Source organism: Methylobacterium sp. C25, from assembly GCF_021352225.1.
Taxonomy (GTDB): Bacteria; Pseudomonadota; Alphaproteobacteria; order Rhizobiales; family Beijerinckiaceae; genus Methylobacterium.
Genome location: NZ_JAAUVI010000006.1, coordinates 113,460 through 169,770, shown reverse-complemented (window position 1 = coordinate 169,770; position 56,311 = coordinate 113,460). Strand labels below are relative to the sequence as shown.

At 68.3% G+C, this 56,311-nt stretch carries 51 protein-coding genes (2 of these 51 only partly in view); 15 read left to right on the top strand and 36 right to left on the bottom strand.

What is annotated here, in order from left to right; genetic code table 11:
• Positions 1–316 carry the start of a sigma-70 family RNA polymerase sigma factor gene (locus HCU64_RS16710; protein ID WP_442785978.1) on the bottom strand. It extends 377 nt beyond the left edge of the window, so only the first 316 of its 693 coding nucleotides appear in the window; it begins with the start codon at positions 314–316; the stop codon falls past the left edge of the window.
• 232 nt (positions 317–548) lie between these two features.
• On the opposite strand from HCU64_RS16710, the gene HCU64_RS16705 reads away from it, so the two are divergent.
• Complete coding sequence (locus HCU64_RS16705; RefSeq protein WP_325169989.1) at positions 549–2,327, top strand: outer membrane beta-barrel protein; 1,779 nt, start codon at positions 549–551, stop codon at positions 2,325–2,327.
• A 154-nt stretch (positions 2,328–2,481) separates the two neighbouring features.
• Here HCU64_RS16705 and HCU64_RS16700 read toward each other — a convergent pair whose 3' ends face one another.
• The 7 genes from HCU64_RS16700 to HCU64_RS16670 form a co-directional block, all read right to left on the bottom strand.
• Positions 2,482–3,048 carry an AprI/Inh family metalloprotease inhibitor gene (locus HCU64_RS16700; protein WP_233385245.1) on the bottom strand — a complete coding sequence of 189 codons (567 nt, stop codon included), beginning with the start codon at positions 3,046–3,048 and terminating at the stop codon, positions 2,482–2,484.
• Positions 3,049–3,240: 192 nt separating this feature from the next.
• Positions 3,241–4,065, bottom strand: a complete 825-nt coding sequence (locus tag HCU64_RS16695; RefSeq protein WP_233385243.1) for a succinate dehydrogenase iron-sulfur subunit — start codon at positions 4,063–4,065, stop codon at positions 3,241–3,243.
• Between the two features lie 21 nt (positions 4,066–4,086).
• Entirely contained in the window at positions 4,087–4,905 is an 819-nt protein-coding gene (locus HCU64_RS16690) for a class I SAM-dependent methyltransferase (protein ID WP_233385242.1), read from the bottom strand.
• A 20-nt stretch (positions 4,906–4,925) separates the two neighbouring features.
• Positions 4,926–6,743, bottom strand: coding sequence for a succinate dehydrogenase flavoprotein subunit (gene sdhA / locus HCU64_RS16685; RefSeq protein WP_233385241.1), 1,818 nt, complete (start codon positions 6,741–6,743; stop codon positions 4,926–4,928).
• A gap of 26 nt (positions 6,744–6,769) precedes the next feature.
• Positions 6,770–7,174 (bottom strand): succinate dehydrogenase, hydrophobic membrane anchor protein, encoded by a 405-nt coding sequence (gene sdhD / locus HCU64_RS16680; RefSeq protein ID WP_233385240.1) that lies wholly within the window; start codon positions 7,172–7,174, stop codon positions 6,770–6,772.
• Positions 7,175–7,185: 11 nt separating this feature from the next.
• A complete protein-coding gene (gene sdhC / locus HCU64_RS16675; protein WP_233385239.1) occupies positions 7,186–7,587 on the bottom strand; it encodes a succinate dehydrogenase, cytochrome b556 subunit in 402 nt (133 codons plus the stop codon).
• 112 nt (positions 7,588–7,699) lie between these two features.
• Positions 7,700–9,025: an SLC13 family permease gene (locus tag HCU64_RS16670; RefSeq protein WP_233385238.1), complete on the bottom strand. Its 1,326-nt coding sequence runs from the start codon at positions 9,023–9,025 to the stop codon at positions 7,700–7,702.
• A gap of 189 nt (positions 9,026–9,214) precedes the next feature.
• Between HCU64_RS16670 and HCU64_RS16665 the strand changes: the two genes are divergently transcribed.
• Complete coding sequence (locus HCU64_RS16665) at positions 9,215–10,108, top strand: LysR family transcriptional regulator (RefSeq protein WP_233385285.1); 894 nt, start codon at positions 9,215–9,217, stop codon at positions 10,106–10,108.
• Between the two features lie 12 nt (positions 10,109–10,120).
• Here HCU64_RS16665 and HCU64_RS16660 read toward each other — a convergent pair whose 3' ends face one another.
• Complete coding sequence (locus tag HCU64_RS16660; RefSeq protein WP_233385237.1) at positions 10,121–11,479, bottom strand: Nramp family divalent metal transporter; 1,359 nt, start codon at positions 11,477–11,479, stop codon at positions 10,121–10,123.
• Between the two features lie 223 nt (positions 11,480–11,702).
• Here HCU64_RS16660 and mntR point away from each other — a divergent pair, with 223 nt between their 5' ends.
• Both mntR and HCU64_RS16650 read left to right on the top strand, forming a co-directional pair.
• On the top strand, positions 11,703–12,161 hold the full coding sequence (gene mntR / locus HCU64_RS16655) for a manganese-binding transcriptional regulator MntR (RefSeq protein ID WP_233385236.1): 459 nt from the start codon (positions 11,703–11,705) through the stop codon (positions 12,159–12,161).
• Between the two features lie 26 nt (positions 12,162–12,187).
• Positions 12,188–12,496 carry a hypothetical protein gene (locus HCU64_RS16650; RefSeq protein ID WP_233385235.1) on the top strand — a complete coding sequence of 103 codons (309 nt, stop codon included), beginning with the start codon at positions 12,188–12,190 and terminating at the stop codon, positions 12,494–12,496.
• Between the two features lie 97 nt (positions 12,497–12,593).
• On the opposite strand, the gene HCU64_RS16645 is transcribed toward HCU64_RS16650, so the two are convergent.
• Positions 12,594–12,773 (bottom strand): hypothetical protein, encoded by a 180-nt coding sequence (locus HCU64_RS16645; protein WP_233385234.1) that lies wholly within the window; start codon positions 12,771–12,773, stop codon positions 12,594–12,596.
• Between the two features lie 295 nt (positions 12,774–13,068).
• Between HCU64_RS16645 and HCU64_RS16640 the strand changes: the two genes are divergently transcribed.
• On the top strand, positions 13,069–13,788 hold the full coding sequence (locus tag HCU64_RS16640; RefSeq protein ID WP_233385233.1) for an SGNH/GDSL hydrolase family protein: 720 nt from the start codon (positions 13,069–13,071) through the stop codon (positions 13,786–13,788).
• Between the two features lie 48 nt (positions 13,789–13,836).
• Here the strand turns inward: HCU64_RS16640 and HCU64_RS16635 are convergent, their stop codons facing one another.
• Complete coding sequence (locus HCU64_RS16635; RefSeq protein ID WP_233385232.1) at positions 13,837–14,082, bottom strand: DUF6894 family protein; 246 nt, start codon at positions 14,080–14,082, stop codon at positions 13,837–13,839.
• 1,339 nt (positions 14,083–15,421) lie between these two features.
• On the opposite strand from HCU64_RS16635, the gene HCU64_RS16630 reads away from it, so the two are divergent.
• Positions 15,422–15,601 carry a hypothetical protein gene (locus HCU64_RS16630; RefSeq protein ID WP_183509409.1) on the top strand — a complete coding sequence of 60 codons (180 nt, stop codon included), beginning with the start codon at positions 15,422–15,424 and terminating at the stop codon, positions 15,599–15,601.
• A gap of 7 nt (positions 15,602–15,608) precedes the next feature.
• Here the strand turns inward: HCU64_RS16630 and HCU64_RS16625 are convergent, their stop codons facing one another.
• The 5 genes from HCU64_RS16625 to HCU64_RS16605 form a co-directional block, all read right to left on the bottom strand.
• Positions 15,609–17,153 carry an AMP-binding protein gene (locus tag HCU64_RS16625; RefSeq protein WP_233385231.1) on the bottom strand — a complete coding sequence of 515 codons (1,545 nt, stop codon included), beginning with the start codon at positions 17,151–17,153 and terminating at the stop codon, positions 15,609–15,611.
• 65 nt (positions 17,154–17,218) lie between these two features.
• Positions 17,219–17,482 (bottom strand): acyl carrier protein, encoded by a 264-nt coding sequence (locus tag HCU64_RS16620; protein ID WP_233385230.1) that lies wholly within the window; start codon positions 17,480–17,482, stop codon positions 17,219–17,221.
• A gap of 107 nt (positions 17,483–17,589) precedes the next feature.
• Positions 17,590–18,501: a transglutaminase family protein gene (locus HCU64_RS16615; RefSeq protein WP_233385229.1), complete on the bottom strand. Its 912-nt coding sequence runs from the start codon at positions 18,499–18,501 to the stop codon at positions 17,590–17,592.
• Complete coding sequence (locus HCU64_RS16610) at positions 18,498–21,020, bottom strand: circularly permuted type 2 ATP-grasp protein (protein ID WP_233385227.1); 2,523 nt, start codon at positions 21,018–21,020, stop codon at positions 18,498–18,500. The genes HCU64_RS16615 and HCU64_RS16610 overlap by 4 nt, the downstream gene beginning before the upstream one ends.
• Positions 21,017–24,286 carry a transglutaminase family protein gene (locus tag HCU64_RS16605; protein WP_233385226.1) on the bottom strand — a complete coding sequence of 1,090 codons (3,270 nt, stop codon included), beginning with the start codon at positions 24,284–24,286 and terminating at the stop codon, positions 21,017–21,019. Before HCU64_RS16605 ends, HCU64_RS16610 begins: the two co-directional genes overlap by 4 nt.
• A gap of 222 nt (positions 24,287–24,508) precedes the next feature.
• On the opposite strand from HCU64_RS16605, the gene HCU64_RS16600 reads away from it, so the two are divergent.
• Together HCU64_RS16600 and HCU64_RS16595 are read left to right on the top strand one after the other, a co-directional pair.
• A complete protein-coding gene (locus tag HCU64_RS16600) occupies positions 24,509–24,748 on the top strand; it encodes a hypothetical protein (protein ID WP_233385225.1) in 240 nt (79 codons plus the stop codon).
• An 84-nt stretch (positions 24,749–24,832) separates the two neighbouring features.
• Complete coding sequence (locus HCU64_RS16595) at positions 24,833–25,996, top strand: zinc-binding metallopeptidase family protein (RefSeq protein WP_233385224.1); 1,164 nt, start codon at positions 24,833–24,835, stop codon at positions 25,994–25,996.
• A gap of 99 nt (positions 25,997–26,095) precedes the next feature.
• Here the strand turns inward: HCU64_RS16595 and HCU64_RS16590 are convergent, their stop codons facing one another.
• The 5 genes from HCU64_RS16590 to HCU64_RS16570 form a co-directional block, all read right to left on the bottom strand.
• Complete coding sequence (locus HCU64_RS16590; protein ID WP_233385223.1) at positions 26,096–26,764, bottom strand: DUF2147 domain-containing protein; 669 nt, start codon at positions 26,762–26,764, stop codon at positions 26,096–26,098.
• A 231-nt stretch (positions 26,765–26,995) separates the two neighbouring features.
• Complete coding sequence (locus tag HCU64_RS16585; protein ID WP_233385222.1) at positions 26,996–27,199, bottom strand: hypothetical protein; 204 nt, start codon at positions 27,197–27,199, stop codon at positions 26,996–26,998.
• A gap of 200 nt (positions 27,200–27,399) precedes the next feature.
• On the bottom strand, positions 27,400–28,413 hold the full coding sequence (locus tag HCU64_RS16580) for a YcjF family protein (RefSeq protein ID WP_233385221.1): 1,014 nt from the start codon (positions 28,411–28,413) through the stop codon (positions 27,400–27,402).
• The gene (locus HCU64_RS16575; RefSeq protein WP_233385220.1) at positions 28,410–29,858 is read right to left on the bottom strand and encodes a YcjX family protein; all 1,449 of its coding nucleotides are present in this window, start codon (positions 29,856–29,858) and stop codon (positions 28,410–28,412) included. The genes HCU64_RS16580 and HCU64_RS16575 overlap by 4 nt, the downstream gene beginning before the upstream one ends.
• Positions 29,859–29,930: 72 nt before the next feature.
• Positions 29,931–31,205, bottom strand: a complete 1,275-nt coding sequence (locus HCU64_RS16570; protein ID WP_233385219.1) for a hypothetical protein — start codon at positions 31,203–31,205, stop codon at positions 29,931–29,933.
• Positions 31,206–31,387: 182 nt separating this feature from the next.
• On the opposite strand from HCU64_RS16570, the gene HCU64_RS16565 reads away from it, so the two are divergent.
• Positions 31,388–31,690, top strand: a complete 303-nt coding sequence (locus tag HCU64_RS16565; RefSeq protein WP_233385217.1) for a hypothetical protein — start codon at positions 31,388–31,390, stop codon at positions 31,688–31,690.
• A 269-nt stretch (positions 31,691–31,959) separates the two neighbouring features.
• Here HCU64_RS16565 and HCU64_RS16560 read toward each other — a convergent pair whose 3' ends face one another.
• Positions 31,960–32,475, bottom strand: a complete 516-nt coding sequence (locus HCU64_RS16560) for a SixA phosphatase family protein (protein WP_442785977.1) — start codon at positions 32,473–32,475, stop codon at positions 31,960–31,962.
• Complete coding sequence (locus tag HCU64_RS16555; protein WP_233385216.1) at positions 32,475–33,455, bottom strand: aldo/keto reductase; 981 nt, start codon at positions 33,453–33,455, stop codon at positions 32,475–32,477. Before HCU64_RS16555 ends, HCU64_RS16560 begins: the two co-directional genes overlap by 1 nt.
• Positions 33,456–33,558: 103 nt before the next feature.
• Here HCU64_RS16555 and HCU64_RS16550 point away from each other — a divergent pair, with 103 nt between their 5' ends.
• Complete coding sequence (locus HCU64_RS16550) at positions 33,559–34,215, top strand: CatB-related O-acetyltransferase (RefSeq protein WP_233385215.1); 657 nt, start codon at positions 33,559–33,561, stop codon at positions 34,213–34,215.
• 74 nt (positions 34,216–34,289) lie between these two features.
• Positions 34,290–35,219: a class I fructose-bisphosphate aldolase gene (locus HCU64_RS16545; RefSeq protein WP_233385214.1), complete on the top strand. Its 930-nt coding sequence runs from the start codon at positions 34,290–34,292 to the stop codon at positions 35,217–35,219.
• Positions 35,220–35,241: 22 nt separating this feature from the next.
• Here the strand turns inward: HCU64_RS16545 and HCU64_RS16540 are convergent, their stop codons facing one another.
• The gene (locus tag HCU64_RS16540) at positions 35,242–36,147 is read right to left on the bottom strand and encodes an AraC family transcriptional regulator (RefSeq protein WP_233385213.1); all 906 of its coding nucleotides are present in this window, start codon (positions 36,145–36,147) and stop codon (positions 35,242–35,244) included.
• A gap of 165 nt (positions 36,148–36,312) precedes the next feature.
• Here HCU64_RS16540 and HCU64_RS16535 point away from each other — a divergent pair, with 165 nt between their 5' ends.
• Positions 36,313–36,876, top strand: coding sequence for a DUF308 domain-containing protein (locus tag HCU64_RS16535; protein ID WP_233385212.1), 564 nt, complete (start codon positions 36,313–36,315; stop codon positions 36,874–36,876).
• A gap of 27 nt (positions 36,877–36,903) precedes the next feature.
• Here HCU64_RS16535 and HCU64_RS16530 read toward each other — a convergent pair whose 3' ends face one another.
• The 3 genes from HCU64_RS16530 to HCU64_RS16520 form a co-directional block, all read right to left on the bottom strand.
• Complete coding sequence (locus tag HCU64_RS16530) at positions 36,904–37,755, bottom strand: AAA family ATPase (protein ID WP_233385211.1); 852 nt, start codon at positions 37,753–37,755, stop codon at positions 36,904–36,906.
• Positions 37,756–37,837: 82 nt separating this feature from the next.
• Positions 37,838–38,479 (bottom strand): hypothetical protein, encoded by a 642-nt coding sequence (locus HCU64_RS16525; RefSeq protein WP_233385210.1) that lies wholly within the window; start codon positions 38,477–38,479, stop codon positions 37,838–37,840.
• On the bottom strand, positions 38,476–39,687 hold the full coding sequence (locus tag HCU64_RS16520; RefSeq protein ID WP_233385208.1) for an ATPase: 1,212 nt from the start codon (positions 39,685–39,687) through the stop codon (positions 38,476–38,478). Before HCU64_RS16520 ends, HCU64_RS16525 begins: the two co-directional genes overlap by 4 nt.
• A gap of 351 nt (positions 39,688–40,038) precedes the next feature.
• On the opposite strand from HCU64_RS16520, the gene HCU64_RS16515 reads away from it, so the two are divergent.
• A complete protein-coding gene (locus HCU64_RS16515; RefSeq protein WP_233385206.1) occupies positions 40,039–41,940 on the top strand; it encodes a cation:proton antiporter domain-containing protein in 1,902 nt (633 codons plus the stop codon).
• Between the two features lie 93 nt (positions 41,941–42,033).
• Here the strand turns inward: HCU64_RS16515 and HCU64_RS16510 are convergent, their stop codons facing one another.
• Positions 42,034–42,444, bottom strand: a complete 411-nt coding sequence (locus HCU64_RS16510) for a hypothetical protein (protein WP_233385204.1) — start codon at positions 42,442–42,444, stop codon at positions 42,034–42,036.
• 272 nt (positions 42,445–42,716) lie between these two features.
• Here HCU64_RS16510 and HCU64_RS16505 point away from each other — a divergent pair, with 272 nt between their 5' ends.
• Positions 42,717–43,892 (top strand): vWA domain-containing protein, encoded by a 1,176-nt coding sequence (locus HCU64_RS16505; protein WP_233385203.1) that lies wholly within the window; start codon positions 42,717–42,719, stop codon positions 43,890–43,892.
• Between the two features lie 109 nt (positions 43,893–44,001).
• On the opposite strand, the gene HCU64_RS16500 is transcribed toward HCU64_RS16505, so the two are convergent.
• The 3 genes from HCU64_RS16500 to HCU64_RS16490 form a co-directional block, all read right to left on the bottom strand.
• Positions 44,002–45,060, bottom strand: coding sequence for a hypothetical protein (locus HCU64_RS16500; RefSeq protein WP_233385202.1), 1,059 nt, complete (start codon positions 45,058–45,060; stop codon positions 44,002–44,004).
• Positions 45,061–45,179: 119 nt separating this feature from the next.
• Entirely contained in the window at positions 45,180–45,500 is a 321-nt protein-coding gene (locus tag HCU64_RS16495; protein ID WP_233385201.1) for a 2Fe-2S iron-sulfur cluster-binding protein, read from the bottom strand.
• A 162-nt stretch (positions 45,501–45,662) separates the two neighbouring features.
• Positions 45,663–45,995, bottom strand: a complete 333-nt coding sequence (locus HCU64_RS16490) for an Hpt domain-containing protein (RefSeq protein WP_233385200.1) — start codon at positions 45,993–45,995, stop codon at positions 45,663–45,665.
• 288 nt (positions 45,996–46,283) lie between these two features.
• On the opposite strand from HCU64_RS16490, the gene HCU64_RS16485 reads away from it, so the two are divergent.
• Positions 46,284–52,298: a hypothetical protein gene (locus HCU64_RS16485; RefSeq protein ID WP_233385199.1), complete on the top strand. Its 6,015-nt coding sequence runs from the start codon at positions 46,284–46,286 to the stop codon at positions 52,296–52,298.
• Between the two features lie 153 nt (positions 52,299–52,451).
• Here HCU64_RS16485 and HCU64_RS16480 read toward each other — a convergent pair whose 3' ends face one another.
• The 5 genes from HCU64_RS16480 to HCU64_RS16460 form a co-directional block, all read right to left on the bottom strand.
• The gene (locus HCU64_RS16480; protein ID WP_233385198.1) at positions 52,452–52,892 is read right to left on the bottom strand and encodes a DUF1489 family protein; all 441 of its coding nucleotides are present in this window, start codon (positions 52,890–52,892) and stop codon (positions 52,452–52,454) included.
• Between the two features lie 50 nt (positions 52,893–52,942).
• Positions 52,943–53,770, bottom strand: a complete 828-nt coding sequence (locus HCU64_RS16475) for a hypothetical protein (RefSeq protein WP_233385197.1) — start codon at positions 53,768–53,770, stop codon at positions 52,943–52,945.
• A gap of 112 nt (positions 53,771–53,882) precedes the next feature.
• On the bottom strand, positions 53,883–55,256 hold the full coding sequence (gene mgtE / locus HCU64_RS16470; protein ID WP_233385196.1) for a magnesium transporter: 1,374 nt from the start codon (positions 55,254–55,256) through the stop codon (positions 53,883–53,885).
• Between the two features lie 205 nt (positions 55,257–55,461).
• Positions 55,462–56,034: a c-type cytochrome gene (locus HCU64_RS16465; RefSeq protein ID WP_233385195.1), complete on the bottom strand. Its 573-nt coding sequence runs from the start codon at positions 56,032–56,034 to the stop codon at positions 55,462–55,464.
• Positions 56,031–56,311: the final stretch of a PQQ-dependent sugar dehydrogenase gene (locus HCU64_RS16460; protein ID WP_233385194.1), read on the bottom strand. 1,000 nt of this gene lie beyond the right edge of the window; the window shows 281 of its 1,281 coding nt (coding positions 1,001–1,281); its start codon lies off the right edge, out of view; the stop codon is at positions 56,031–56,033. Before HCU64_RS16460 ends, HCU64_RS16465 begins: the two co-directional genes overlap by 4 nt.

Here is a 56,311-nt window from a genome sequence, read left to right as displayed (position 1 = left end):
GGTTGGTCCAGGCCCGCAACATGGTCTCCTGGACGAGGTCGTCGGCCCGGGTCGCATCACCCGTCAACGACAGGGCGAAGGTGCGCAAGGCCGGCAGGGCCTGCATCAGTCCGTCGCGGAACTCGGCCGTCACCGACTCTCCGCGCGCGCTGAGTGCGCTCTCGAAGGCGGCGAGCAGGCGCGACAGACGGCTCGGCATCCGGTCCGCTGGCAGCTCGAAATAGGCGCGCAGCGGCATCCGGAGCTGGTCGGGGATCGAAGCCGGGGCGACCGTCTCGGGCCGGATTCGTTCGGCGATGCCGGAGGGTGCTGTCACGATCGGGAAAGGCCCTTTTGTTTCATGGCGTCCTCAAAGTGAATGCGCCCAACATTATGAGCGGGTGATGAACGCTGGCCTCCGCCGGGCGCGTCGTTGACCCCCCATTAACCACGTTCGGTTTAGCTCCATTAACCACGGCTCGCCCGGGGACGGCCTCGGCGTGAGCCATGGTTCGACCCACGGCGTGAGCCGCCCTGCCCTTTCGAGGACGACGGAGCGACGTCCACCCGTGACAGGCGAGCGGCCCATCGCAGAAGCGGGGAGACGGCACGCCGCCGTGCGGCTGTGCGGTCTGCTTCTCTGCGCGACCGCCCTGAGCGCGACGCTCGGCGGGACGGCACTGGCGCAGGCTGCCGCCGACCAGGACGCGCCACCGCCTGCCTTCGAGGCCGGCAATCCGCTCGCCAGGAAACGTCCCTCGGAACGGTTCGGTCTTGATACCGGCCAGACTGGCCTGCCCGCCCTGCGCGGTGCCGGTGGCAGCGGCAACGTGCTGGCCGGCGCTCAGCCCTCTGGCGATGCGGGAGATACCGGTGACAGCGTCGCGCGGCTGCCGCGCTTCCGCTCGGCTGCCGCGCCGGTCTCCGGCATCTCGGGCGCGCGCGGCGCTGCTGCCCCCGCGAGCCTGCTGCGCCAGCGAGCGGCGCCGCCGCGCCGTCTCGGTGTTCCGACCCGCGTCCTGACCCGCGCGCGCACCCAGGGCTTCGTCACCGATCTGCGCCTGACGCCGGTGATCCAGACGCCGGTTTCCGGAGTGCCTCTGCCGGCCGCGGTGCCGCTGCCGACGGCGATCCCGCTGCTCGGCTTGAGCAATCCCGGCCGGCTGCTGCTCGCTGCCCCCGGCTTTCGCCAGGCGGGCGAGGCCGATCCGGCCTACGCGCCGCTCGGGATCAAGCTCGGCACCATGACCTTCCTGCCGGCCTTCACGCAGAGCGTCGGCTACGACACCAATCCCGATCAGACCACGGCGCGGACTGCGAGGGGCTCGATGGCGCTGCGCAGCGACGCCGAGCTGCTGTTTCGCAGCGATTGGTCGTCGAGTGAGCTCTCGGGCGAACTGCGCGGGGGCTACAGCGAGTTTCCCGACAATGAGATGGCAAGCCGCCCGAACGCTTCGGGCGTGACGCGCATGCGCATCGACGTGGACCGCGACACCCGCGTCGACCTCGAGACCCGCTTTCTGCTCGACACGCAGCGCACCGGCAGTCCCGATCTCAACGCGGCGGCCACGAGCCGCCCGATCTTCGCGACCTACGGTGCCTCGGCGGGCGTCACCGAGAATTTCAACCGCATCCAGGTGACCCTACGCGGCTCGATCGACCGCCAGGTCTTCGACGATGCGCGGCTCGCCGACGGCACTCCGCTGATCCAGAGCGACCGCAACGCCAACCAGTACGGCGTGCGCCTGCGCGCGGGCTACGAGATCTCGCCGGTGATCACGCCCTTCGTCGAGACGCTGCTCGATACGCGCATCTACGACACGCCCGTGGACCAGTCGGGCTATCGCCGGGACTCCGACGGGGTCGGCTTGACCGCCGGCGCCACGGTCACCCTGACGCGTTTCGTTTCGGCGGAGATCTCGGCGGGCCTGCAGCGGCGCGACTACGTCGACCCGAAGCTGCGCGCGATCACGGCGCCGATCTTCAATGCCTCGCTGATCTGGCAAGTGAGCCCGCTGACCACCGTGCGTTTCAGCCAGCAGACCGGCGTGATCGAGACCTCGGTGGCGGGCTCCAGCGGCGTGTTCACCGACGCTGCGACGCTCGAGGTGCAGCACGACCTCCTGCGCAACCTCTCGATCACCGTGGGCGGCGGCTTCCTCAGCAGCGACTACCAGGGCGTGCAGATCAAGGAGCGCGGTTACTCGGCGCTGGCGAGGGTCGACTATCGCTTCAACCGCTGGCTCACGCTGCGCGGCAGCTACGTCTATCAGCAGATCACCAGCACGGACCGGGCGTCGAGCTTCAGCGACAACATCTTCCTGCTCGGGATGCGCATCAACCCATAGTCTTGGGCATGCGGCCGTCATTCCGGGACTCCGAAGCGTTGCCCGGCATTCACGACGGGCCTCAGTGGTGCCTACGACCGCGCATCGGGCGCGGATCCCGGGTTCTCGCCGACGGCAAGCCCGGGATCACGAGCTTCGCGGAGTGACGCGGCCCTCAGCGCGCCAGAGAGAGCGATGCGCCGGATTTCGAGAGGGCGCCGTCCAGCGAGCCGCCAGCCTGTTTCAGGCGCGCGGCGACGGTGCCGCCGGACTGATAGAGGTAGACCTCGCCGTCGCGAAAATCCCAGGCGGAGACCTTGGCGAGATCCTTGTTGGCGCAGCCCGAAGTGGTCGCCCGGTAGAGGTCGAGCGTCGGCGAGCTGGTCAGCGAGACCCGGCAGGTGCCGCTGGCATCGGTAGCGGTCCAGCCGCCGACGACCGAAGAGCGGCCGGTGGCGACGACGGGCGGCGGCGCAGGCGGCGTCACGGGGTCCGCGACGACCGGCGGTGGGGACGAGGCGACGATACCGGCTTCCAGAGGAGCCCCCTCGGCGGTCGCGCCAGGCGGCGGCGCGAGGGGAGAACTCGTCACCGCGCCCGAGGGAGCGGAAGCGTAGGGCTCCGGTGCGGGCCGTGCGCGTGGCGCGCGGCTGGAAGGGCCGTCAAAGCGCCCTGAGCTGCAAGCGGCGAGACCGCAAGCGAGCGCGAGGAGGGCGGCAGTCGACTGGAGCTGGCGCGGCATCGGAACACGATCCCCTTTACGGCCGAGGTTGGACCGTTGCGTCGCCGCCAATTGCGATGGCTGCAAGGCGAGCGGCGCGGCGCTTCCTGTGAAAAGCCCGGAGTTGCCGTGTTTTCGAGCCGGTGTGGCCGGTCAGCCGCAGTGACTTATCTGCAGCGCGAACTGACGCCACGAGCGCATCGACGGCCGCGATCAGACCGCGCGCTCGACCATCATCTTCTTGATCTCGGCGATGGCCTTGGCCGGGTTCAGGCTCTTCGGGCAGGCATTCGCGCAGTTCATGATCGTGTGGCAGCGATAGAGCCGGAACGGGTCGTGCAGCGCGTCGAGGCGCTCACCGGTATTCTCGTCGCGGCTGTCGATCAGCCAGCGATAGGCCTGGAGCAAAGCTGCCGGTCCCAGGAATTTGTCGCCGTTCCACCAGTAGCTCGGGCAGGATGTGGTGCAGCAGGCGCACAGGATGCATTCGTACAGGCCGTCGAGCTTGGTCCGATCTTCCGGCGTCTGGCGCCACTCCTTCTCGGGGGCCGGTGTCTCGGTCTGCAGCCAGGGCTCGATCGCGGCGTGCTGCGCATAGAAGTTAGTGAGGTCCGGCACGAGGTCCTTGATCACCGGCATGTGCGGCAGCGGGTAGATCCGGATCGCGCCGTCCTTGTCCTTGCGGTTGAGGAATGGCACCGCGTTGTCCGGGCTCTTGCACTCGTCGATGCCCATGGTGCAGGCGAGGCTGTTCTGGCCCTCCATGTTCATCGCGCAGGAGCCGCAGATGCCCTCGCGGCAGGAGCGGCGGAAGACCAGGGTCGCGTCGACCTTGTTCTTGATCCAGATCAGCGCGTCGAGAACCATCGGGCCGCAATCGTCGCGGTCGACATGGTAGGTGTCGATGCGCGGGTTCAGCCCGTCATCCGGGTTCCAGCGGTAGATGCGGAAGACCTGGACGTTCTTCGCGCCCTCGGGCGCCGGCCAGGTCTTGCCTTCGCCGATCTGCGAGTTCTTGGGCAGGGTGAACTGTGCCATGAGCGGTAGGGCTCCGTATTTTCAAGCGAGCCAACGGGTGCCGACGATGGTCGAACGCGGCCGTGCTTTGCCGGAGCGTTTTTCGAAGACGACCATGCTGTCGTAGAAGGAGATGCCATGCGTAACCGCCGCAAAGCCGGGGTCGCGTGAGACCGGATCTGCGTTGAGGACGTAGCCGGCATGGAGCCGGTCGATCAGCCGTTTGGCGTATTCCATGAAGGAGCCGGGCGCCCGCAGGCCGCCGCCGAAATCCTGCCAGTACGAGGAATGCGCGTCCTCGACGATGTACACGCCGTCCGGCGCAAGTAGCGGGTACAGGAATTCGAAGCTGGTTATCTGGTGGGCGCTGATGTGGCTGGCGTCGTCGATCACGACATCAATTCCACCCATCTGTTCGACGACACGGCCGAGCAGGCCGGTGTCGGTCTGGCTTCCGATGTGGATGACGAGGTCGGTATCGTCGATGGTTGCGCAGCGCGGATCGATGTCGAGCCCGTGCAGGAGCGCGCTGTCGCCGAGGTAGCGCCGCCAAACTTGCAACGAACCTCCCTGGCAGACGCCCAATTCGAGGAACCGGACGGGTTTGTCGCGGTGGTTCGACAGGTGGCGGTCGTAGATCTCCAGATAATGATGCCACTTGTTCGCGACCCGGTCGACTTGCGCGTAGTAAGCGGCCTCGGCCGCGTTCTGCGCGCAGGCCTGCTCGTTTGCCTGATCGACGGGCCGCTCATAACTGCGGACGACGTCGTTCCACGTGCCGGGAGCCTCGACGGCCGCACCGGCGCGCAGAAAGGGCGCTGCCGTTGCCTGACGCCCAAGGATCTTTGACAGAAGCTTCATCGAATTCTTACAGATCGTAATCAATACACCCGAGCCTTCGGCTCGATGTACTGGATCTCGTTCGACATCGTGTAGGTGTGCACCGGCCGGTAATCGATCGTGACCTTGCCGGAGCTCTCGTCGAGCCAGGCGAGGGTGTGCTTCATCCAGTCCTTGTCGTTGCGGTCGACGAAGTCCTCGCGGGCATGCGCCCCGCGGGATTCGGTGCGGTTGGCGGCCGATTCCATGGTGACGACGGCCTGGCCGATCAGGTTGTCGAATTCCAGCGTCTCGAGCAGGTCGGTATTCCAGACCAGTGAGCGGTCCTTCACGGCGATGTCGGCCGCGCCCTTGAACACCTTGCCGATCAGGCCCCTGCCCTCCTCCAGCACCTCGCCGGTGCGGAAGACGGCGCAGTTATTCTGCATGGTGCGCTGCATCTCGTCGCGCAGTTTGGCGGTCGGTGTGCCGCCGCTCGCATTGCGGAAATGGTCGAGGCGGGACAGCGCCTTGTCGGCGGAATCCTTGGGCAGTTCCGGCTGGCGGGCGCCCTTCTCGACGATCTCGGCGCAGCGCAGGCCGGCGGCGCGGCCGAACACCACGAGGTCGATCAGCGAGTTGGAGCCGAGGCGGTTCGCCCCGTGCACCGAAACGCAGGCCGCCTCGCCCAAAGCCATGAGGCCGGGGACGATGGTGTCCGGATCGCCGTTCTTCAGGGTGAGCACCTCACCATGATAGTTCGTAGGTATGCCACCCATGTTGTAGTGCACCGTCGGAATGACCGGGATCGGTTCCTTGGTGACGTCGACGCCCGCGAAGATCCGCGCGCTTTCCGAGATGCCGGGGAGGCGCTCGTGCAGGATCTTCGGGTCGAGGTGGTCGAGGTGCAGGTAGATGTGGTCCTTGCTCTTTCCGACGCCCCTGCCCTCACGGATCTCCATGGTCATGGAGCGCGAGACCACGTCGCGTGAAGCGAGGTCCTTTGCCGAGGGCGCGTAGCGCTCCATGAAGCGTTCGCCCTCGGAATTCGTCAGGTAGCCGCCCTCACCGCGCGAGCCCTCGGTGATGAGGCAGCCAGCGCCGTAGATGCCGGTGGGGTGGAACTGCACGAATTCCATGTCCTGCAGCGGCAGGCCGGCCCGCAGCACCATGGCGTTGCCGTCGCCCGTGCAGGTATGGGCCGAGGTCGCCGAGAAATACGCGCGACCATAGCCGCCGGTGGCGAGGATGGTGGTCTGGGCGCGGAAGCGATGGATCTCGCCGGTGGCTTGGTCCAACGCGATCACGCCTCGGCAGCGGCCATCGTCGTCCATGATCAGGTCGAGGGCGAAATACTCGATGAAGAACTCCGTCGAGTTCTTCACGGCCTGCCCGTAGAGGGTGTGGAGCATGGCGTGGCCGGTGCGGTCGGCCGCGGCGCAGGTGCGCTGCGCGGTGCCCTTGCCGTAATCGGTGGTCATGCCGCCGAAGGGCCGCTGGTAGATCTTGCCCTCCTCCGTGCGGGAGAACGGCACGCCCCAGTGCTCGAGCTCGTAGACCGCCGCCGGCGCGTTGCGCACGAGGTACTCGATGCAGTCCTGGTCGCCGAGCCAGTCCGACCCCTTCACGGTGTCGTACATGTGCCAGCGCCAATCATCCGGGCCCATATTGCCGAGGGAGGCCGAGATGCCGCCCTGCGCCGCTACGGTGTGTGAGCGGGTCGGAAACACCTTGGTGATGCAGGCGGTGCGCAGGCCCGCCTGGGAGCATCCCACCGTGGCGCGAAGCCCGGCGCCGCCGGCGCCGACAATCACCACGTCGAACGTATGATCGATGATCTTGTAGGCGGGCGCGCCGCCATTCGATCCGTTGGAGGCCATGCTGGTTTTCCTCGGATTGGGGCGCGTCAGACAAGGCCGCCCAGCCCCACGCGGATGATCGCGTAGAGGCAGGCAGCAGCGACGGCGACCGCGTAGAAGGTGTTGGCGGTGAGCGCCGCGAATTTCAGGCCGGTACCGTGGACGTAGTCCTCGATGATCACCTGCATACCGAGCCGCATGTGGATCGTGGCCGACACCACCGTGAGCAGCAGGATGATCGCCACGATCGGCTGTGCCACCAGGGCGACGGCCTCGGGATAGGGGCGGCCCCACATCTTCGCGACGATGACCACGAAGGCGATCATCAACAGCAGGTTTGCCGCGCCGGTGAGGCGTTGGATCCAAAAGTGCTCGGCGCCGTGCCCGGAGGCGCCGAGGCCCTTCACACGGGCGCGCGGCGTGCGGATCGAGGCGGACTTGGTTTCAGCCATGACCGGTCTCCTCAATGCAGCAGCAGGGCGATCGCCCAGATGATCAGGGTGAGCGCCACCGAGGCGATCAAGCTCAGCCGGGAGAGCGCCATGCGCTCGTTGGGCTCGAATCCGCGGCCGGTATCCCAGATGAAATGCCTGACGCCGCCGAGCATGTGGTTCAGCAGGACCCAGGTATAGCCGAACAGGATCAGCAGCCCGATCCAGGAGCCGAAGAACCAGGCCACCGCGCCGTAGGCCTTCGGGCCGGAGGCGAGGGCCACGAGCCAGATCGTGACGAGGAGCGTGCCGCCATAGAGCGCCGCCCCCGTTGCCCGGTTCAGGATCGACATCAGCATCGTCCAGGTCCAGCGGTAGACCTGAAGGTGCGGGGAAAGCGGTGGGGCGACGGTCGGGCGGGCGTTAGGCGCCATATCGGGTCCTCGAGATGCGGGGATCTGGAGTCTGTCTAAAGAGAGGGCGTAGTGTGCGTTGCGGCAAGCGGCAAGGCGGCCGCCGCCCCCGCGAACCTGTACCTTTGGCCGATCACGGCAGCCTCCCGAGAAGGCGAAACCACAGGAAGGCGCAGGGCGCCGCGATCAGCAGGGTCGCGGTTCCGAAGACCAGTGTGAGCCGGGTGGTGTCGGCGAGGCTCACCCGGCCCAGATCCATCGTCATGACGATCGGCGGCGCCTGGTAGGGCAGGAACACGTTCGCGTAGCCGACGACCTGGATCATCACGATGCTCATCAGGTCGAGACCGCTCGCCTGCGAAAAGTCCTGAGCGAGCGCCGTGTAGAGCGCCGGGGCGCCGTTGGTGGTGGTGGCGAAGAGGAAGCCGACCGAGATCGCGACGAGCGTCGCGAAGTTCTTGGCCGAGGCGCCGACCTCGAAGGGCGCGACCGCGAGCAAAGCCCGGCCGATCTCGCGCCCCAGCCCGCTCTCGTTGACGATGGCGGTCAGCCCGAAAATGGCGGCGATGTAGAAACAGGTTTTCAGCTGGATCTGGCTGAAGGCGTCGCCCGGCAGCACGCCGACCTTCGGCAGCATCACCACGACCGCGGCGGCGAGACCGACCCAGGCGGGCGGGATGTGATGGATGCCGTCGGTCACCCAGAGGCCGAGCATGATCGCGAGGATCACCGCGAGCCGACGCTCGTCGGCCGAGATCGGCGGAAGCGGCTCCATGGGCGGGCGCGCGCTGTCGATGCGATCGCGGAACAGAAGCACGACGCAGACGGTGAGGATCGCCCCCTTCAGCACGGCGAGCACCGGCGCGTGCAGCCAGAGATAGGGCAGATAGGTGAGATGCAGCCCGTAGAGCGTTTCGGCCGTACCGGCCATGACGAGGTTTGGCACGTTGGCCGGCAGGAGCGCCGCCGACAGAATCGGCGTGGCGACACCGAAGGCGAGGATCGCGCCGGTGCGGCCCGGCCGGCCGGGCGTGAGGCCATAGGCGTCGCAGATCGCGAGCAGGATCGGCACCATCAGCGCGATGCGCCCGAGATTCGACGGCATCACGAAGGCGAGCAGGAAGGAGAAGGCGATCAGCCCCGCGACGAAGCCCGGATAGGAATTCGGCAGCCGGTCCGCTAGCGCCCGCGCCAGCCTCTGGCCAAGGCCGGTGCGATTGATGGCGAGTCCCACCACGAGGCCGCTCGTCACCAGCCAGAAGGCCTGCGACGCGAAGCCGGAAAAGATGGTCTGCGAAGGAGCAAGCTTCAGCAGCATCGCCAGGGCGAAGAACATCATCGCCGTGACGACCTCGGCGATCAGCCCAGTCGCCCAGAGCCCCATGCACAGCACGAGCAGGCCGGCGGTCAAAAAGACCGTGGCCTGTGAAGCCGCCGTTGCTGCTGTCGTTGCACCCATTGCATCGCTTGAAAACCGAACTTGGAACGGTTCGCAATTCGGGATTTTTGGCACTTGCCTTCGTCAACGACGAAGGAAACTTTCGGCAAATACTGTAGGATGCGTCGCAGCATCCGAGTCACGGTTTCGTTATCAGCGAAGCGGTGACGGCAATGCGGTCGATCGATGCAACGAGGGTGACGAACCATGATGCGCTTCGACCTCGTCGATCTCGGCCTGTTTCGCCACGTCGTGGAGGCCGGCTCGATCACACATGGCGCCGAGCGGGCGCATCTCGCGCTGGCGGCGGCCTCGGCGCGGATCAAGGCGATGGAGGTGTCCCTCGGCGCGGCGCTCCTCGTGCGGGGCAGGCAGGGCGTGGTGCCGACGCCGGCCGGGCAGGCGCTGCTTGCTCATGCCCGGAGCCTGCTCACCGATATCGATCGCCTGCAGAGCGACCTGTCAGTCTTCGCCGGCGGTGCCGTCGGCCAGATCCGCCTGATGTCGAACACCAATGCGCTGACCGAGTTCCTGCCCGAGGCGCTGTCGGCCTATCTCGCGCTGCATCCCGGTGTGAGCGTGGACATGGAGGAGCGGACTTCGGATGAGATCGTCGGACTGGTCGCCGAGGGTGCTGCCGATCTCGGCATCGTGGCCGGTACGGTCGATACCGGCGGGTTGCAGACGTTTCCGTTCCGCCACGATCGCTTCGTCGTCGTGGTCGCGGGAAACCACGCCCTGAGCGGCCGCGGCAGCATCGGCTTCGCCGAGGTGCTCGAGCACGATCTCGTCGGGCTCGACCGGCCGAGCGCGCTGACCCGCTTTCTCGCCGCCAAGGCCTCGCGGATCGGCCGGGTCATGCGGCTGAGGGTGCAATTGCGGAGCTTCGACGCCATCTGCCGCCTCGTCGAATGCGGCGTCGGACTTGGCATCGTGCCGGAGACCACCGCTCGCCGCGCCAGGCGCGGCATGGACTTCGCCATCCTGCCGCTGGAGGATTCCTGGGCGGCCCGCGACCTGACCCTCTGCGTGCGCGACCTCGATGCATTGGCGCCGTTCGCCCAGGAATTCGTGGCGCATCTGCGAGATGCAGCACCGGCCTGAGGGTTGAGGCCCTCAGCCGCCGAGTACGGTGTCGAACAACAGCTTTACGTTCAGCGCCACGATTACCGCGGCGATCGTCCAGGACAGCCACTTCAGCCAGCCCGGCACCACCAGCGCCCCCATCTTCTCGCGGTCCGACACGAACCGCACCAGCGGGATCACCGCGAAGGGCAACTGCATCGACAGCACCACTTGGCTGAGCACCAGCAGCTTCGCCGTGCCTTGATCTCCGTAGAGCGCCGTGACGATCACCACCGGCACGATGGCAATGGCCCGGGTCATCAGCCGGCGCGCCCAGTCCGGGATGCGCAGGTGCAGGAAGCCTTCCATCACGATCTGACCGGCGAGCGTTGCCGTGACCGTGGAGTTGAGCCCAGAGGCCAACAGAGCCACCGCGAACAGCGTCGAGGCGAGGCCGACGCCGAGCAGCGGCGAGAGCAGCTCGAAGGCCTGCTCGATTTCCTGCACCTCGGTGCGGCCGCTCGCATGGAAGACCGCGGCCGCCAGGATCAGGATGGAGGCGTTGACGAACAGCGCCAGCATCAGGGCGATGGTGGAATCCGTCACCGCGAAGCGCAGCGCCTCGCGGCGACCCCGGTCGGTACGCGGATAGGCCCGCGTCTGCACGATCGAGGAGTGAAGGTAGAGGTTATGCGGCATCACGGTGGCCCCGATGATGCCGATGGCGATGTAGAGGGCGGCTGGGTTCGTCACGATCTGCGAGGACGGCACGAAGCCGCCGAGCACGGCCTGGACCGGCGGCGCGGCCAGCGCGATCTGGATGCCGAAGCAGACGAAGATCACCGCGAGCAGCGCGATCACGAAGGCTTCCAGCGCCCGGAAGCCGCGCCGCATCAGCAGCAACACGAGCAGCACGTCGAGCGCCGTGATCACCGCGCCCATCACCAGCGGGATGCCGAAGAGCAGCTTCAGCGCGATCGCGGTGCCGATCACCTCGGCGAGGTCGCAGGCGATGATCGCGATCTCGCAGGCGAGCCAGAGCGCGATGCCCACGGGACGCGGGTAGTGGTCTCGGCAGGCCTGGGCGAGATCGCGGCCGGTAGCGATACCGAGCCGGGCGGCGAGCGCCTGCAGCACGATCGCCATCAGGTTCGAGAGCAGGATGACCGAGAGCAGCGTGTAGCCGAACTGCGCACCGCCGGCGATGTCGGTGGCCCAGTTGCCCGGATCCATGTAGCCGACCGAGACCATGTAGCCCGGCCCGAGGAAGCCGATCAGGCGGCGAAACCAATGGCCGCTGGTGGCGACCGGAACACTGCCGTTCAGATCGCCGAGGCTCGGCTGCTCCCGCGTTTCACGCGCGAAACGCCAGCCTCGGCTCGAGTCGGGTGCGGTCAACGAGGCGTCCATCGGGTGCAGATCGCGTGGGAGGGCACCGCGAAGATGGGCGCCCGAACGAATATAGCAATAGCTATACTTATGTGCCCAAGCTTTGCAACGGGTATGCGACGTCGTTGCCACCGTCAGGCAATCCATGGAGAAAGCCGCCTCACGGGATTCACGCATCGGCCCTGCTTCGGCTAGAACAGCGGCATCGTCGCGGACCGAAGCGGAAAGGATTCAAGGCCTGAGCATGCAGGAACCGCCCGCCTCCGCGCCTGAGGGATCGCTGATCGATCCGGAAGTCCACGTCGAAAGCTTCCGGCAGGCCCGCGAGGCCCGCCGGCTCGAACTGGTCGAGGACTATGTCGAACTGATCGCCGACCTGATCGGCGACGGCGGCGAGGCGAGGCAGGTCGACATCGCCGCCCGCCTCGGTGTCGCCCAGCCTACCGTCGCCAAGATGCTCAAGCGGCTGGCCGAAGACGGCCTCGTGCAGCAGCGGCCGTATCGCGGAGTGTTCCTCACCGCTGCCGGCGAGGCCCTGGCCGCCCAGTCACGCGAGCGCCACCGTATCGTCGAGCGCTTCCTCTGCGCGCTGGGCGTCAGCTCCGAGACGGCGCGGCGCGATGCCGAGGGCATCGAGCACCACGTCAGCGCCGAGACGCTCGACGCCTTCCGCCGCTTCGCCGACGGCCGCTCGAACGCCTGAGCGTCGGCGCCCCCGAGAGGATCAAGATGGATCTCGACAAGCAGATCGCGGCACTCGCCGCCGTGACCAGCCAACACGACGAGGGGCTCAAGTCGCTGTCGGAAGGGCTCGCCGAGATGAGTGCCCGCCAGATCGCCCATCAGATGGCGATCGGTTTCCTGGCCAACGTCCTGCGCTCGATCGATTCGGACCATTACGACGAGCGGCTTGGCGGCTACGTCACCATGCTCAGGGACGCCCTCACCCGCGACGACCCCGACGCCGCCTTGGCAGGGACTGTGCTGGAGACCGTGCAACGGGTGCTTCAGCCGCAGACGGACGAGGACGAAGAATAAGCCGGCGCTGCTCCAAGGTGCCGGGAGTCGCCGGGGGCAGCGTCTGCTGGATCGGCTTCGTTCCGAGGATCAGTCGACCGGCGAGCGGAGCCTCTGGCTAGCGCGGGCCGATCCGGGACGCCTCAGACCACCAGATCGTCGACACGGTCATGCAGAGAATGCCGAGTGCCAAAAGGAACAGCGCTCGATGGGGCATCCGGGCCTCGCGCAGCCGCGCAAGCATGACGGAGCCGGCGAGGAACAGCAGCGCTCCGACGATGCCGATGGTTTTGATCACGGGGGCGCTGTCTCCGGCCGGTCGATCCAGTTTCGCCGCGCACGCCTAACCTGACCGCGGCCGGCACGAAAGCATTCGGACGAGGGATTGTCTGGCGGCTCGCCGTGCCCGCTGCGTGAGGGCGGCATTCTTACGGTTCGGGGTCTCGCTCACGACAGCGAGCCGAGCAAAGACGCGGCGCTTCGACTTCGGGCCGAACTCGGTCTATGACGACTCTCGTGACGGTGGTGATGCAGATCGGTCATCGACCAGTCGTCGAGTAAGGCACCGATAATTCACATTAGACGATTTTTTGATGTTGAATAATAAAAAAGCAGCATTCGGAGTATTAGTTTTATTGTGTTGTATTTTCGCGGGCGTGGTATTTGACCGATATGTGTTGATCTCCCAGGATATCCCCGCGTTATACAGAGAGGCGAGGCTGAACGTCGTCCAGCAGTATCTCGACGAGGCTGATCCAGGCTTCGTGCTGATAGCCGGCGACTCGAATGCCGAGTTGCACAGTCCATCCGAAGGGATGTGCGGTCGCGCGGTCATCAATGTCGGGGCCAGTGGCGCTACGACGAAAGCCTATGCCGGCTTCCTGGAAGAGCTGCGGTTTCCCGTCAGACCATGGGCGGCGGTGCTGACGATCGGGACGAACGATCTCAACCGGAAGAAGGACCCGACAAGCGCACGATCCGAAGCGTATTTCGAGACTGAGCTCGATGCCTTGATCGTAAAGCTGCGGTCAATCACCGACACCGTCTTCGTCACGGCCGTTCCACCCATCAGCCGCGAGGCCAAACACGAAATCGATGCGCTCGCGGTCGTCGAATATTCCCAACAGATCAAGGCCGCGTGCGAGCGACTGGGATGTCGCTTCATCGATCCCTTCGTCTCGCTTCGCGAGAGCGGCACCGGATATGGATTGCCCGGAGTGAATGTGAACGGAAAGCATCTGAAGCGATACAAGCCGGTCTTCAGCACGGTCGCTGCGAATCTGTGCCCTGATCAGAGCACGCGAGGCCAGTGATCGGAGCGGCTTCCAACGTCGGTGCCGCGAGGGGTTTGAGTCCGGAAATCAAGCCAGCCGTCTGGCTCTCAGGGTCTCTTCCGCAACGGGGATGCGTCCCAGCTCGTTGTTCCGGTCGTCACAGATCACGACCGTCCATCCGTCTCCGGCAACCGGAAGCTCACCGGCTTCGCGCATTTCATCTACAGATTGTAATGCTTGCCTGACTGCCGTTTTCGCATCGTCGACAACAGTGCCTTCGTCGTCACGGATGGACTCGCGCCCGTTCTCGAGATGAAAGAAGAAGCGTGGCAATTGGCTCTCCCAAGGCGCGCCGAGGCTAATCCCTGCAGGCCTACATTCGTTCCCGTCCGAGAACGATGGCTAAGCTTAGCACGAGATAAATTCTTAATCACACGGGGAGCGCGCCGAATAGATTTGATTTCATCGCCGACGACCGTGTGCTAGCCTTCACATTCCTGTGATCGGCAGTTTCGGGGGCATGCGATTCGGCAGCCGTCGAGGCCAAATTGGGATGCAAGTCAGCTATGGCAGCTACAGCGCATTCAATTGAAGTCCGCGTTGCACCAACGCCGACGCTGAACGACACCGTGGGCGAGCACGTCAGGAGAATGATTTTCAAGTTGAAAGAGCAGGCGACTCAAAAAACAAGGCAAAGCTCTTAGGCTCCAACATTCCTCACGCGGTTGCGCAGCCCAAGGTTGCAAAATCTCTGCCCGAACCCTCGGCCGAGTTGGGGCCGTGGGCGGGTTTGGCGGCCTGTATTGAATGAAGCGGGGGTCGCACCGATCGATATCGCTGCGCCAACCTCTGAATTGCTTGCTCCTCGGTGAGCCGAGACAGGTGGAATTGCGGAGCCTGCTGCGGGAAGCTTGATCTTGTAGGACGGCCAGGCCCGACTCAGAGCTTGCGATGGACCGCTCGCACGGACCCATCCAGAATTCACCGTCACGGATGCAGCGAGACCCGGCGTCAGCCGGGCTCTTTTTCCATGCCTTCACGTATGGGGCGAGAAGGTACCCGGCGTCAGCCGCCGGCGAGTTTACGATCTGCATTCCTCTTGCGGTAGCGTCGCAACATCAAGTAGCCGCCAGCCACGAGGAGGATGGGCAGGCCAGCTCCCGCGATAGGACCGGGCGCAGCACGGCCGCCACAGGAGTTGCCCTGACATTCATTGCCGACACCTTGGCTCTTTCCGTCAGCGAAGCTGGGCGCCGTGCTGACGACACAAACAGCTGCAGCCGCGAGTAAGGTTATGCGCAGAGACTTCATAGGACCCTCCAGTCAGCGAGACCGATCCTAAGTCAAAGACCCGAATTGCAACGATGGGAAGCTATACGATTGAGGTACGCCCCTCTGCTTGCCCCCTGCACGTGGAGGAGAGGAACGGCTTTGACGTCCCACCCAGGGGCGGGGTCATCGGGCGGCTTTCGGATGGGTGAGCCAGGATCCCCAGCAGTCACGAGATCCAAACTGACCCAATCCCCGCGGGTCCTGCTGTGAACAGCGTGGATAATGGGGAGAGATCGCCTCGATCGCCGGCTAAGGCTTGATCGGGTCTAAGCCTTTAACCCGACTTCGATTTCGCCACGGTATGCTCTGTCACATGAGATGAGGCGCCCGTGAGCGAGTCATGCAGTTCGAGGTGAACGAGGAGCGGCCCGGTCAGTGGTCCTGGACCCTGCGCGGCAGCCGTGGCGAGACCATCGCCCGCTCGCCCGTCGGCTATCCGAGCCAGGTCCAGGCCTCGGCTGCCGCCACTGCCTTCGCCCGCATGGTCGCCAAGGCCAGCGCCCAGATGCACGGGCGCTGAAGCCCGCTCAGGCGTCCATCAGTTCCGGCTCGGCCCGGATCTCGGCCGAGACGCGCTCGGCCACCAGCCGCTTGTAATCCACCTTGCCGTTCGGCGTCGTCGGCAGGGCAGCGACCGTCTCGATCGCGCGCGGCACCAGATGCGATGCCAGTGAGCGGCGCAGATGGGCCATGACCTCAGCCATCTCCGCGCCGGTTCCGGATGGTACCGCGACGGCGTGGATGCGCTGGCCGACGCCACGGTCCGGCAGGCCGATCACCGCAACCGCGCGGAAGGCCCCGGTCTCCATCAACGCAGCCTCGACCTCCGTCGGACTGACCCGGAATCCTTGCGTCTTGATCATCGCGTCCTCGCGGCCGAGGAAGCGCAGGAAACCGTGCTCGTCTGCAACGGCGATGTCACCGGAGCGGCAGACCGGGCGACCGTCTCCGGCCATCGGGAACGGATCGGGGACGAGCACGCGTGCGGTGTCCTCCGGCCGGTTCCAGTAGCCGAGCGACACCGTCGGCCCGCGATGATGCAGGATGCCGGGCTCGCCGGGCCGTGCCTTGCGGCCGTCGGCGGTGACGAGAAAGATCTCGGTCTCCGGGATAGCCCGCCCGATGGAGTCAGGGTGGTGGTCGACCTCCTGCGGCGGCAGGTAGGTCGAGCGAAAGGCCTCGGTCAGCCCGTACATCAGGACGAGATCGGTCTCGGGCAGGCGTTCGCGCAGGCGACGGATCGTGCCGAGGGCGAGGCTGCCGCCGGAATTCGTCAGGTAGCGCAGGCTATTCAGTTCAGCCTTGGCGAAGCGCGGGCTGGCGCGGGTCAGCAGCGTCCACAGCGTTGGCACGCCGGCGAGCCCAGTGATGCGATGACGCTCGATCGCCCGCACCACGTCGTCGCCGAGACGGAAGCTCAGGAGCACGATCCGGGCGCCCTGCTCGACGCTGGTGAGCAGCTGGTTCAGTCCGTAGTCGAAAGAGAATGGCAGCACCGAGAGGATGCGCTCGTCGGCCGTGATGCCGAGATAGGTCCTGACGATGCGGGTGCCGGCGATCAGGTTGTCGTGGCTCAGCATCACGCCCTTGGGCAGGCCGGTGGAGCCGGAGGTGTAGAGGATGGCGGCGAGGCCCGCCGGAGGCGGTTGGCGGGCGGCGTCGGATGAGGCGGCGATCTCGTCCTCGCCCAGCAGCACGCTCAATTCGAGGAGGTCGTCGAGCGCGCCGTCGAGCGCCGCATGGTGGGCGGCATCGCTGACGAGCAGCCGGGCTCCACAATCCTCGACGATGTGGCGGATCTGGCGCGGACGCAGCGACGGGTGGACCGGCACGAATACCCCGCCGGCCGCACTCGCGGCGAAGATTGCGACGCATTCGGCGATCGATTTCGGCAGCAGGATCGCCACCCGGTCGCCCGGCGCGACGCCGAGAGCCTCCATGCGGGCGGCAAGTGCCGTCACCTGCCCGCGAAAATCGCCATAGGTGAGCTCATGCTCGCCGTCGACGATCGCCACGCGGCCGGGCGCGCAGGCGTCGCTGTCGAGGAGATGATGCAGCAGCGTCGGTGACATGGGCGTGAGTGAGGAAGCGCTTTTGAGCGAAGTGGGTCCGGTTCGCGTGAAGAAAACGCGAGAGATCAAGACCCCGAACGCCTGTCGTCGATATAGCGCGCCAGGGTGTCGACGCTCTCGAAATTGGCGAGGTCGAAGGCATCCTCGTCGATTTCGACGCCGTAGCGCTCGCCGAGGTGCATCATCAGGTCGAGGATGCCGATCGAATCGAGCGCATCGCTGGTGACGAGCGAGGTCTGCCCGTCGACCGCGCCGGGGGGCAGGCCCGGATTGCGGGCCGCGATGAAGCCGAAGATCGCCTCTCGCACATCCGCGATCGACTGGACCAAGCTCAGCTCTCCGTCAGCATGCCGACCGGCGCCGCTCCGGACGCCCGCTCATCCGACAGCGCTCTAAGCCCTTCGCCAGGTATCGTCCACTGCGCGGGCCGTGGAGCTCAGGCCAACACCTCGTCGTCCGGGACGACGTCGACCTCGACCTTGAGCTTCTGGCCGCCGGGGGAGGAGACGATGCCGTCGATGGGCGTGACGTCGCTGTAGTCGCGGCCGCTGGTCAACTCGATATGGTCGTCGCGCACGCCGCAGGCATTGGTCGGGTCGAGACCGAACCAGCCGCCCTGCCCGGCTCCGTCATGCCAGCCTTCGCCGCACCAGAGAGAGACCCAGGCATGGCTGGCATCGGCGCCGCGCAACCGGGCCTGCCCCGGAGGCGGCCGTGTCCGCAGGTAGCCGCTGACATAGGCCGCCGGCAGTCCGAGCCCGCGCAGGCCGGCGATCATCACATGTGCGAAATCCTGGCAGACACCGGCCTTGAGCTCGAAGGATTTGGCCAGCGGCGTCGAGACGGTGGTGGCCTTGGCGTCGAACTGAAAATCGCTCCGGATGCGGTTCATCAGATCGAAGGCGCCCCCGTAGGCGCTACGTCCAGGGGGAAAACTCCGGCGCGCGTAGTCCGTGACCTCGGCGACGATCGGCACACGGCGGCTCGGGAACAGGAAATGCGCGGGAGAGGCGGCATCGAGCGTCGGGAGCGTCAACGCGGCCTCGCGCACCGCCTCCCAGGACGGTCCGGATTCCGGATCGGGCAAGGCCGGGCGCTCGACGATCACGCGCGAGGTCGCCTCGACGGAAAAGACCTTGTGCGGCTGGTCGATGATCAGCGTGAGGGCCTGGGGCCCGAAATACTCGTCCCGGGTGCCGCGCCCCTTCGGGACCGGCGTGACCGTGATCGTGCTGGCCAGGACGTGCTGACCGTCGCCGTCCCGCGGTCGGAGCCGCAGATTGCAACGGGCGTAGTTGACGGTGCGTGCGTACCGGTAGGTCGTCAGGTGGCGCAGGCTGTAGATCACGCGAGGCCCGTCAGCTTCTCCGGCCGCAGGGCATCGGCATTGCCGGGGAAGTAGCGGCCGGCGATCAAGGTGGCGAGCCCTTCGAGCTCTTCCTCGAGCTCGCCGAGCTGGATCGCGTTGAGATCGGTGGCTTCTGCCGTCGCGAAAGTGCCCGCGAGCCGCAGGGCGGCACGGCGATGCGGCTCCGGCACGCCGTCGGCGCGCAGGGCCGGCAGCGTGTCGAGATGGCGTACGATTTCCTCGACCTGAAATGCGACCGAGCGCGGATTGAACGGGTCGAGCAGCGCCATGTCGCGCACGGCGGGCAGGCTGACGCCGGTCAGGTAGCGCGCTCCATAGGCGATCTGGGAATCGCACAGAGCCAGCATCACCCCGAGATCCTCGGCGCCCGCGTGGTCACCCGCGAAACGCAGGGCGAAGGAGCAGGTGTTCACGCCGCGCTCGATGCGCCGGCCCATGTCGAAGAAGCGCCAGCCGGCGGAGTGGTTCATGTTCTCGTGCGAGAGCCCGGACAGGGCCGAGAGGTGGCCGAGGGCCCGCTCGGCCCGCTCGAAGAGCTGCGCCTCGCTCGGCACGCGGGATCCGCTGAAATCGAGCAGGTCTTGCAGCTCCGTCAGGGCTCCCCAGGCCTCCACGGGCAGGCGCTCGCGCAAGGTCGAGGCGGAGCGGCGGGCCGAGAGCACGTGGGAGAGGGCCGAGCCGTGCTGCTCGCGATCGCACAGGGCCTCACGGGCGAGCGCCGCCGTCGGCAGGTCGGGTTCGTCCACCGATCCCCACTCTTCGAGCAGTGCGCGGATGCGCAGGCTCGTCGGTGTGCCGACGTCGCTTCCGGTATCGGAGGCCAGGGTGCCGGCAAGCCGGCCGAGATGGGTCTGGACGAGGCGGATCACGCCTTCCGCTCGCTCGAGATAGCGGCCGAGCCAGAACAGGTTGTCGGCGGCGCGAGAGGGCAGATGGCCGGCGATGCGCCGGATCTTCGGAGTGATGGTGTTGAGGAGCGGCGGAGTCTCGACGGGGATGTCCGACACGACCCAGACGTCGGCCGAGCGGATGCCGGCGCGCATGACCGTCGGGTCGACGCCCTCCTGCTCTGCCGTGCGACAGAAGGCGGTCGGCATCACGCGCCAACCGTCTCTGGTCGCCGTTGCGAAGACCCGCATGACGAAGGGACGCGGCACGAGGCGCCCCTCGAACCAGGCCGGCATGGTCGAGAGTGGCCCGGTCTCCTGGCCGACCCAGTCGAAGGGCCGGTCGCCCAGGGCGGCGATGGCGTGCTCGCGGGCGGCATCGAGGGCATGCGGGCCGAGGATGGCGTCGCGCTCAGGCCCGCGCACCGGCGTCGCGGCCGGACGCAGGGTCAGGCCGTCGAGGTTTGCGCGAACGTAGGCGAGGCTCTCGGGATCGCCGCACCACCAAGTCGGCGGATCGGAGAGCCGCAGCGACTCGCCGAGCAGGCGTTCCGCGATGCGCGGCAGATACGGGCTGAGCGCACCGGATTCGAGCACGCCCGAGCCCGGCATGTTGCCGATCACCACCCCGCCACGCCGCAGGACGTCGAGGATGCCGGGCACGCCGAGCCGGGACTCGGAGCGCAACTCCATGGGGTCGAGATAGTCGGCGTCGATCCGCCGCCAGAGGGCGTCGGCGCGCTTGAGTCCGGCGACGGTGCGCACGTGCAGAAGGCCGTCCTGCACCACGAGATCGTCGCCCTCGACGAGCAGGAAGCCGAGATAGCGGGCGAGCGCCGCCTGCTCGACATAGGTGCTGCTGTAGGGGCCGGAGGTGAGCAGGCAGATGCGCGGATCGCTGCGCTCGCAGGCCGCGGCGATGCCCTCGCGCAGGCTCTGGAAGAAGCCCGGCAGTCGCTCGACGTGAAGGTCCGAGATCAGGTCCGGGTAGGCCCGGGCCAGCACCATCCGGTTTTCGAGCGCGAAGCCGAGTCCCGATGGGGCCTGGGTGCGATCCGCCAGCACCCGCCAGCGCCCGTCGGGTCCCCGGCCGACATCGGCGGCATAGATCTGGAGGTGGCGGCCACCCGGCGGCGTGACGCCGTGGACCGGCCGCAGAAATTCGGGACTGCCCGCGACGGCAGCGGCCGGGAGCAGGCCCTCCGAGATCAGGCGGCCGGGGCCGTAGATGTCGGCGACGATCCGCTCCATCAGGCCGGCGCGCTGGACGATGCCTGCGGCGAGTTCGGCCCAGTCGCGGGAATCGATGATCAGCGGCAGCGGCCCGAGCGGCCAGGCATGCTCGCGCTGGTCGCCATAGACCCGATAGGAGATCCCGGCATCGTGAATGTGCCGTTCGCCCGACAGGAAGCGGGCCATGACTTCGCGGTCGCCGATCTGGCCGAAACGCTGGAGAAAGCGCGGCCACGCGCCGCGCACGTAGCCGTTGGCGTCGAGCAACTCGTCGACGACGCCCGGCCGGCGCTCGTAGCCATCGATCCAGCTCTGCACGGGATCGAGACTCGGTGTGCCGGTCGGCCAATCGTAGGCGAGCGCCCCCCCAGAGGTCATCGTGGCGCCGGTGTGCGCAGGTCGAGGGTGAGCGGGAACTCGATCGAGCGCTCCTCGGGCGGCATCTCGATATGGCCCGGCGTATGGCCCTCGGCTTCGAAGCGGGCGAGGCGGCGCCCCTCCGCCTCGTAGGCGTTGACCGGGAAGCTCTCGTAGTTGCGGCCGCCCGGATGGCTGACATGGTAGCGACAGCCGCCGAGCGAGCGCCCGCTCCAGCTGTCGAGCACGTCGAAGGTCAGCGGGCCGTGAGCGGGAATCGTCGGGTGCAGCGACGAGGCTGGCTGCCAGGCCTTGAAGCGCAGGCCGGCCACCGCCTCACCGGAGCGCCCGGTCGCGGTCATTGGCAGTCGACGGCCGTTGCAGGTGATGATGTGCCGGGCCGGGTTGAAGCCCTCGACCTTCACCTGAAGCCGTTCGACGGATGCATCCACGTAGCGCACGGTGCCGCCGCCCGATCCTTCCTCGCCCAGGACATGCCAGGGTTCCAGCGCCTGGCGCAGTTCGAGGCCGACGCCGCCTTGCTCGACGCGACCGAAGACCGGGAAGCGGAACGCAGCCTGCGCTTCGAAGGCCTTGGGGTCGAAAGCGTAGCCGGCCCGGTTCAGGTCTTCCAGTACGTCGAGGAAGTCCGACCAGAGGAAATGCGGCAGCATGAAGCGATCGTGCAGAGCCGTGCCCCAGCGGACACAGGAGCCGCCCTGGGGCTCACGCCACAGCCAGGCGATGATCGCGCGGAGCAGAAGCTGCTGCGCGAGGCTCATCCGGGCATCCGGCGGCATCTCGAAAGAGCGGAACTCCAGGAGGCCGAGCCGCCCCGTCGGGCTGTCGGGATTGTAGAGCTTGTCGATGCAGATTTCGGCGCGATGGGTATTGCCGGTGACGTCCGCGAGGATGTTGCGGAAGAGCCGGTCGACGAGCCAGTGCGGGATGTTGGGCTGGTCGGGAGACGGCACCTGGGCGAGCGCGATCTCCAGCTCGTAGAGTCCGTCATGGCGGGCTTCGTCCATGCGCGGCGCCTGGCTCGACGGGCCGACATAGAGGCCGGCGAAGAGGTAGGACAGGCACGGATGGCGCTGCCAATAGAGCGTCAGGCTCTTAAGCAGGTCGGGGCGGCGCAGGAAGGGTGAGTCGGCCGGGGTCACGCCGCCGAGCACCACGTGGTTGCCGCCGCCGGTGCCGGTATGGCGCCCGTCGATCATGAACTTTTCCGCGCCGAGGCGGGTCTGCCGGGCGTCCTCGTAGAGGCCCATGGTGATGTCGACCGCCTCGCGCCAGGACGCTGCCGGGTGGACGTTGATCTCGATCACGCCCGGGTCCGGTGTGACCTTGATGAGGCCGATGCGCGGATCATAGGGCGGCTCGTAGCCTTCGATATGCAGCGGCTGGCCGACCTCCCTGGCCACGGCTTCGAGATGGCCGACGAGCTCGAGATACTCCTCGACCCGCTCGAGCGGCGGCATGAACACGCAGAGCCGGCCCTCGCGCGCCTCGATGGTGATGGCCGTGCGCACGGCCACTCCCTCGATCCCGGCGCCATTGGCGCGGCTGAGGCCGCCACGGCCATCGGAGAAGTCGCCAGCCAGGGCGCCGCGATCCTCCAGCGGATCCTGCGGGTGGTAATAGGGATAGGAGCCCGGCGGCACCCAGGGCAGCGAGGCGAGCGGCAACCGGAATCCGGCGGCCGAGTCGCCGGGCACGAGGAACAGGCCGCCGCGCCGAAACGCCCAGGCTTCCGAGATCCAGCTGCGGCCCTGGTCCACGGCGAGGCTTGCCACCGGCAGAACGAAGCCGGTCGGGTTCTCCAGGCCGCGTGCCGCGACCCGGGCCATGCGGGCATCGTTCTCGGCGCTGCCGCTCTTGGCGTCGGCCGTGGTCACGTTGGCCGGCAGCAGGCTCTCGCTGGTCTTCCAGTAGGCGTCGTCCTCATAGGCCGGGATGAGATAGTCGGAGAGCCCGAGGCGGCCGGCGAGCGCGGTGGCGAAGGCGCGGGCCGTGGCCTCGTTCGCCTCGCGGGGGCCCTCCTCGACGGCGACGAGCGACGGATCGTGCCAGATCGGCTCGCCGTCCTTGCGCCAGTACAGGCCGAAGGCCCAGCGGGGCAGGCTCTCGCCCGGATACCACTTGCCCTGCCCGTAATGCAGGAAGCCGCCCTTGCCGAAGCGCTCGCGCAGGCGCCGGATGAGCTGGTCGGCGAGCCCGCGTTTGGTCGGCCCGACGGCGGAGGCGTTCCATTCGGGCGACTGGTAGTCGTCGATCGAGACGAAGGTCGGCTCGCCGCCCATGGTCAGGCGCACGTCCTGGGCTTCGAGATCGGCGTCGACCTTTTCTCCGAGGGCGTCCATTGCCGCCCAGACCGAGTTCGCGAAGGGCTTGGTGATCCGCGGCGCCTCGGCCACGCGGCTGATCCGCATCTCGTAGTCGAACTCGGTGCGGGCAGCCTCGGACGTGCCGGTGATCGGCGCGGCGGAGCGATAGTGCGGCGTCGCCGCGAGGGGGATGTGGCCCTCGCCCGTCAGCAGGCCGGAGGTGGCGTCGAAGCCGATCCAGCCGGCGCCGGGCAGATAGACCTCCGCCCAGGCGTGGAGGTCGGTGAAGTCGGTCTTCGTTCCCTCCGGCCCGTCGACGGCCGTGGTGTCGGGGACGAGCTGGATCAGATAGCCGGAGACGAAGCGCGCGGCGAAGCCGAGGCGGCGCAGAACCTGGACGAGGAGCCAAGCGGAGTCCCTGCAGGAGCCGACCTTGGCGCGCAACGTCTGCGCCGGGGTCAGGACGCCCTCCTCGAAGCGGGTCGAGTAGCTGATCTCCGAGCAGACCTGCGCGTTCAGCGCGACGAGGAAGGAGACCGTGCCGGTCTCCTTCGGCAGCCGCGTCAGGAAGGCATCGATTTCCGGGCCGTGCCCGTCATCCACCGCGAGATAGGGAGCGAGTTCGGCCTGCAGGTCGTCGGCATATGCGAAGGGGTGCGTGTCGGCGTAGGGCTCGACGAAGAAGTCGAACGGGTTGATGACAGCGAGATCTGCCGTCAGGTCGACCTCGATCCTGAGCTCGGTGGTCTTTTCGGGGAAGACCACGCGGGCGAGCCAGTTGCCGGCCGGGTCCTGCTGCCAATTGATGAAGTGGTTCGCCGGGCTGACCTTCAGCGCATAGGACGGGATCTTGGAGCGCGTATGTGGTGCCGGCCGAAGCCTGATCACATGGGGAGCCAGCGTGATCGGCCGCTCGTAGCGGTAATGGGTGACGTGATGCAGCGCGGCTTTGATGGACACGAAGGCTCCCGCTCAGATTGCCAGGATGCGGCGCGGCCCCGCCGGGACGGAGCGGACCAAGCCAACCCCAGTATAGAGCGGGCGACGGCCTTGGGCCGAAAAAGCAAGATCCATGCTTCCGGTTGCGATAGTCTCTGGGCCTCGCGATCCTCAACCCCGCGACAATCCCGAGACCCGTCGACGATGCAGAGCCACCGAATCCATCTCGCAACGACGCCGGGCATGCCCCTGCCGACCCTGAAGCGCAAGCTCGGGGTCAGCAACATCGGCTTCTATTGCAGCGAGTGCAGCGAGTTCTACGCCTTCGCGATCGAGGTGCCCGACGACAAGGTCGTCGAGTTCACGGCCGACGGGCCGGTGCTGACGAAATGCCCGTTCTGCAAGGCGGAGGTCGACCGCCGGGTGAACGAGATCAAACGCCTGGTGCTCACCGAAGCCAACAAGCGCGCCACCCATTCCTGAGCCAGCGCTGCGGGGCGAGCGGGAACCTCCCGGCCCGGGCCCCGCTTGGTCCCTACCGATCTCGGGCGTCAGCAAGACAGGCTCATGAAGATCTTTCAGTGCCAGGCCTGCGACCAGCCGGTCTCGTTCGAGAGCACGTCCTGCGAGAGCTGCGAACGGCGCTTGGGCTTCGTCACTGGCGTTCACGAGATGTCGGCGCTCGAACCATCAGGCGACGGACTCTGGCACGCCTACGCCCATCCTGGCATCAAGCTGCGCTTTTGCGCGAACGCCGCCTACGACGCCTGCAACTGGATGGTCCCGGAGGAAACAGGGGAGGAATACTGCCTCGCCTGCCGGCACAACCGGGTGGTGCCGGATCTGGCAATCGAGAACAATCTTCTTCGCTGGCGTCCAATCGAGGCTGCAAAGCACAGATTGTTCTACACGCTGATGCGTGTCGGCCTGCCGCTCGCGAGTCGCGAGGAGTATTCCGACGGACTGGCCTTCGACTTCCTCGTCGACCCCGCCGAGAACCAGCTCGAAGGGCCGCCGGTTCTCACCGGGCACGATAGCGGGTTGATCACCCTCAACATCGCCGAGGCCGACGATGCCGAGCGGGAGCGGCGGCGGGTGCTGTTCGGTGAGTTCTACCGGACGCTGCTCGGCCACTTCCGCCATGAGATCGGTCACTACTACTGGGACGTGCTCGTACGCCACGACGCGAGCCTGCCGACCTGCCGCGCGATCTTCGGCGACGAGAGCGTCGATTACGGCGAGGCCCTGCGGCGGCATTATGCCGAGGGGCCAGCCCCGCACTGGGAGGAGACCCATGTCTCGTCCTACGCGACGGCTCATCCCTGGGAGGACTTCGCCGAGACCTTTGCCCATTACCTGCACATCGTCGACACGCTGGAGACGGCCTCGTCTTTCGAGATCCAGGTGCGGCCGAAGTTGAGGGGCGCGGGCGAGGATGGCGAAGACGGCCTCGTTGTCATCGATTTCGACCCGTACCGGGCCGGCGATTTCGGCCGGCTGATCGCGGCCTGGATGCCGCTGACCTACGCGGTGAACTCGCTCAACCGCTCCATGGGCCAGCCGGCGCTCTACCCGTTCAAGCTGACCCCGGCAGTGATCGCCAAGCTCGCCTTCGTCCACGAGCGCATCTACGCGGCCCGCAACACCCTCCCCTCGGCCGAGGCCGGCGAGGACATGCTCAAGGCGGTGATCACGGGCCTGCGCCAGCGCGTCGCCGCTCCGACCACCTGATTCGATTCTCGCGCCGCCCCATCGGTCCCTGAAACGGCGAAGGCCGCGATCCGGATATCCGGATCGCGGCCTTCGACAACCGTCGAGATGACGGGGACCTCAGTCTTCGGGCTGCTCGGCCTGCGGGGCCGGGGCGGCGCTCCTGGCGGGTGCAGCAGGCTTCGCGGCTGCAGATTTGGGAGCCTTCGGAGCGGTGCCGGTCGTCGCGGGCGAGCCCGCGGCATTGGCGACATTGGTGTTGCCCTTCGGCGCCCACTCCGCGTCGGCGCGGGGGCCGTTGACGCCATTGGTCGGGCCGGTGAGCTGGCCGGGAGCGATATCGGCCTTCTGCTCCCAGGTCTGCGAGCCGCAGAGGAAGCCGAGCATGCAGCCCTTCACATTGAGCTCGCCCTGGGCCTCCGACCAGATCGTCACGTCGTAGAACTTCCCGTTCTCGGCGTTGTAGATCTTGCCCTCGTAGCGGCCGTCGGCATTCGGCTTCAGCCCCATGATCATCTGGTGACCGAGCGAGGGACGGACCTGCTTCTTCGGATCGGGATTGCGGAAGTCCACGCGGGGCTTGCCCTCGTCGTTCAGCGGCACCTTCAGCCAGACCGCGTAGCCGCAGATGTTGGTGCCCTGCGCGCCGCATTTCTCGACGCGGATGCGCGCCTTGCCGTCCTCGGTGAGCCAGACCCCGCTCGGGTCACGCGGGGCCGCCTGCGCGAGGCTCGGGAGGGCGACGAGCGCCAGGCCCGTGAGCGCGCCGGTGATCGAAGACCAGTTCATGCGATTCTTCCCCATGCCCGCGAAGAGGGTGCGGGTCGTCGGCAGGTTCGGGGCCGCGGCGTCGGTGCCGTCCGGCCTCTCGTCTGGGGGCTCGTGTCGTCCGGGAAGTTGACCGCATCATGACCGGCGCGGGGCACGATGATGCCCGAGGCCGCAGATCCCGAGTCGTCCCAAACGAAAAAGGCCGGCGCTCTCGCACCGGCCTCGTTCGCATCTCGTTTTATGCGGGCATCACTCGGCAGGCTGGGCGCCCGTGGAGAAGTGACCGCACCAATCCTTCGAAGCCACCACCGGCCACAGGCCATGGCCCTTCGGCTCGGGCTGGCTCACCGGCGGGTTGAAGCGGCACAGGCCCTCGTCACCGGCAGCAGTGCCGCCATTGGTCTTGTGCTCGTCGAAGAAGCGGCAGCTCTGGCAGGAGGCGCTGGTGGCCATGGCAGAATTCCTTCTCTTGGTTGCGGTAGCTGGAGCCAATCAGCCCCACCGCGATCACTGTTTGAAGTTAGAATAACTCCAGAGAGTGGTCAACCAGTTTAGAATGATTCTGTTTCATGGGATCGCTGCAGGATGTCTGCGGCGGGCCGACGCACCCGCCCGGTCGTCGCGTCGGGGCGAAAGTCGGCCGAGAGGGCGGCCTAAGCCTCGTCCTTGGGCGCTGCGCGAAGAAGCTCGCCGGCGACGTCGTTGACCGTCGGCGGGGTCTCCCGCGTGAAGGGCAGAGGCCGGCAGACGGCGAGCGCGGCGAGGCCGAAGCGAGCGGTCATCAGCCCGTTGAGGATGCCCTCCCCGAGCTTCGCCGAAATGCGCGCGGCGAGGCCGAGCCCGAGCACCTGCTGGACCACGCCCTCCCCCACCGCCATGCCGCCGGTCACCGTGAGATGGGCGAAGGCGGCGCGCGCCAGCCGCAGGAAGCCGAGGAAGCCAGGGCGACCGCCATAGATCGACGCGATCCTGCGCAGCAGGCGCACGGCCGCGAAGACCACGAAGACGACGTCGACGATGGCGCGCGGCGAGAGCGCGGTGACCGCGGAGACCTGCTTGGCGGCCTGCGCGATGGCGTTCTTGGCGCGCGTATCGAGGGGGGCCAGCAATTCGCGCTCGGCGATGCCGATGCGGTCGTCGACGTCGAGGATGGCATCGCCCAGCGCGTCGAGCCGGGCGCGGCCTTCGGCGAGCGTGGAGCGATCTGCGTAGAAACTGCGCAGGTCCTTCACCACGCCCTGGGCCGCCGTGTGGTCGCGCGTCGCCAGCGCCTCGACCGCCCTCGCCCGAAGTGCCTCGATCTTCCGCTCGCGCCAGACCCCGGCGATCTCGCGGGCGACGATGGCGGTGAGCGCGATCAGCGCCAGGGCGAGCAAGGCCAGCGCGACCCAGCCGAGCCAGGGCGCGGCGGAGAAGAGGTCGACGATGAGCCGCTCGATCGACAGGCCTATGGCGATCGAGACGAGGCCGCCCAGCGCGGAGAACAGCAGGGTCAGCCAGGGCGCGCGGCGCTTGCGCGCCACCGGGACCACGACACCATCGGCGGCCTCGACGATCTCGAAGGGCTCGTCGACGAGTCGGATATTGTCGGGATTGGGCGGGGGCGCTTCGGCCGTTTCCACGGGGTCTGCAGTGGGAATGCGGAAGGCGCGCGGGCGTTGGCTCATGACAAGCGGTCCCCGATCAGAAACTGCATCGCCCGGTCGAGCCGGATCATCGGCAGATCGCCGGGTCGCCCGAGCCGGTCGGGCTTGATCAGCGGAGGCCGGAACCGCGGGAATCGCAGGGAGCCTGGCGGCACTGCGCCTTCGAGCACGGCCTGGGCGTCTGCCGGCAATTCACCCGGGAAGATCGCGGCATCGGTCGTGCCGTCGAAGAGCTCGTCGCCGACATGCTCGCCGGCCTCCGGTGTGCCAGAGACTGCGCGCAGCACCATGTCGCCCTCATGCACGGTGGTCTCGCGTGTGGCACGCACCGAAGCGAGGGCGACGGTTCCGACGCGTGCGCCCGCTGCCTCGGTGCGGCGCATGGCGCGGCCCACCAGCAGGCGCAGCAGCGCGTCGAGGCGATCGTGGCTGGTCTGGTGGAGATGGTCGGCCTTGGTCGCGGCAAAGAGGATCTTGTCCGCGCGCGGCGCGAAGAAATACGAGAACAGCGAATTGCGGCCGATCCGGAAGGACAGGAGCACGGTGTCGAGCGCCTCCTCCAGCTCCGCGAGCGCGGCGGGCCCGGCATCGACCGCCGAGAGCACGTCGACAAGCACGATCTGCCGGTCGACGCGCTGGAAGTGGTCGCGGAAGAACGGCACCACGACCTTGGCCTTGTAGGCCTCGAAGCGCCGCTCCATCAGGCCGGCGAGACTGTCGTGCGCAATGCTTTCGCCGAGATTGTCGAGCGGTGCGAAGGTCAGCATCGGCGAGCCGGCGAGATCGCCCGGCATCAGGAAGCGGCCGGGCGGCGTCGTCGCCACGGATTCCGGGCCGGCGCGCAGGGCCGCCAGATAGGTCTTGAAGCTGCCGGCGGCGCGCTCGGCCACGATCTCGTCGAGGGGGCCGTTCGGATCGAGGGTGTTCAGGGTCTCGAGCCAGGGAGCAGCCATGGCGGCGCGCCCTGCCCTACGGGTGCCGAGGATCGTGGCGCGCGACCAGCCGGTATAGCTCTGGTCGATCAGGGCGAGGTCGAGCAGCCACTCGCCGGGATAGTCGACCACGTCGAGGTTGAGCGTCGCCGGCCCGCTGCGCCAGCCACCCGTGCGCTCGTACTCGATGGCAAGCCGGAACTGGCTGATCCGATCGGTGGAACGCGGCCAGCGCCGCTCTTCGGTGAGGGCCGAAAAGTGCTCCTCGAAGGGGAAACGCGGCAGGTCGTCGTCGGGCTGCGGCACGAGGCGCGCCCGGCGCAGGCGTCCCTCCTGAGCCGGTGTGAAGGCCGGAAGCCCGCGGCCCTCGACGAGATGGTGGATCAGCGCCGTCGTGAAGACCGTTTTCCCCGAACGCGCCAGACCGGTGACGCCAAGCCGGAGCGTCGGCTGGATCAGCAGATCACTGGAGGCTTCGGCAAAGGCTTTGATCGCGGAGCCGGCTTGCGCGGCGAAGTCGGACAGTGGCGGCAAGGACGGGCTCGGGCGCGGGTCTCGGAGAAGGATGCGAGGTTGAGGTGGCGCGCAGGCCGGGATCGCGCAAGGTCACTCGACTGCGGACGCGGCGGGGCTTGGCAGGCGCAGGCCAAGCCGGCCGATCGCCGCCGCGATCAGCGCCGGGGTCGCGTGCAGCGAGCCGAGTTCGACCGAGGACATCGCCAGCATGACGGGAGCGAGCCGGGCCGTCGGCGTGCCATCGCTCTCGAACAGCCGCAGGTCGTCCTCGGGCTTCAGCCCGACGCTGCCCGCGATCCGGCTCGCATAGTTGCGGATGCGGGTCTCGTCGGTGCTGCAGAGCGGGACGGGCACGCTGAGGTCGAGCAGGCGTCCACCGGGCAGCCCGGCCACGATCGACGGCAGCGCAGCCGATTCCGCGACCATCCTGTCGGGTGCGAGCAGAGCGGACGGGTCGGCCGCCCCGCTCCCCGCCAGCCGGGTCGGTCGCGACCTTGCCGCATCGAGCGGGAATTTCGGCGGCGGTGCGAGTCCGCTCTGTGTCGATAGCCCGTAGATCGGCGGCTTGGCTGCCTTCGCTGTGCCCGGACCGATGCCGGCCGCGATGTCGGCCACCGGCTTCGGCGCAGGCACCCTGGCGGAAACGCGTGTCCCGCGGCTCGGATGGCCAGCGAGCCTCGCGCGGGCCGACCAGGGCTGCACGCGCAGGGGCGCTCCGGCGCTGCCGCGATAGACGGCCACCCGCCGCGGCGCGCCACCTCTTGCATGTCTCGCCAGGAACCGGGCGCGCAGCGTCTTGCCGATCCCCTGCGGAGCCACCGCCTTGGCGACTGGCGGGATCGCGGATGCATGTGCCGGCAGTCCCCTCGGTGCACCTGCCGTGGAGACGAGCCCGCATTCGGCGGGCGCCCAGCGCCGCACGATGGCGAGCGCCGTGCGCCGACCGAACTCGCGGTAGTAGCGCCGCAACAGGATCGCCGCTGCGTCCGCGCCGTCGGCCGCGGTGGCGAAGCCGGTATGGCCCTCGCCGTCACCGCCGAGTTCGCCGTGCCAGCGGGCCTGCTTGATGCACCAGTAATTGTTGAGCTTCACGCAGCGGGCGACGAAGCCCGGATCCGTCGCCGCGTATTTCACGACGAGGGCGAGCGATGCCGGCAGCAGGGCGGTGCCGGCTTCGTCGCGCCAGTTCGACACCGCCCGCGCCGTCGCGCTGAAATAGGGCAGCGCCGGAGGAGACGGGTCGGCGCCGAGGCTCGAGCGCAGAGCCGGCATTTCCAGATACGTGAGTGGCGCCCGCGCCGCATCGAGGCCGGCGTCGAGACGCGGCAGCACCGTCGCGAGGGCGATGAGCGCTTCGAGAAGCACGGGCGGGTCTCGGCGGGTTGGAGCTTGGCCTTTCTAGCACAACGGCAGCGGGCGCGCGCGGTTCACGCGGATATGCGCGCCATCCACATTTGTCCGCATCGGCACCCGGGGTCGATCGGCAGGCGACTCCGTGAACCGAAGCCCCAGCCATTCGTTGGCGTCCGGGCAGAGGGAGCGGCACGATGAGAGCATGCACGATCCTGGCGGCTTGGTTCGTCGCGTTGGCAGCGCCGGCTGCGGCGCAGGTTGTCACCGGAGGCGCCGCCCATACCGGCGTACCGGCACCCGCCGTGACCGGCGGTGTCCGGTCCGGCACGGTGCCCGGCGGAGCACTCGACGATCGCAGCCCGGCCGCCGGCAATACGGTGAACCGGAGCAACTCGTCCGTTCCGGGGACGACGCCGGGCGTGAACATCGGCGGCACGTCGACGAGCGGGCCGCCCGGCACGGGTGGTGCCGCGGGCGGTCCGTCGCTCGACCGCTAGGAGGCTGCTTCCTCCGCCGCGAAGCGTTCCGAAGCCTCGGCTTCGCCACGAAAAACCCGCCGCGACATCTCTGCCGGACGGGTCGAAGTTGAGTTGGCAAGCCGCCACGCCAAGGCGACCTGAAAAAAGTTCTGTATGCCAGGGATGATTTCGTCAAGTTGGACGTGCGCCCATCGCAGACCGGGATTGCGCCGCTCGCCAGGCGCCCTTCGCTGCCTCACTATCAACACGGCGAGGCCGAATTGCAGGGTTCTGCCGGCGCCCCGGGCTCAGTCCGAAAGCCCTCGCGGTACAACGAAGCGCTCCAGCCGCCCCGCTGCTCGGCCAACGCCTGCCCAATGGGCGACGGGGGCATCGATCACGACGAGCCCGGCCGTCGGGAATTTCTCGCGCAGGTTTGCGCGGAGGCTCGGAGAGCCCTCCCCGATCAGCAGCATCGCGAGTTCGTGAAGTCCGGGATTGTGGCCGATCACCAGCAAGGTCTCGGCATGGTCGGGCGCCGAGCGCACCGCATCGAGGATGCGGGAGGCCGCGGCCTCGTAGATCATCGGCACGGTCTCGGCCTCGATCCCCGGAAGCTCGCGGCGTACCAGTTCCCAGGTTTCCTGCGTACGCCGGGCCGGCGAGACGAAGACCTGGTCGGGCACGAGCTTCTCGGTCCTGAGATAGCCGCCCATACGCGACGCGGCAGCACGGCCGCGCTCGTTCAGAGGCCGGTCGAGATCGGCCACGCCCTCGGGCCAGGCCGACTTCGCGTGACGAAGCAGGATCAGGCGGCGCATCATCAGGAGAAGCCTACCGGCGCGTGCGGGATATAGGCCGCTTCGAGCGTCTCGATCTCGTCCGGGCTCAGCGCGACGTCGAGGGCGGCGACCGCATCGTCGAGATGATGCGGCTTCGAGGCGCCGATGATCGGCGCGGTGACGACGGGCTTCGAGAGTACCCAGGCCAGAGCCACCTGAGCGCGCGGAATGCCGCGCTGTGTGGCGACCTTCGCCACCGCCTCGATCACGCGCCGGTCAGCCTCCAGGGTGGCGTCGTAGAGCCCGACGCCGGTCACGTCGCTGTCCTGACGGGTCGAGCTCGCATCGGCGTCGCGGGTCAGCCGCCCACGGGCGAGCGGGCTCCAGGGCAGCACGGCGATGCCCTGGTCGGCGCAGAGCGGCAGCATCTCGCGCTCCTCCTCGCGGCTGAGCAGGTTGTAGTGGTCCTGCATCGTGGCAAAGCGTGTCCAGCCGTTGAGGTCGGCCGTGAACAGGGCCTTGGCGAATTGCCAGGCGAACATCGAGGAGGCGCCGATATAGCGCGCCTTGCCCGCCTTCACGACGTCGTGCAGCGCCTCCAGCGTCACCTCGATCGGCGTGCCGTAATCCCAGCGATGGATCTGGTAGAGGTCGACATGGTCGGTGCCGAGCCGCTTCAGGCTGGCATCGATCGAGGAGAAGATCGCTTTGCGGGAGAGTCCGCCGGAATTCGGTCGGTCCTTGAGCGGGAAATAGACCTTGGTCGCGAGCACGATCTCGTCGCGCACGCCGAGATCCCGGAGCGCACGTCCGACGATTTCTTCCGAGGTGCCGTCAGAGTAGAAATTGGCGGTGTCGAAGAAGTTGAAGCCGAGATCGAGCGCCTTCTTCAGGAGCGGCCGGCTGTCTTCTTCCGTCATCGTCCAGGGATGGGGGCCGCGCTCGGGCACGCCGTAGGTCATGCAGCCGAGGCAGAGGGGCGAGACGTCGAGGCCGGTACGTCCGAGTTTCTTGGTCTTCATCGTCTCGTCCAACTGTGCGGTAGGCTGCCCCCCTGCCCCGACATAGAGCAGCGCGCCGGCGCACCCATAGCGGGGCGAGATGACAGCCAGGCACGAGGCCGCCATGACGCACGACCCCCGCTTCGGCCCCAATCCCAGGGCGCTCCATCCGATGACCGGGCACGAGCGCGTGACCTTCATCGCCAATCTCGACCTGCCGGAGAATGTGAGCGTCGGCGACTACACCTATTACGACGACCCGGCAGGGCCGCGGGCCTTCCTCGACGCCATCCTCTACCACTTCCCCTTCATCGGCGATCGGCTGGTGATCGGTCGCTTCTGCGCCATCGCGGCCGGCACGCGCTTCCTGATGAATGGCGGCAATCACCGCATGACCGGACCTTCGACCTATCCGTTCCCGATCTTCGGCGGCGGCTGGATCGGCCGCTTTCCCGAGGAGATGGACTTCCCGAACCGCGGGGACACGGTGGTGGGGAACGACGTCTGGTTCGGCATGGGCGCGACGGTGATGCCCGGCCTGCGCATCGGAGACGGCGCCGTCATCGCGACGCTCTCCGTCGTGACGCAGGACGTGCCGCCCTACGCCATCGTCGCCGGCAATCCGGCGAGGGTCGTGCGCACGCGCCTCAGCGAGACAGACGCCGCGCGGATGCAGGCGATCGCCTGGTGGGATTGGGCGCCCGAGCGCATCACGCGGGCCATTCCGGCGATCAGCGGCGGGGATGTCGACACGCTCGAAGCGATGGCCCGCGACGGCTGAGTCCGGGCGGAACTTAGCAGGCGGACGTCAGTTCGGTTCGCGAGCCTCCTTGCCACCAAAGCCGGAGCCGTCCGATGGAACGTTCTGCCCGCGTCGCCGAGATCCTGTCCTGGTACGGCGCCGACAGCCCCGGCACCCTGACGAACCTCGCCCGATTGCTGGAGCATGGACGGCTCGCCGGCACCGGCAAGCTCCTGATCCTGCCCGTGGACCAGGGCTTCGAGCATGGCCCGGCCCGCAGCTTTGCGCCGAACCCGCCGGCTTATGACCCGCGCTATCATTTCGAACTCGCCATCGAGGCGGGCTGCAACGCTTACGCTGCGCCGCTCGGCTTCCTCGAGGCGGGTGCTCGCGAATTCGCCGGGCGCATCCCGCTCATCCTCAAGCTCAACGACCACGATACGCTGGCCGACGAGGACGATCCCGACCAGGCGCTGACCGGCTCGGTGGCGGACGCCCTGCGGCTTGGCTGCTCGGCGATCGGCTTCACGATCTATCCCGGTTCGATGCACCGCAATGCCATGTACGGCCAGATCCGCGAGATCGCCGAGGAGGCCAAGGCCGTCGGCCTCGCCGTGGTGATCTGGTCCTATGCCCGCGGCTCCTCGCTCTCGAAGGAGGGCGAGACGGCGATCGACGTGATCGGCTATGCCGCGCAGATCGCGGCGCAGCTCGGCGCGCACATCATCAAGGTGAAGCTGCCGAGCGACCACATCGAGCAGGACGCGGCGCGCAAGGTCTACGAGAAGACCGGCATCCCGATCGGCACGGCGGCCGAGCGCGTGAAGCACATCGTGCAATGTGCCTTCGACGGCCGCCGCATCGTGATCTTTTCCGGTGGCGGCGCGGCCGAGGATGCGCCGTTCCTCGAGGAGATCAAGGCGATCCAGGCCGGCGGCGGGTTCGGCTCGATCATCGGTCGCAATGCCTTCCAGCGCTCGAAGGCGGATGCTCTGAAGCTGCTCGGGCAGGTGTCGGATATCTATTCCGGAAAGGCTCGATGAGCTCGTGACGACGACCCGCCGGTCATTCGTTCGCCTCCGTTCTTAGGCTCTGCGCAGCTTCGTCGCGGGGCGAATGGCCGAACAGCGCCTTGTAGGCGCGGCTGAAGGCGGCCTCCGATTCATAGCCGACGCGGTGCGCGACCTCTCCGACGCGCGCGCCTCGTCGCGAGAGCAGATCCTGGGCGATCGTGAGCCGCCAGGCGTTCTGGTAGCGCAGGGGCGAGAGGCCGACGAGCTGGGTGAAGCGACCTGCGAAACTCGAACGGGACATGCCAGCCAGGTCGGCGAGCGCCTCGACGCTCCAGGGCTGCATCGGCTCCTGGTGGATGGCCTTCAGCGCGCGAGCGATGCGCGCATCCGACAATCCGCCCAGCCACCCGGACGACTGCCCGCGTTGCACCCAGGTGCGGAGCGTGCGGATGACCAGCACGTCGATGATCCGCGAGATCATCAGGGCCGCGCCTGGCTGGGTGTCGGTCGTCTCGATCATTAGGAAGTGGACGATGCCGTCGAGCCATCCGGCCCCTTCGTCGCGCCGGATGTGGATGCGCCGAGGCAGTGCGGCGATCATGCTGCGCAAGGTGTAGGGATCGAACCGGAACCGGCAGACGACGACCTGCGCGGGCTGTGACGCGACGAAGGACGTCGCGCCGACGCCGTTCGGGATCAGGACGAGATCGCCGGTCTCGATGAGGACGGGGCTCGCCTCGTCAGGCGTTGAAGCGTGCAGCCCGCCCCCGGTGATGACGAAGGCATGGGCGGCGTCCGGATCCAGATCGAGTCGGCCGCCCTCGGGGAGGGTTTCGGATGAGACGCCATCTCCGGTCAGCCGGATCTGGGACAGGACGTGTGACAGCAGGTCGAGGGAGGCCGCGCCGCGGGTCCCGTCTTCCGGAGGATCGGTCAAGTTTTCCAGCCTTTCGATCATGGCTGATCCGGGCCTCCCGCAAGTAGTTTCGCGATCCGTGAAGACGCCCAGTCGCTTGAAAACAGGTGTCTTTCCTCGTGAGCGACCAGGTCGCTCGACCACTCACCAGCGCGGCGTCCGGATCGATCTTCGGTCCCGGCGCTCGTGCGCCCGGAGGACACTTCGATGAATACGGCCCCCTCGCCGAACTGGCTTCGCTCCTACTACTTCACCCGTGCCAGCGTCGCCGTTGCCTGGGTTCTCGCCGCCTTCAGCCTGGGCAAGGGCAATCCCGCGATCGCGGCCGCCCTGCTGATCGCCTATCCCGCTTGGGACGCGCTCGCCAATCTCGTCGACGCGCGACGCAGCGGCGGCCTGAGCGCCAATCCCAGCCAGACGGCGAATGCGGTGGTCAGCGTGATCACGGCGATCGCGGTCGCCGTCGCGCTCGGCCGGAGCCCCTACGCCGTGCTCGCGGTGTTCGGCGCCTGGGCGGCTCTGTCCGGTCTGTCGCAACTCGCGACCGGTATCCGGCGCTGGAGAGCGGGAGCCCAATGGGCGATGATTCTCAGCGGGGCACAGTCGGCGCTCGCAGGCGCGTTCTTCATCAAGCAGGCTGCCGGACCGGACATGCCCGGCATCACCGACGTCGCGCCCTACGCGGCCTTCGGCGCCTTCTACTTCCTCGTCTCGGCCGTCTGGCTGACGGTGGCCGGGATGCGCAGGCACTCCGCTCAGCCAGCCGGCTGACGTCGGCCCGCGCCTATCGCGGTCGCGTCAGCCGCCCCGCCCTTCCCGCCGCATCATGAAGGCCAGCTTCTCGAACAGGCTCACATCCTGTTCGTTCTTGAGGAGCGCCCCATGCAGCGGCGGGATCAGCTTGCGGCTGTCGCGCTCGCGCAGGGTCTCGGGCTGGACGTCCTCGGAGACGAGGAGCTTCAGCCAGTCGAGCAGCTCCGAGGTCGAGGGCTTCTTCTTGAGGCCGGGGACCTCGCGGGTCTCCAGGAAGACCCGCAGGGCCTCCTCGACGAGGCGGTGCTTGATGCCCGGATAATGGACGTCGACGATCTGCTGGAGCGTCTCGGCGTCGGGAAACTTGATGTAGTGGAAGAAGCAGCGGCGCAGGAAGGCGTCCGGCAGCTCCTTCTCGTTGTTCGAGGTGATGATCACGATCGGGCGCCGGGCCGCCTTCACGGTTTCGCCGGTCTCGTAGACGTGGAATTCCATCCGATCGAGCTCGGTGAGCAGGTCGTTCGGGAATTCGATGTCGGCCTTGTCGATCTCGTCGATCAGCAGCACCGGCCGGGCCTCGGCGGCGAAGGCCTCCCAGAGCTTGCCGCGGCGGATGTAGTTGGAGATCTCCGAGACGCGCGGATCGCCGAGCTGCGAGTCGCGCAGGCGCGAGACGGCGTCGTACTCGTAAAGCCCCTGCTGGGCCTTCGTCGTCGACTTGATGTGCCAGGTCAGCAGCGGTGCGCCGAGGCCCTTGGCGATTTCTTCCGCCAGAACCGTCTTGCCGGTGCCGGGCTCGCCTTTCACCAGGAGTGGTCGCTCCAGCACGATCGCGGCGTTCACCGCCGTGGTGAGATCGGAGGTCGCGACGTAGGTTTCGGTTCCGGTGAAGCGCATGGAGGCTCGCTGTCGTGGACGGTCGGCCCGGACTACGTGCCGAGCCGGCGACCTGCAAGCCTCAGGAGCAGCTCGCGAAAGCTCAGACCTTGCTCGGATCGAACCAGATGCAGCTCTTGGCGAGCTGCTGTAGGTTCATCTCGGAGTTGGTCTGCGGCGCGATCTGCTTGTTCACGGCGATGTTGACCTGCACCATCACGTCGCTGCCGAACTTCTGCGGGTGCGTGAAATAGCAGTACTGGCCCTCCGGGGTCTTCTCTTCGCCCTTGAAGGTCCATCCGGTGACGATGTTGCCGTCGAGATACGGCACCGTCTTGAACACGGTGAAGGTGGTGCGCACGGCGGCGTTGCCATCCTCGCCCTTGCCCTGCTTGGCAACGACTGAGGCGATATCGGGCCTGGCTGCGGCAGCCGGGGGCTGCTCGAGCTTCAGCACGTTGTCGGTAAGCGTCACCTCGCCCTTGGTCTTGAGCGTGACGTCGGAGAGCGCCGTCTGCATCGCTGAGGCGATCTTCTCGGCCGCCGAGTCGAACTGGTTCATGTAGGCATAGCCGTAGGAGGCGGCGCCGATGCCCGCTCCGGCGAGCAGGATGAAGGCCCCTGCCCCGAGCGCGCGGTAGAGGAACGCCTTCGCGAAGATGATCCGCGATTCCGCCCTGAGGCGGCCGTTCACGTTCTGAGCGAGGACGATGTTCTCGTGCGTGCCAGGGGTGTGGATGCTCATGCCGTGGCTCCGACGCCAGAGGCCGGGTTATTGGACTGCGTGACCGGCGGCTGGCGCCGGTCGATCGGGATCACGGCGGCGGCCGGCTGCGGCACGGGCTGTCTCGGCTGCAGCAGTTCAGGATGCTCCTTCAGCGCGCCGGTGAGGTGGTCGATCAGGTAGGGAGTCGCCTCGGTGTTCACGTCGGCACCGAGATCGTCCTCGTCCATGAAGGTCCGGCGCACGGAGACCGCGGAGAGCGCCAGGATCGTCGAGGCGAAGGCCGCGCAGAGCGCGGGCACGAACACGAAGATGCGCAGGAAGGCGTGCACCTGCGCGTCCGTCACCTCGATCGGGTCGACGCCGTAGACCATCGCCGTGAAGGAATGCAGCTGCGAGCGGTTCACGGCATTGCGGAAGGCCTGCTCGGTATCGGCGACCTTGCGGTCTGCGGCGCCGCGGTCGAGCTGCGCACGGGCCTGGCGGGCGGCTTCGAGATCCTTGGTGACCGCGCCGCGATCGGCGCCGGCCTTGGTCACGGCGGCGTTCAGCGTGGCGACGCGCGGGTCGGCCACGCATTTCAGGTTCGAATAGGCCCGGCCCTTGCTGTTGGTGCCGGAGATGCGCTCGCAGCGCTGGGCCGGCAGTCCGGCGAGCTGCGAGGAGTTCTCGGCGGCGCGCTTCTCGATCTGCTCGAGCTCGTTCGTGTACTGCGTCACGCGGGCGTCGGCTGCCGCGATGCGGGTATCGATCGAGGCGCGGTCGTTCTGGGCGTCCTTGAGGGCGGTCTTGGCCTTGGCCGCATCCATCAGGCGCGGATGGAACATCATCTCGCCGAGCTGCGAGACCGACTTGGTGGTGACCCCGGCTGCGAAGATGATGCCGATGATGGCGAGGCACTTCACGAACCACGAGCGCTGGGTGCGCGCCAGGATGCCGAGCGGCACGCGGCACAGCTCCACCGCGGCGTAGACCAGCGGCGCGAGCAGCATGAAGTAGAAGGCGCGGTTGTCGCCGTCGCTGTAGTAATCAGCGAAGAGCCAGGCGCCGATCAGCGAGGCGCCGATCACCATGAACTCGACGAGATAGGCGATCGCGACGTAGCCCCACTTGATGCGGTAGCCGCGCTCGATGTCGCGCGCCTGCTTCCAGCGCTGGCGGTCGAGCTTCCATTCGCGATTCTCGCGCGCGACGTCGCGGTTCGGCGGCTCTTTCCGCAGGGTCAGCATACGGTCACTCGGTCCCGAAAGGTCACGGCAAGCGCGGCCTTAAGCCTTCGTTAACATGCTGGTTATGCGGCTATTGTGCCGAAGTTGTGCCGTCTCCCGCCGGATCGAACGCGGCGGTGGATGGTGGCTTTCCTGCATCACGTCGGCGGCGGCGGGCCGAAATGGCCCTCGATCGGGGCCGTCCATGTGCGCTGCGGCACCTCGGCAGCCGATAAGCTCGGCCATACAGTGGCTTAATCCCGCCTGCCGCCGAATTGCGGTTGCTCCGTCGAGGCCTGCGTGGCCATGATGGCGGCAGCCGTCCTGCTTGCGGACGGTCCATCCTCACAGCGAAGGCCGAGCAAGCGCCCGATGACCGATCCCACCGCCGCCGGGGCTCAAGTCGCCGCAACGGTCGAGCATCTCGGTGCCTACAAGGAGGCGATCATCTTCCTGGTGACGGCCGGCGTGGTGGTGCCGCTGTTCCATCGCCTGCGGATCAGCCCGGTGCTCGGCTTCATCGGCGCCGGCGCCCTGCTCGGACCCTACGGGCTCGGGCGGCTCGCGGAGGCCCATTCCTGGCTCGGGCCGGTCACCATCGGCAACCGCGCGGAGATCTCGCATCTCGCCGAATTCGGCGTGATCTTCCTGATGTTCATGATCGGCATCGAGCTGTCCTGGGAGCGCCTGCGGACCTTGCGCCGCCTGGTCTTCGGCCTCGGCTCGATCCAGGTGATCGCCTCCGCGGGCCTGATCGGAGCGAGTTTCCTGGCGGCCGGCCAGCCCGTGGCGGCCTCGCTCATCGTCGGCATCGGCCTCGCCCTGTCCTCGACCGCCGTGGTGCTCCCGGTGCTCGCCGAGCAGAAGCGGCTGAACACGCCCTCCGGCCGTACCAGCTTCGCGGTGCTGCTGTTCCAGGATCTCGCTGTCGCCCCGGTGCTCTTCGCCATCGCGGTGCTCGGGCGCAACGATGGCGGCAATGTCGGCGTCGGCCTGGCATTGGCGCTCGGGCAGGCGGCGGTGGCCCTCGTGGTCATCGTTGTCGCCGGCCGGCTGGCGCTGCGCCCGCTGTTCCAGCTCGTCGCCCGCACCAAGAGCCCTGAATTGTTCATGGCGGCCTGCCTGCTGGTGATCGCCGCCACCGCGCTGACGGCGGCTGCCAGCGGTCTGTCGATGACGCTCGGTGCTTTCGTGGCCGGTCTGCTGCTCGCCGAGACCGAATACCGCCGAGCCATCGAGGCAACGATCGACCCGTTCAAGGGCCTGCTGCTCGGCGTGTTCTTCGTCTCGGTCGGGATGAGCCTCGATCCGGCCCAGCTCGTCGCGGCACCCGCGTTGATCCTCGGCCTCGCCCTGGCGCTGCTCCTGGTGAAGGGCTTCGTCATCCTCGTCGGTGCGCGCATGATGCGGCTGCCGCGGTCGGTGGCGCTGGAGACGGCCCTGTTGCTCGGCCCGGGCGGCGAATTCGCCTTCGTCCTGCTCGGCGGCGCCATCGTCAGCGGGCTGGTCCCGGAGGCGCTCGGCCAGACCGCACTCATCGTCACCACCGTGACCATGATCGCGATCCCGCCGCTCTCCCTGCTCGCCCGCCGGCTCGGCAGCCGCGCCAACAAGGCCGGCCTCGGCCGGGCGCGGGCCGAGCCGCCGCCGGACGCGCAGCAGGACCGCGTCATCGTCGCCGGCTACGGCCGCGTCGGACGTCTCGTCGGCGAGATGCTGAAGCGGCACAACATCCCCTACATCGCCCTCGATTCCGACCCGATCCGGGTCGGCGAGCAGCGCCGCCTCGGCAACCCGGTCTATTTCGGGGATTCCTCCAGCACCGAGCTGCTGCGCCGTTGCGACATCGCCACCGCACGTGCCCTCGTCGTCACCCTCGACACGCCGAACCGGGTCGAGGCCGTCGTTCAGGCGGCGCGCGCCGAACGGCCCGACCTGACGATCGTCGCCCGCGCCCGCGACGCCCGCCACGCCACCGAGCTCTACGAGATGGGCGTCGACGACGCGGTGCCCGAGACCATCGAGGCCTCGCTGCAGCTCTCGGAGGCCGTGCTGGTCGATGTCGGCGTGCCGATGGGCCTCGTCATCGCCTCGATCCACGAGCGCCGCGACGAGTTCCGGATCATGCTGAAGCGCAAGGAGGCCGAGACGAGGCCGGCATTCCGGGCACGCCGTACCATCGGCAAGACGGTGGATGCGAAGGCGACCGACGGCAAAGGCGGTGACGCCTCGAAGGACGAGAAGGCCCACACTGCCATGGGGCAATCAGCCTGAACGGGGTGCTGCCGCCTCGCCTAGGGGCGATTGGCAACATGCGCCATCATCGGGGATGAGGGGGGCGACGGTGTCGGATTCGTGCGGGCCGCGTCAGTCGTCCCGGTCGTCTTCGCGCTCGTCGTCGAAGAGCGACTCGCGCGGCGCGGGCGGCACCGGCTGGGGTGCCTCGTCCGGCAGGCTGCAGCGATAGACGACCTCGTCCGGGGCGCCCATGGCGGCATTGAGGGGCACGGCGACGGTGTCCCCATGGAAGCGCCACTTGCGCGTGCCCTTGTCCCAGTAGAGCCAGACGGTCTCGTCATGGCCCTTCACGTCGAACACGGCGGCCTTTTTCGACATGGCCCGCACGGTGCGCGGCTCGTAGAGCCCCTTGCGCCGATAGGCTTCACGGAATTGGTGCGGCTGACGCTCGATCAACGTGTTGTGAACGATTTGAATCGTAGCGCCCGGCTTCCGTAGAAACCGTTTGAAGTCGCTCAAGGAACGCAAGACGACGGCCATCACCACCATCCAGTGGGCAAGTCCGGATACGCTGGACTCTTGTTCGATGACTTGATTGTCAGCTTCGTGACGGAGTCGATGACTCTCCAAAGCGGTGCCCTGGACATATCCACCGGATTCCGATTCTTTCCACAGCCCAATGACGACTCTGGCCCAAAGCCTTACAGAATCGTTAGCCAAGTCACGACAATCGCTGGGGGTTCACTCACGCAAGCGTGACCATTCAGCGGTGCCCTTGACCGCCGCCCCCGGCTCGGGCGACGTGCCCCGCAATGTTGCTCAACCTCTTCACCGCGTTACGAGAAGCCAAGGTTCCGGTCTCGCTGCGCGAGCACCTCACCCTGGTCGACGCTCTCGGGCGAGATATTGCTGAAAAGCGGGTCGAAGACTTCTACGTCCTTGCCCGCACCGCCCTGGTGAAGGATGAGCGCAACCTCGACCGATTCGACCGGGTTTTCGGTCAGGTTTTCAAAGGCTTGGAGACGATCGGGGAGGCCGTCGAGCCCGCCGCGATCCCCGAGGAATGGCTCCGCAAGCTCGCCGAGAAATATCTCACCGACGAAGAAAAGGCCGAGTTGAAGTCGCTCGGCTGGGACAAGTTGTTCGAGACGTTGAAACAGCGGCTCGCCGAGCAGAAGGGGCGCCACCAGGGCGGCTCCAAGTGGATCGGCACAGGTGGCACCTCCCCGTTCGGGGCCTACGGCTACAATCCGGAAGGCATCCGCATCGGGCAGGAGGGAAACCGCAACTTCCGCGCGGTGAAGGTCTGGGACAAGCGCGAGTTCAAGGATCTCGACGACGGGGTCGAACTCGGCACCCGCACCATGCGCATCGCGCTACGGCGCCTGCGCCGCTTCGCCCGCACGGGTGCGGCGGAGGAGCTGGATCTCGACACCACGATCCGCGAGAGCGCCCGCCAGGGCTATATCGACGTGCGGCTGCGTCCCGAGCGGCGCAATGCCGTGAAGGTCCTGCTCTTCCTCGACGTCGGCGGCTCGATGGATTGGCATGTCGGGCTGGCCGAGGAATTGTTTTCGGCAGCGCGCGCCGAGTTCAAGCACTTCGCCCACTTCTACTTCCACAACTGCCCCTACGAATCCGTCTGGACCGAAAACAGCCGGCGGCATGACGAGCGAACCTCGCTCACCGACGTGATCCGCACCTACGGCTCGGATTATCGCGTGGTGTTCGTGGGCGATGCCTCGATGAGCCCCTACGAGATCGCCATGGCCGGCGGTTCGGTGGAGCATTGGAACGAGGAGCCGGGCCAGGTCTGGCTCACCCGCGTGCTCGAGCATTTCCCGAAGGCGGCCTGGCTCAACCCGGTGCCCGAGGCGCATTGGTCCTATACGCAGTCCATCGCCATGGTCCGCCAGATCTTTTCCGGGCGCATGTTCCCGCTGACGCTCGACGGGATCGACGGCGCGACGCGCTCCCTGCTGAAATAGCCCTTTCGATCCCCTCGCCTCTTGCCGGGACGCCTTGCGTTGGCGCGGCACCTGGCCTGGGCCGGGCCCCTCGTGGCGCGGACCCTTCAGTTCCGACGCGCCGCCTTCGTCAGCCCGAGGCCTGGGCCGGCCGCAGAGCCCGCAGGGACGCCGGCAGCGCGCGCTCGAAGGCGGCGAGGATGGCGGGGCGGTGGCGCCGGTAGAGAAGGCCCGCTGCCACGACTCCGACGCCGATCAGCGACAGCGCGAAGGGAAACAGCAGCGAGTCCTTGAAGACCTTGTCGGCGAGGTGGCCGAGATAGAAGGCGATGCCCATCGCCCCGAACACCGCGTAGACCTTGCGCGTCAGAAAGATGGCGAGCCCGATCAGCCCGACATTGATCAGGCAATAGGCGAACTTCCCGAGCTCGCTGTCGGAATCCTGGAGCGTCAGGCCGCCCCAGAAGGCGGCGATCGCTGCGAGATGAAGCCAGAACGCGTAATCCGCGCGGCTCTGGCGGAGATCGACCGCCCAGGACACGAGGATCAGCGCGAGGCCGAACCACATCGAGACCGTGCGACGCAGCGCCCAGTCGAAATCCTGCGAGCCGCCGATCCAAGGGGCGAGGTCCATCGAGAGGAACCAGAGCGCGACCGCCGCAACCATGGCGATGAACCCGAACGGGTAGAAGCGCACGGCGATCAGCGCAGCGACGAGCGTGGCGATCTCCATCGCCAGCCAGCTGCCTTTGATCCAGACGTAGAAGTCCTTGTACTGGCCCGGGTCGCCGAAACGGCCCCACCAGCCCAATCCCTCCTGGACGCCGAAGACGGCGAGCGGCGTCATGGCGACGGCGACCGTCACCAGAAGACCGCCGGGAATGGGCAGGCCCTTCGCGTGCCAGAGATAGTGCCCGGCCGCCGTGAACAGGCCGGCATAGACGACGGCCGTCCCAACGAGCGCGCCGGCCCCCATCTGCGAGAAGGCCACAGTCGAGAAGAGGCCCATCGCGCCGATCACGATGAGGGCGCCGGCATACCAGAGCACGTGGGCGAGATCGAAGTTCGCCGCGAGCTTGCCCGGCCTGACGAGGGGCGGCTCCCCGTAGAACGCCGCCAGTCGCGAGGCCTGGTCGGCCGTGACGATGCCTGCCGCGACGGCGGAGTCGAAGGAATGTGCCGGAACCATCGTGCGTCGTCCCAGGACAATCGATCTCCGGCCCACCGGAGGCCCGAGGCCCTGGTCGTCGACGCTATCGTGCCGTCATACCGGTCGCTGTGCGATCCGATACGCGGCGGATCGCGCCCTCAGCCCTGGCGGGCCGGCGTCGTTACCTTGAGGCCGTCGAGCTCGGGCGTGATCCGGATCTGGCAGGACAGGCGCGAGCTCGCGCGAACATCGGAGGCGAAGTCGAGCATGTCCTGCTCCATCGGCTCCGAGGGGCCGACCGCCTCCATCCAGTCGTCGTCGACATAGACGTGACAGGTGGCGCAGGCGCAGGCGCCGCCGCATTCGGCGTCGATGCCGGGCACGTTGTTGCGGATCGCCGCCTCCATCACGGTCGACCCGACCTGCCCGTCAATCGTGCGGGCCGTGCCTGCGTGATCGACGTAGGTGATCTTGGGCATGCCTTGCTCCGCCGTCGTGCCGTTGCGCCTCAGGCGCGTGTCCATGGCCTTCGGCCCGCTTGTTGGAGGGGCACGCACTGGAATGCAAGCATGGGAGCAGGGTTTGGGCAGACTTCGTGCGCCTACGTCGCATGGCGGACGCGCATGACGCCCCGCGGCGCCTCAGGCGGTCGCGTCGAGCGCCGCCAGTGTGGCCGCGACCGCTTCGGCGAGCGCCTGCGTCCGGCTCGCCGAGGCGGCGCTCGCCGCGCGCAGCGCATCCTCGGTCTCTGCGGCGCGGGCGGCGACCCGCACCGCGCCGACGCCGAACGCCGAGCCCTTCAAGGTGTGGGCGAGATCGGCCCTGTCGGCCTCCGATCGCGCCGTATCGGCGATGCCCGGCATGAGCTGCCGGCACTGCTCCGCGAACAGCCCGAGAAGTTCCTGCGCCAGGGCTTTGTCGCCGAAGGTCTGGGTGTCGAGATGGGCTCGATCGAGCAGCTTTTCGTCGCCCAAGTCCGTCTCCCGACTCGTTTTTCCGGATCGCGTTATGATTTTCGGCCGAGCTGTCCACAGCGGCGCTTCTGCCCGTCCGCACGGTTTAAGCGTTGGCGTGCCGAGAGATAAGTCCTCTCGTCGGGCGCGCTGGCCCGCTTGGTAACCATTCCGTTAAGGTTTTTCCTCGCTCCCGCAGCGCTTGGGTATCCGCTACCGGGTACGGGGACTAAACTTCCAGGCAATACGGGTAATTTCGTCTTCGGCTGGCCGTGTGCCTGGCGAAGGGGATGCGTAACGAGGCGTCGCATGGCCACCGAGAAGAAACTGAAGGATCCCGCAGAGGCCGCCCTCTCCGCGATCGAGCAGGCCCTCGCCCTGGACATGTCGAAGCTCGACCTGTCTGCCGAGGGCCAGGCGCGCGGCTCCTTCGAGCCGCCGATGGGGCTGCCGCTGGCAGGCGACAACGACATGCCGGCATCGGACCGTCTCGAGCCGCGCATGCCCGATGTCGGCGACAACGATCCGCTCTCCGAACCGAGCGGCCGCGTCGCCCCCCCTCCCCTGGATTTCGGCAAGGACGTGGCGCAGCCCGAGCGTGGCCGCTCCCGCCGCGAGGGCGGATTGCTGCCGCCGGACCGCTCGCTCGTCGCCAATGACGACCGCCAGAGCATCGGCGCCCTGCAGCAGACGCTTCGCGTGCGGCCTTCGCGCAAGCCCTACATCTATGCCGCCGTCCTCTCCTTCGTCTGGCTCAACGGTCTGATCGCGCTGGCCTGGAACCAGTCCGGCGGCGATCTCAAGAGCTATCTCACCGGCCTCACCGCCCTGCAGACCGCGGTCGGCGCCACGGCTCTGGCCGGGCCGATCGTGCTGTTCCTGATCACCGCGATGCTCGCGGTGCGTGCCCAGGAGATGCGCCTCGTCGCCCGTGCCGTCGGCGAGGTCGCCCTGCGGCTCGCCGAGCCCGAGAGCTTTTCGACCGACGCGGTGCTGACCATGTCGCAGACGGTCCGCCGCGAGGTCGCCGCGGTCGGCGATGGCGTCGAGCGGGCGCTGGCGCGGGCCGGAGAGCTGGAAACCCTGGTGCGCGGCGAAATCGCCACCCTGGAACGCGCCTATTCCGACAACGAGATCCGCATCCGCACGCTCGTCGACGAGCTCGTCGCGCAGCGTGAATCCATCGTCGCCAATGCCGAGCGCGTGCGCGGGGCCATCACCGGCTCGCACCAGACCCTCAGCCAGGAGCTCGAAGGCGCGGCCGAGCGCATCGTCAGCGCGGTCACCGGCGCGGGCGACCGCGTCACTGGCGCCCTGGAGAGCCGCGGCGAGGCCATCACCGGCGCGCTCGGCGAGGCCGGCGACCGCGTGGTCGGCCTGGTCTCGACGCGCGGCGACGAGCTGATCGCCCGCCTGCTCACCACCAGCGAGAGCGTGCGGGCCGGCATCGCCGAATCCGGCGACGCCATGACCCGCTCCTTCGAGACCCGTGCGACCGAGGTCGCCCATGCCTTCGAGGCGGCGAGCGGCAACCTGACCGCGAGCCTGACCGATACCGGCACCACCGTGATCGACCGGCTCGACCGCCAGAGCGGTGAGCTGCGCGAGGCCTTCGAGCGCTCCGCACAGGGGCTGGAGGCCGCCTTCCTGTCGCGCGGCAGCGAGCTGTCCGAGCGCTTCGCCGCGACCGGCTCCGACATCACCGCGCGCTTCGCCGAGACCGGCGACGCGTTCCGCCGCGACTTCACGGCCGCCGGCCTGTCCCTCACCGACGACATCTCGGCCCGCGGCGCGGCGCTCCGGGGCGAGATCGAGGCGGCCGGCGCCGGCGTCTCCGACACGATCGAGGCCCGCGGCCGCGACGCGCAGGCGGCGCTCGCCCTCACCGCGAGCGGCGTCGTCGAGGCCTTCACCGCCCGCGCCGGCAGCGTGCGCGACGAGCTGGCGGCCTCCGTCGAGCAGATCGCCGGCAGCATCGGCGAGCGCGGCTCGGAACTGGCCGGCCGGATCGAGACGGTGGCCCAGCGCCTGCACGAGACCGTTGCCGTCCACGGCAACGAGCTCGGCAACGGGCTCGATGCCGCCGCGATGCGCGCAAGCGAGCTGATGAGCCTGCGTGGCCGCGAGGCCACCGCCGAGGTCGAGGCGGTGCTCGGCCGTCTCGGCAGCAGCTTCGAGGATCATGCCGGCGAGGCCGTCACCCGCGTCCGCGACGCCGCCGACGGCGCCGGTGGCGCCGTGGTGCAGCGGCTCGCCGCAGCCACCCTGCGCTTCGAGGAAGCCTCGCATGGCCTGCGCCAGGCGGCCGACGACTCCGCCGGCCATGTCGAGGCCCGCACGGTTCAGATCGTGGATCGCTTCCGGCAGGCCTCGCAGGGCATTGCCGGCGAGATCGGCGAGCAGGCCGACACCTCGCTCCAAGCCGTCGAATCCGCAATCGGCCGGCTCGGCGAGCAGCTCACTGCCCGCGCCCAGGAGGCGACCGCCGCCCTGGCCCTGGCCTCGGCCGGCGCCAACGAGGCGCTGGGTGCTCGCATCGGCGAGCTGGAATCGAGCTTCGGCGATCACAGCAGCAGCCTGACCGGCCTGCTCTCGAGCCATGCCGACGAGGCGCAGAGCCGCCTCGCCACGGCCGGCCGCGACATCGTTCTGGCCATGACCAGCCAGGCCGCGCGCATCAACGACGCCCTGACCCGCAACGGCACCGCCTTCGCCGAGACCGCCGACACCCGCGCCCGCGCCATCGACGACGTCCTCAACAACCGTCTCGCCGCCCTGCAGGAGACCATCGCGCGCGGCGACATCCTCGCCGACAAGATCTCCCGCGATACCGGCGCGCTCACCGACACCGTCGGCAGCCAGCTCGACCAGATGGACCGGATCATCTCGGTTCAGGGCCAGTCGGTGGCCGACCGCATCGCCGAGCGGACCCGCGAGGCGCGCGAGGCCGCCGAGCGGCATCTCGGCCTGCTCGAGGAGCACGCCGCCAAGCGCACTACCGAGATCGGCGACCAGCTCGGCCGGCAGTCGCAGGAACTCGTCGCGCGCCTCGACGAGAGCGCCGGCCGCTTCGACAGCGGCGTGCTCAGCCGCCTCGACGCCGTCGGCATGGCTTTGGAGGAGCGCGCCCGCGCCCTCGACGAGACCCTCGACGCGCAGGCGGTCGACGCCGTCCGCCTGATCGAGGCGCGCCTGCGCACCGCCACCGAGGATCTGGCGAACCGCACCCGCGATATCGTCTCCTACGTCGAGAGCCGCAGCAGTGGCACCAGCGAGGCGCTCGCGGGCCATGCCGACGCGATCCGCCGCGCCTTCGACGAGCGGACCCAGAGCCTGGAGCAGCTGTTCGACGAGCGCACCGCCGCCGTGGCCTCGACCATCGACGAGCGCGGCAGCGTGGTCGTCGGTTCCCTCGGGGGACGGCTCGGCGAAATCTCGCGCCTGTTCGATGACGGTGGCGCCTCGATCGCGCAGGCCCTGGACGCGCGCGGCCAGACCATCCTGTCGAACCTGCGGGCCATCGTCGACGAGGCCGACCGCCTGCTCGGCGACGGCGCAGGCCGCCTCGGCGAGGCCGTCACCGCCCGCACTCACGAGATTCGCGACTTGATCGACGACCGTGCGCAGGATCTGGCACGCATGGTCGAGGAAGGAACCGGCGCGATCCGGGGACATCTCGATACCGGCACGGACGCGTTCCGCGCCAGCATCGACGAGCGCGTCCACGGCATCCGCACCGTTCTCGACGGCCATGCCGGCGAGATCCGCGGCCTGCTCGACAGTCACGCCAACGTGCTCGGCGAGGGCTTCGACGCCCGGATCCGGCCGCTGCACGAGGGTCTGGCCGACAAGGCCCGCGAGTTCCTCTCTGTGGTCGAGGCCGGCCTCGGCCACACCACCGGCGCCATGGAGCAGCGCACCAACGCGCTCGCCTCGATGTTCGACGAACGCCTCGACCGGCTCGACGGCCTGTTCGAGAGCCGCGCCTCGGCGCTCGCGCTCCAGGTCGACCAGCGTGCCGAGGCCATTACCGGCGTGTTCGAGAACCGCAGTCAGGACTTCACCACCCGGATCGACAACCGGATGAAGACCTTCGCCACCCTCGTCGCCTCCCGCGCCGATGCCCTGGCCGACGCCTTCGACGAGCGCCACGACGCCTTCGCGACGCTCGTCGACGAGCGCACCGCCAAGACCATCGCCGCCATCGACGAGCGCGTCGGCAAGCAGGCGGCTCTCGCAGAGGCGCATGCCACGGCGCTCGCCAAGGTGCTCGACCAGCGCAACGAAGCCGTCGCCGCCCTGCTCGAGAGCCGCAATGCTGCGGTCGCCGAGCAGATGCGCCAGCGGACCGAGGCTGCCGCCGGCCTGATCGAGGCCAGCATCGAGGACCTCGCGCGCCGTCTCGACGGCAGCGCCGAGACCGTCGCCCGCACCATCGAGGGCGGCACCGCCTCGCTGGTCGAGACCATCGATGGCCGCGGCCGCGCGGTGATCGACGGCATCGCCGACCACACCGACCGCCTGCGCCGCACCGTCGACGGCCCGGCCGCCGCGGTCGCCGCCGCCCTGTCCGAGCGCGGACAGGCGATCGAGCGGGCACTCGCCGAGCACGGCACGCCGCTGGTGGACGCCCTGCGCGAGCGCGCCGACGAGTTCGTCGCCCGCACAGGCGAATCCGCCGAGGCCCTGCGCCAAGCGATCGAGGAGGGCGCGGCGCGCTCCACCGCCACGCTCACCCAGGCCAACGAGGCGCTCGGACGCAACCTCGGCAGCGTGCTCACCCGCATTGAGGGCGCCAACAGCGCCATGCGCGATCTCGTCTCCGGCACGGAGGGCAATCTCGGCGCGATCGAGCAGGGCCTCGCCGGCCGGGTCGACCAGATCCAGGCGGCGCTCACGCAGATCGCCGGCGAGACCAGCCGCGCCACCGACGGCGTGTCGAGCCAGGTTTCGGCGCTGCGCGAGGTTTCGCAGGGCGTGCTCACCGAGGCCGCGGCACTCGCCGCCTCGCTCGATGCCCGCAGCCGCAGCCTCGGCGAGCAGACCCAGGCCCATGTCGCGAACCTGACCGGCGCCGCCGGTTCGATCGAGACGATCGAGGGCCGCCTCGCCGAGACGCTGAAGACCCGCCACGACGAGGTCGAGGGCGTGCTCGCCCGGATCGAGGAACGCTCGGCGGCGCTGGAAGCCCAGTCCGCCCAGTTCTCGAAGAGCGTCGAGGACAGCCTGCGGTCCGCCGAGGCGCGCGCCCGTGAGATCGGCGAGAGCCTGTCCCAGGCCGCTCAGGCCGCCGGCAGCAGCGTCACCGGCGATTTCGAGCGCCTGCGCTCGGGCGCCGACGAGGAAAGCGAGCGCACCGTCGCCGCCGTGAAGGCGACGATCGCCTCGGCCTCGGCCGAGATGACCCGGGCGCTCACCGCCGCCTCGTCCGGCTTCGGCGAATCCGTGGCATCAATGAACGCCATGGCTGCCGAGATCCGCCGCGAGCTCGATGCCACCCGCGCCGAGATCCAGCGCGGCGTGCTCGAGATCCCGCGTGAGACGCAGGACCAGACCAGCGAGATGCGCCGCGTCGTCTCCGAGCAGATCGAGGCACTCAACGCCCTGGCGAGCCTGGTCTCGCGCTCGACCCGCGGCGCCGACGTGGCCCAGCCGCAAGCGGCGGAGCAGCGCCGCGTGGCCGAGGCCGGCCGCGCCCGGAGCGCGGAGCCCGCGGCGAGGGCACCCACCCCGCCGGCCCCGGCGGCTGCTACGCCCTCCCCGGCTCCGGGCGGCTTCCGGGTGACCTCACCCGCGCCCGCCCAGGCCCCGTCGCGGCCGGCTGCCGCGCCGGCCAATGGCGGCCAGTCTCGGCCAGCCGCCGCCCGCGCTGGCGGCAACCGCGGCTGGCTCTCGGACCTCCTGACCCGCGCCTCCCTCGACGAGGAGGACCATGCACCGGCCCCGGCGAGCCCCGCCGCGCCGGCCTCGGTCTCCAGCCGGACCACGCTGGACAGCATCTCCACGGACATCGCCAAGATGGTCGACCATCAGGCCGCGGTGGACCTGTGGAACCGCTACCGCCGAGGCGACCCGAACCTGTTCGACGGCCGCCTCTACACCGCCCAGGGCCGCCAGACCTTCCAGGACCTGAAGCAGCGCTACGCCAGCGACGGCGAGTTCCGCCGCACGGTCGATCGCTATGTCGGTGAGTTCGAGCGCCTGCTCGGTGAGGTCACCAAGAACGACCGCGACAGCAAGCGGGCAGACGCCTACCTCACCTCGGAGACCGGCAAGGTCTACACGATGCTGGCCCATGCCAGCGGCCGGTTCGACGGGATCTGAGCGAGGCGTTCAGCCCCTTCTCGGGCTGGATGGCCTGAACGAGAATCGGGAGCCGCGACCAGGATCGGTCGCGGCTCCCTTTTTCGTTGTCGTGTTCGAGCCGCCGCAGCGAGCGACCCCGAGCGCCACCGGCTGCCGCAACCGGAGTGGCCGTCAGATCAGCCCCAGGGCAGCCAATTCCCGCCGCAGCGTCTCCGGCATCTCGGCGAGGTCGCCCGCAGCCGCGTGGTCGAGGTCGCGCGGGGCGTCGCGCTGGGTGAGATAGCGCCAGCCCTGGAAAGGCCGGCAGGGCCGGGGCGTGACCGGCTTCACCTCCGGGTCGAGCACCAGGTGGCAACGGCCGATGCCGTCGGTTCCGGTGAAGGGCTCGATGGCGGTGATGGCCTGCCGGCAGAGCAGCGTCCCTTTGATCACCCAGTAGATCGAGCCCTTGCCGGCGATCTCCCGCGCGCGCTTGGGCACCATGCGCGTCGTGTGGAACGTGCGCGGTGTCTGACCGAGGCCGACCATCTCGGCGCGCCTGCGGGCGATGTGGGCTTCGAGATCGGCGACCGAGCTGGGTCCGACGGCAAGCTTCAGCAGGTGCAGGGCCATGCCGGCTTATATGGTGACGGCTGGCGAAACGGAGCCCGTTTTCGCTGCGCTCAGGAGAACAGCGCGATCTTCTCTTCGATGCTGAGCGCGTCGAGATCGCCGAAGGCGAGGGCGAGGTCGTCATCCTCCCCCGGCTCGCCGATCGCTGCCTGAGCGGGCTCCGGCTCGCGGATCTCGGCCTTGGGCTCCGGAGTCTTTGCCTCGGTCTGGCTCGGCAGGAAGTCGAGGTGGTGGTCCTCGGACTCGTCGTCCGGCAGCGGAGGCAGCGCCGCAGCCGCGGCCATCGTCGGTTCCATGGAAGCCGGCGCGATCTCCTCGCCGGTCTCGCCGGCGATCCGTGCCTCGATCTCGCAGAGCGCCGAGACGACGAGGCCGGTGCGCTGGGTGGCGAGGTCCTGGGCCGAGCAGGCCGTGTAGATGGTGACGGCGCGGCGATCGAGCACGTCGCAGAGTTCGGTATCGGCGCCCTTCTCGCGCAGGCCCCAGGCGGCTTCCTGGATGGCCTCGGCCGCACCGAGGATCTCGGCGGTGGCCCGCTCGGCCTTGTGCAGGAAATCTTCCAGGGTGTCGGCGGCATCCCCCTCGCCGCCTTCGGCCGGGGTCATCGCGGCGATGGCGACCCGGGTGCGGGCGATGCCCTCCGCCATGGCCGAGAACTCGCTGCGAAGCGCATCGGGCGCGGCGGAGGCCGGAAGATCCTTGGTGACGACGCCCTCCAGGCGGTGGATCGCCTGGAGCAGCGTGTCGGTGTCGGCGCCGCGATGGCGGCGGGCAAATTCCGCGAGGAAGCGGCGCCCGCGCTCGGTCTCGGCGAGGGCGGACTCGATGACGTCGTACTCGGTCTGGTCGAGTGGCGAGGGCGAACCGGAACCCATCATCGAACGCACGTCCTTGTCGACCGGCGATCCGCTTACCTGCCGGTCCTACACGGGCCGCATGATCGCCGAACGTGCTTAACGGGCGCTTACGCCCTTCATGGGACGGTGTTTCTCACAAAAGCGTGCCTCGCAGGATGATCGCGGCGACGCCGAAATAGATCACCAGGCCGGACACATCGACGAGCGTCGCCACGGCCGGCGCGGAGGCGCTCGCCGGATCGAAGCCGAGGCGGCGCAGCAGGAAGGGCAGCATCGAGCCGGTCAGCGAGCCGAAGGTGACGATGCCGATCAGCGCCGCGCCCACGGTGCAGGCCACCAGGCCCCAATGTTCCCCGTAATCGTGGAAGCCGAGCCATTGCCAGGCGGCGATGCGGGCCATGCCGAGCCCGCCGAGGATCGCGCCGAGGGCGATGCCGGTGGGGAGTTCGCGCAGGGCCACGCGCCACCAGTCGCGCAGGCGCACCTCGTCGAGGGCCAGGGCGCGGATCAGCAGCGAGGTCGCCTGCGAGCCCGAATTGCCGCCCGAGCTCATGATCAGCGGGATGAACAGGGTGAGCACGATCGCCTTCTCGAGCTCGTCCTGGAAGCCCTGCATGGCCGAGGCGGTCATCATCTCGCCGAGGAAGAGCACGGCGAGCCACCCTGCCCGCTTGCGCAGCATCTCGCCGAAGGAGATGCGCAGGTAGGGCTCGTCGAGCGCCTCCATGCCGCCGAAGCGCTGGACCTGCTCGGTCTGGCGCTGGACCATGGCGTCGATGACGTCGTCGACGGTGACGATGCCGATGAGATGCCCGGCGCCGTCGACCACGGGCACGGCGAGCAGGTCGTATTTCGAGATCAGGCGGGCGGCGTCGTCGCGGCTCGCATGTCCCGAGACCGTCACCGGACGCTTGCCGGGCGCGGCGGAGAGCACGCTCGCGCCGGTCTCGGCCGAGATCAGCCGGCGCAGGGGTACGGCGGCGAGCAGGACGTGGCTCGCCGGATCGAGCACATAGACCGAATAGACTGTCTCGCGGGTGCGCTCGACGCGGCGGATGTGGTCCAGCGTCTGGCCGACGGTCCAGTTGCCCGGCACGCTGACGAATTCCGTCGTCATGATCGAGCCGGCGCTCTCCTCCGGATAGGCGAGCAGCGCGCGCACCGTCCCCTGCGTCTCCGGGTCGAGGCGCTCGAGCAGGTCGGAGCGGCCCGGCTCCTCCATCAGGCGGAAGACGTCGGCGAGCCGGTCGGCTGCCATGCCGGTGAGGAGCGGCCCGGCCCGGTCGCGCGGCAGCGCCTCGACGATCTCCTCGACGGCATCGAGGCCGGGCTGGTCGAGCACCTCGACGGCGCGCTCGGCGGTGAGCCCGAGCAGGATGGCGGCGGCGACGGCCGGTCGCTGCTGGTTCAGCGTCTCGACGATGTCGGGCGCGCTCTCCTCGCGCAGGCGGCCGGCGAGCGCGGCCGGATCGGTCACCGGATCGACGAGGGTGACGAGGTCGTTCATGGCTCACCTCTTTGGGCCGGCCGCCTCCGGGCGGCCAGGGTGAGCCGATCCCGCGAGATCAGGCCCCGGCAGCCGGAGACGGCATGGACGATCGACTGGGACTGTCGCTGGGCATGATCGGGATGGGGTGCGCGAAGGGCGCGACACCGTCATGACGGTGCCGCGGCGGCACGGATGAGCCGATGACGGGCTCCCGTCAAGCCATTCAGAGCGAGGAGATGTAAGCGGCGAGATCGGCGATCTCGTCGTCCTTCAGGTCCTGGGCGGCCTCGTTCATCGCCGCGTCGTAGCCGGGCCGGGCGTTGGAGCGGTAGCCGGTGAGCGCGGCGGCGAGGTATTCGCGCCGCTGCGCCCGGATGCGCGGCACCGCGTCCTGCCCGGTGAGGTCGGGGCCGTGGCACGAGGTGCATTGGTGCTTGGCGAGAATGCCCTTGGCCCGCTCGGCCAAAGCCGCATCCGCCGCCGGCCCGGCCGCCTTGGCCGGGGGCAGGGCCGCGATGGCGTCGGCGAAGCCGCGCAGGTCGTCGTCCGACATCCCCTTCGCCATGTCGTTCATCGGCGGCGCGCTGCGCTGGCCCTCGCGGAACTGGAAGAGCTGCGTCACGACGTAGTCCGCCCGCTGGCCGCCCAGCGAGGGCACGCCCTCGGTCGCGGAGGTGCCGCTCTCGCCATGGCAGCCGAGGCAGGCCGGCAGCCGCTCGGCCACCGTCTCGGCCCCCGCCCCTCCCGCCAGGAGGAGCGTCGAGGCCGCCAGCAGGCCTGCGAGGCCGAGCCTCATTTCCCGGCGCTCACGCGAAAAATCGCGCCGTTGAAATCGTCCGAGACCAGCATCGAGCCGTCCTTGATGAACAGCACGTCCACCGGCCGGCCGACGTACTTGTTGTCCTGCAGGAAGCCGGTGAGGAACGGCTCCACCGAGGCCACCTTCCCGTCCGAGCCGAGCTTGGCCACCACCACGTCGCCGCCGAGCTTCTGCGTGCGGTTCCAGGAGCCGTGCTGGGCGATGAAGATCTGGTTCTTGTAGGCCTCGGGGAACATGCCGCCCGTGTTGAATC

Excerpts from the sequence above, each read along its gene's own strand:
- HCU64_RS16500 (WP_233385202.1), bottom strand. The coding sequence starts at position 45,060 with ATGGTTCCGGCACATTCCTTCGACTCCGCCGTCGCGGCAGGCATCGTC.
- mntR (WP_233385236.1), top strand. The coding sequence starts at position 11,703 with ATGCAGGAACCGCCCGCCTCCGCGCCTGAGGGATCGCTGATCGATCCG.
- sdhD (WP_233385240.1), bottom strand. The coding sequence starts at position 7,174 with ATGGCTGAAACCAAGTCCGCCTCGATCCGCACGCCGCGCGCCCGTGTG.
- HCU64_RS16465 (WP_233385195.1), bottom strand. The coding sequence starts at position 56,034 with ATGAGGCTCGGCCTCGCAGGCCTGCTGGCGGCCTCGACGCTCCTCCTG.
- HCU64_RS16650 (WP_233385235.1), top strand. The coding sequence starts at position 12,188 with ATGGATCTCGACAAGCAGATCGCGGCACTCGCCGCCGTGACCAGCCAA.
- HCU64_RS16475 (WP_233385197.1), bottom strand. The coding sequence starts at position 53,770 with ATGATGGGTTCCGGTTCGCCCTCGCCACTCGACCAGACCGAGTACGAC.
- HCU64_RS16485 (WP_233385199.1), top strand. The coding sequence starts at position 46,284 with ATGGCCACCGAGAAGAAACTGAAGGATCCCGCAGAGGCCGCCCTCTCC.
- HCU64_RS16550 (WP_233385215.1), top strand. The coding sequence starts at position 33,559 with ATGACGCACGACCCCCGCTTCGGCCCCAATCCCAGGGCGCTCCATCCG.
- HCU64_RS16520 (WP_233385208.1), bottom strand. The coding sequence starts at position 39,687 with ATGCTGACCCTGCGGAAAGAGCCGCCGAACCGCGACGTCGCGCGCGAG.
- HCU64_RS16560 (WP_442785977.1), bottom strand. The coding sequence starts at position 32,475 with ATGATGCGCCGCCTGATCCTGCTTCGTCACGCGAAGTCGGCCTGGCCC.
- HCU64_RS16565 (WP_233385217.1), top strand. The coding sequence starts at position 31,388 with ATGAGAGCATGCACGATCCTGGCGGCTTGGTTCGTCGCGTTGGCAGCG.
- sdhA (WP_233385241.1), bottom strand. The coding sequence starts at position 6,743 with ATGGCCTCCAACGGATCGAATGGCGGCGCGCCCGCCTACAAGATCATC.
- HCU64_RS16540 (WP_233385213.1), bottom strand. The coding sequence starts at position 36,147 with ATGATCGAAAGGCTGGAAAACTTGACCGATCCTCCGGAAGACGGGACC.
- HCU64_RS16660 (WP_233385237.1), bottom strand. The coding sequence starts at position 11,479 with ATGGACGCCTCGTTGACCGCACCCGACTCGAGCCGAGGCTGGCGTTTC.
- HCU64_RS16525 (WP_233385210.1), bottom strand. The coding sequence starts at position 38,479 with ATGAGCATCCACACCCCTGGCACGCACGAGAACATCGTCCTCGCTCAG.
- HCU64_RS16530 (WP_233385211.1), bottom strand. The coding sequence starts at position 37,755 with ATGCGCTTCACCGGAACCGAAACCTACGTCGCGACCTCCGATCTCACC.
- HCU64_RS16580 (WP_233385221.1), bottom strand. The coding sequence starts at position 28,413 with ATGAGCCAACGCCCGCGCGCCTTCCGCATTCCCACTGCAGACCCCGTG.
- HCU64_RS16510 (WP_233385204.1), bottom strand. The coding sequence starts at position 42,444 with ATGGCCGTCGTCTTGCGTTCCTTGAGCGACTTCAAACGGTTTCTACGG.
- HCU64_RS16555 (WP_233385216.1), bottom strand. The coding sequence starts at position 33,455 with ATGAAGACCAAGAAACTCGGACGTACCGGCCTCGACGTCTCGCCCCTC.
- HCU64_RS16515 (WP_233385206.1), top strand. The coding sequence starts at position 40,039 with ATGACCGATCCCACCGCCGCCGGGGCTCAAGTCGCCGCAACGGTCGAG.
- HCU64_RS16585 (WP_233385222.1), bottom strand. The coding sequence starts at position 27,199 with ATGGCCACCAGCGCCTCCTGCCAGAGCTGCCGCTTCTTCGACGAGCAC.
- HCU64_RS16700 (WP_233385245.1), bottom strand. The coding sequence starts at position 3,048 with ATGCCGCGCCAGCTCCAGTCGACTGCCGCCCTCCTCGCGCTCGCTTGC.
- HCU64_RS16505 (WP_233385203.1), top strand. The coding sequence starts at position 42,717 with ATGTTGCTCAACCTCTTCACCGCGTTACGAGAAGCCAAGGTTCCGGTC.
- HCU64_RS16695 (WP_233385243.1), bottom strand. The coding sequence starts at position 4,065 with ATGGCACAGTTCACCCTGCCCAAGAACTCGCAGATCGGCGAAGGCAAG.
- HCU64_RS16495 (WP_233385201.1), bottom strand. The coding sequence starts at position 45,500 with ATGCCCAAGATCACCTACGTCGATCACGCAGGCACGGCCCGCACGATT.
- HCU64_RS16665 (WP_233385285.1), top strand. The coding sequence starts at position 9,215 with ATGCGCTTCGACCTCGTCGATCTCGGCCTGTTTCGCCACGTCGTGGAG.
- HCU64_RS16690 (WP_233385242.1), bottom strand. The coding sequence starts at position 4,905 with ATGAAGCTTCTGTCAAAGATCCTTGGGCGTCAGGCAACGGCAGCGCCC.
- HCU64_RS16630 (WP_183509409.1), top strand. The coding sequence starts at position 15,422 with ATGCAGTTCGAGGTGAACGAGGAGCGGCCCGGTCAGTGGTCCTGGACC.
- HCU64_RS16480 (WP_233385198.1), bottom strand. The coding sequence starts at position 52,892 with ATGGCCCTGCACCTGCTGAAGCTTGCCGTCGGACCCAGCTCGGTCGCC.
- HCU64_RS16670 (WP_233385238.1), bottom strand. The coding sequence starts at position 9,025 with ATGGGTGCAACGACAGCAGCAACGGCGGCTTCACAGGCCACGGTCTTT.
- HCU64_RS16640 (WP_233385233.1), top strand. The coding sequence starts at position 13,069 with ATGTTGAATAATAAAAAAGCAGCATTCGGAGTATTAGTTTTATTGTGT.
- HCU64_RS16600 (WP_233385225.1), top strand. The coding sequence starts at position 24,509 with ATGCCCCTGCCGACCCTGAAGCGCAAGCTCGGGGTCAGCAACATCGGC.
- HCU64_RS16590 (WP_233385223.1), bottom strand. The coding sequence starts at position 26,764 with ATGAACTGGTCTTCGATCACCGGCGCGCTCACGGGCCTGGCGCTCGTC.
- HCU64_RS16595 (WP_233385224.1), top strand. The coding sequence starts at position 24,833 with ATGAAGATCTTTCAGTGCCAGGCCTGCGACCAGCCGGTCTCGTTCGAG.
- HCU64_RS16625 (WP_233385231.1), bottom strand. The coding sequence starts at position 17,153 with ATGTCACCGACGCTGCTGCATCATCTCCTCGACAGCGACGCCTGCGCG.
- HCU64_RS16610 (WP_233385227.1), bottom strand. The coding sequence starts at position 21,020 with ATGACCTCTGGGGGGGCGCTCGCCTACGATTGGCCGACCGGCACACCG.
- HCU64_RS16535 (WP_233385212.1), top strand. The coding sequence starts at position 36,313 with ATGAATACGGCCCCCTCGCCGAACTGGCTTCGCTCCTACTACTTCACC.
- HCU64_RS16545 (WP_233385214.1), top strand. The coding sequence starts at position 34,290 with ATGGAACGTTCTGCCCGCGTCGCCGAGATCCTGTCCTGGTACGGCGCC.
- mgtE (WP_233385196.1), bottom strand. The coding sequence starts at position 55,256 with ATGAACGACCTCGTCACCCTCGTCGATCCGGTGACCGATCCGGCCGCG.
- sdhC (WP_233385239.1), bottom strand. The coding sequence starts at position 7,587 with ATGGCGCCTAACGCCCGCCCGACCGTCGCCCCACCGCTTTCCCCGCAC.